Origin of the sequence: Shewanella sp. SM95 (assembly GCF_025653595.1) — a bacterium.
GTDB lineage: Bacteria > Pseudomonadota > Gammaproteobacteria > Enterobacterales > Shewanellaceae > Shewanella > Shewanella oncorhynchi.
In genome coordinates this window covers 1-57671 of sequence record NZ_JAKKSE010000023.1, presented here as the reverse complement: position 1 = coordinate 57671, position 57671 = coordinate 1, and the positions used below count along the sequence as shown (strand labels likewise).

At 43.2% G+C, this 57671-nt stretch carries 48 protein-coding genes and 1 rRNA gene (1 of these 49 running past the window's edge); 16 read left to right on the top strand and 33 right to left on the bottom strand.

Annotated elements, in window-relative coordinates; all coding sequences use genetic code 11:
- The 3 genes from L5M29_RS19610 to L5M29_RS19600 all read right to left on the bottom strand — a co-directional run.
- Nucleotides 1-626, bottom strand: the start of a protein-coding gene (locus tag L5M29_RS19610; RefSeq protein WP_263169573.1) for a tryptophan halogenase family protein. The gene continues 913 nt to the left of window position 1, outside the view; only the first 626 of its 1539 coding nucleotides appear in the window; the start codon lies at nt 624-626; the stop codon falls past the left edge of the window.
- A gap of 20 nt (nt 627-646) precedes the next feature.
- The gene (locus tag L5M29_RS19605) at nt 647-1351 is read right to left on the bottom strand and encodes a SapC family protein (protein WP_198573932.1); all 705 of its coding nucleotides are present in this window, start codon (nt 1349-1351) and stop codon (nt 647-649) included.
- A gap of 95 nt (nt 1352-1446) precedes the next feature.
- Entirely contained in the window at nt 1447-4125 is a 2679-nt protein-coding gene (locus L5M29_RS19600) for a TonB-dependent receptor (protein WP_198573931.1), read from the bottom strand.
- 388 nt (nt 4126-4513) lie between these two features.
- On the opposite strand from L5M29_RS19600, the gene L5M29_RS19595 reads away from it, so the two are divergent.
- Nucleotides 4514-5530 (top strand): LacI family DNA-binding transcriptional regulator, encoded by a 1017-nt coding sequence (locus L5M29_RS19595; protein ID WP_131525952.1) that lies wholly within the window; start codon nt 4514-4516, stop codon nt 5528-5530.
- Nucleotides 5531-5579: 49 nt separating this feature from the next.
- Here the strand turns inward: L5M29_RS19595 and L5M29_RS19590 are convergent, their stop codons facing one another.
- Both L5M29_RS19590 and glnB read right to left on the bottom strand, forming a co-directional pair.
- On the bottom strand, nt 5580-6869 hold the full coding sequence (locus tag L5M29_RS19590) for an NAD(P)/FAD-dependent oxidoreductase (RefSeq protein ID WP_028760910.1): 1290 nt from the start codon (nt 6867-6869) through the stop codon (nt 5580-5582).
- Between the two features lie 196 nt (nt 6870-7065).
- Complete coding sequence (glnB, locus tag L5M29_RS19585; protein ID WP_028760911.1) at nt 7066-7404, bottom strand: nitrogen regulatory protein P-II; 339 nt, start codon at nt 7402-7404, stop codon at nt 7066-7068.
- Between the two features lie 241 nt (nt 7405-7645).
- Between glnB and L5M29_RS19580 the strand changes: the two genes are divergently transcribed.
- Complete coding sequence (locus tag L5M29_RS19580; RefSeq protein ID WP_263169568.1) at nt 7646-8158, top strand: GspH/FimT family pseudopilin; 513 nt, start codon at nt 7646-7648, stop codon at nt 8156-8158.
- A 143-nt stretch (nt 8159-8301) separates the two neighbouring features.
- The gene (locus tag L5M29_RS19575) at nt 8302-8796 is read left to right on the top strand and encodes a GspH/FimT family pseudopilin (protein WP_113941309.1); all 495 of its coding nucleotides are present in this window, start codon (nt 8302-8304) and stop codon (nt 8794-8796) included.
- Between the two features lie 91 nt (nt 8797-8887).
- Here the strand turns inward: L5M29_RS19575 and L5M29_RS19570 are convergent, their stop codons facing one another.
- The 12 genes from L5M29_RS19570 to murJ form a co-directional block, all read right to left on the bottom strand.
- Nucleotides 8888-9193, bottom strand: coding sequence for a TapY2 family type IVa secretion system protein (locus L5M29_RS19570; RefSeq protein WP_113941310.1), 306 nt, complete (start codon nt 9191-9193; stop codon nt 8888-8890).
- The gene (locus L5M29_RS19565) at nt 9190-9582 is read right to left on the bottom strand and encodes a type IV pilin protein (protein WP_131525276.1); all 393 of its coding nucleotides are present in this window, start codon (nt 9580-9582) and stop codon (nt 9190-9192) included. Before L5M29_RS19565 ends, L5M29_RS19570 begins: the two co-directional genes overlap by 4 nt.
- An 11-nt stretch (nt 9583-9593) precedes the next feature.
- Nucleotides 9594-13100: a pilus assembly protein gene (locus L5M29_RS19560; protein WP_263169566.1), complete on the bottom strand. Its 3507-nt coding sequence runs from the start codon at nt 13098-13100 to the stop codon at nt 9594-9596.
- Between the two features lie 2 nt (nt 13101-13102).
- Nucleotides 13103-13564, bottom strand: a complete 462-nt coding sequence (locus L5M29_RS19555) for a PilX N-terminal domain-containing pilus assembly protein (RefSeq protein ID WP_105249936.1) — start codon at nt 13562-13564, stop codon at nt 13103-13105.
- A 12-nt stretch (nt 13565-13576) separates the two neighbouring features.
- Nucleotides 13577-14545 (bottom strand): PilW family protein, encoded by a 969-nt coding sequence (locus L5M29_RS19550; protein ID WP_263169564.1) that lies wholly within the window; start codon nt 14543-14545, stop codon nt 13577-13579.
- Between the two features lie 11 nt (nt 14546-14556).
- Nucleotides 14557-15144, bottom strand: a complete 588-nt coding sequence (gene pilV / locus L5M29_RS19545) for a type IV pilus modification protein PilV (protein ID WP_263169590.1) — start codon at nt 15142-15144, stop codon at nt 14557-14559.
- 183 nt (nt 15145-15327) lie between these two features.
- A complete protein-coding gene (gene ispH / locus L5M29_RS19540) occupies nt 15328-16284 on the bottom strand; it encodes a 4-hydroxy-3-methylbut-2-enyl diphosphate reductase (protein WP_028760920.1) in 957 nt (318 codons plus the stop codon).
- A gap of 1 nt (nt 16285) precedes the next feature.
- Nucleotides 16286-16708, bottom strand: coding sequence for an FKBP-type peptidyl-prolyl cis-trans isomerase (gene fkpB, locus L5M29_RS19535; protein WP_028760921.1), 423 nt, complete (start codon nt 16706-16708; stop codon nt 16286-16288).
- Entirely contained in the window at nt 16705-17220 is a 516-nt protein-coding gene (lspA, locus tag L5M29_RS19530; protein WP_173246249.1) for a signal peptidase II, read from the bottom strand. Before lspA ends, fkpB begins: the two co-directional genes overlap by 4 nt.
- 9 nt (nt 17221-17229) lie before the next feature.
- Nucleotides 17230-20052, bottom strand: a complete 2823-nt coding sequence (gene ileS / locus L5M29_RS19525) for an isoleucine--tRNA ligase (protein WP_263169561.1) — start codon at nt 20050-20052, stop codon at nt 17230-17232.
- Between the two features lie 32 nt (nt 20053-20084).
- Nucleotides 20085-21020: a bifunctional riboflavin kinase/FAD synthetase gene (gene ribF / locus L5M29_RS19520; protein WP_263169559.1), complete on the bottom strand. Its 936-nt coding sequence runs from the start codon at nt 21018-21020 to the stop codon at nt 20085-20087.
- Between the two features lie 65 nt (nt 21021-21085).
- Entirely contained in the window at nt 21086-22645 is a 1560-nt protein-coding gene (murJ, locus tag L5M29_RS19515; RefSeq protein WP_263169557.1) for a murein biosynthesis integral membrane protein MurJ, read from the bottom strand.
- 252 nt (nt 22646-22897) lie between these two features.
- Between murJ and rpsT the strand changes: the two genes are divergently transcribed.
- Complete coding sequence (gene rpsT / locus L5M29_RS19510; protein WP_011790375.1) at nt 22898-23164, top strand: 30S ribosomal protein S20; 267 nt, start codon at nt 22898-22900, stop codon at nt 23162-23164.
- A gap of 63 nt (nt 23165-23227) precedes the next feature.
- On the opposite strand, the gene L5M29_RS19505 is transcribed toward rpsT, so the two are convergent.
- The gene (locus L5M29_RS19505) at nt 23228-23524 is read right to left on the bottom strand and encodes an ArsR/SmtB family transcription factor (RefSeq protein WP_006084975.1); all 297 of its coding nucleotides are present in this window, start codon (nt 23522-23524) and stop codon (nt 23228-23230) included.
- 136 nt (nt 23525-23660) lie between these two features.
- Here L5M29_RS19505 and L5M29_RS19500 point away from each other — a divergent pair, with 136 nt between their 5' ends.
- On the top strand, nt 23661-25064 hold the full coding sequence (locus L5M29_RS19500) for a M28 family metallopeptidase (RefSeq protein ID WP_131525271.1): 1404 nt from the start codon (nt 23661-23663) through the stop codon (nt 25062-25064).
- 65 nt (nt 25065-25129) lie between these two features.
- Here the strand turns inward: L5M29_RS19500 and yaaA are convergent, their stop codons facing one another.
- Both yaaA and L5M29_RS19490 read right to left on the bottom strand, forming a co-directional pair.
- Nucleotides 25130-25903 (bottom strand): peroxide stress protein YaaA, encoded by a 774-nt coding sequence (gene yaaA / locus L5M29_RS19495; RefSeq protein WP_263169554.1) that lies wholly within the window; start codon nt 25901-25903, stop codon nt 25130-25132.
- A gap of 129 nt (nt 25904-26032) precedes the next feature.
- Nucleotides 26033-27475 carry an alanine/glycine:cation symporter family protein gene (locus tag L5M29_RS19490; protein ID WP_113941318.1) on the bottom strand — a complete coding sequence of 481 codons (1443 nt, stop codon included), beginning with the start codon at nt 27473-27475 and terminating at the stop codon, nt 26033-26035.
- 428 nt (nt 27476-27903) lie between these two features.
- Between L5M29_RS19490 and L5M29_RS19485 the strand changes: the two genes are divergently transcribed.
- The 5 genes from L5M29_RS19485 to L5M29_RS19465 all read left to right on the top strand — a co-directional run bounded on the left by L5M29_RS19485 (nt 27904) and on the right by L5M29_RS19465 (nt 34881).
- Nucleotides 27904-30270: a phosphoketolase family protein gene (locus L5M29_RS19485; RefSeq protein ID WP_113941319.1), complete on the top strand. Its 2367-nt coding sequence runs from the start codon at nt 27904-27906 to the stop codon at nt 30268-30270.
- Between the two features lie 238 nt (nt 30271-30508).
- Nucleotides 30509-31615: an OmpA family protein gene (locus L5M29_RS19480; protein WP_263169553.1), complete on the top strand. Its 1107-nt coding sequence runs from the start codon at nt 30509-30511 to the stop codon at nt 31613-31615.
- A 250-nt stretch (nt 31616-31865) separates the two neighbouring features.
- A complete protein-coding gene (tal, locus tag L5M29_RS19475; RefSeq protein WP_028760931.1) occupies nt 31866-32822 on the top strand; it encodes a transaldolase in 957 nt (318 codons plus the stop codon).
- Nucleotides 32823-32841: 19 nt separating this feature from the next.
- On the top strand, nt 32842-34479 hold the full coding sequence (pgi, locus tag L5M29_RS19470; protein WP_219252934.1) for a glucose-6-phosphate isomerase: 1638 nt from the start codon (nt 32842-32844) through the stop codon (nt 34477-34479).
- A 216-nt stretch (nt 34480-34695) separates the two neighbouring features.
- Nucleotides 34696-34881 (top strand): DUF3545 family protein, encoded by a 186-nt coding sequence (locus L5M29_RS19465; RefSeq protein WP_006080618.1) that lies wholly within the window; start codon nt 34696-34698, stop codon nt 34879-34881.
- A gap of 314 nt (nt 34882-35195) precedes the next feature.
- On the opposite strand, the gene L5M29_RS19460 is transcribed toward L5M29_RS19465, so the two are convergent.
- The 4 genes from L5M29_RS19460 to L5M29_RS19445 all read right to left on the bottom strand — a co-directional run bounded on the left by L5M29_RS19460 (nt 35196) and on the right by L5M29_RS19445 (nt 39215).
- A complete protein-coding gene (locus L5M29_RS19460; RefSeq protein ID WP_105249947.1) occupies nt 35196-35732 on the bottom strand; it encodes a hemerythrin domain-containing protein in 537 nt (178 codons plus the stop codon).
- 236 nt (nt 35733-35968) lie between these two features.
- Nucleotides 35969-36700 (bottom strand): hypothetical protein, encoded by a 732-nt coding sequence (locus L5M29_RS19455; RefSeq protein WP_263169549.1) that lies wholly within the window; start codon nt 36698-36700, stop codon nt 35969-35971.
- Nucleotides 36693-37298: a sigma-70 family RNA polymerase sigma factor gene (locus L5M29_RS19450; RefSeq protein WP_263169547.1), complete on the bottom strand. Its 606-nt coding sequence runs from the start codon at nt 37296-37298 to the stop codon at nt 36693-36695. Before L5M29_RS19450 ends, L5M29_RS19455 begins: the two co-directional genes overlap by 8 nt.
- A gap of 45 nt (nt 37299-37343) precedes the next feature.
- The gene (locus L5M29_RS19445; protein WP_263169544.1) at nt 37344-39215 is read right to left on the bottom strand and encodes a vWA domain-containing protein; all 1872 of its coding nucleotides are present in this window, start codon (nt 39213-39215) and stop codon (nt 37344-37346) included.
- Nucleotides 39216-39447: 232 nt separating this feature from the next.
- On the opposite strand from L5M29_RS19445, the gene dauA reads away from it, so the two are divergent.
- The 4 genes from dauA (at nt 39448) to L5M29_RS19425 (ending at nt 44500) form a co-directional block, all read left to right on the top strand.
- Nucleotides 39448-41211, top strand: a complete 1764-nt coding sequence (gene dauA / locus L5M29_RS19440; RefSeq protein ID WP_263169542.1) for a C4-dicarboxylic acid transporter DauA — start codon at nt 39448-39450, stop codon at nt 41209-41211.
- A 277-nt stretch (nt 41212-41488) separates the two neighbouring features.
- On the top strand, nt 41489-41980 hold the full coding sequence (purE, locus tag L5M29_RS19435) for a 5-(carboxyamino)imidazole ribonucleotide mutase (protein ID WP_028760937.1): 492 nt from the start codon (nt 41489-41491) through the stop codon (nt 41978-41980).
- A complete protein-coding gene (purK, locus tag L5M29_RS19430) occupies nt 41980-43083 on the top strand; it encodes a 5-(carboxyamino)imidazole ribonucleotide synthase (RefSeq protein ID WP_263169539.1) in 1104 nt (367 codons plus the stop codon). The genes purE and purK overlap by 1 nt, the downstream gene beginning before the upstream one ends.
- Nucleotides 43084-43246: 163 nt before the next feature.
- The gene (locus L5M29_RS19425) at nt 43247-44500 is read left to right on the top strand and encodes a sensor domain-containing diguanylate cyclase (RefSeq protein ID WP_106649726.1); all 1254 of its coding nucleotides are present in this window, start codon (nt 43247-43249) and stop codon (nt 44498-44500) included.
- 180 nt (nt 44501-44680) lie between these two features.
- On the opposite strand, the gene L5M29_RS19420 is transcribed toward L5M29_RS19425, so the two are convergent.
- The 5 genes from L5M29_RS19420 to L5M29_RS19400 form a co-directional block, all read right to left on the bottom strand.
- Nucleotides 44681-45298: a hypothetical protein gene (locus L5M29_RS19420; RefSeq protein ID WP_317633257.1), complete on the bottom strand. Its 618-nt coding sequence runs from the start codon at nt 45296-45298 to the stop codon at nt 44681-44683.
- A gap of 167 nt (nt 45299-45465) precedes the next feature.
- Nucleotides 45466-45930 carry a hypothetical protein gene (locus L5M29_RS19415; protein WP_212601277.1) on the bottom strand — a complete coding sequence of 155 codons (465 nt, stop codon included), beginning with the start codon at nt 45928-45930 and terminating at the stop codon, nt 45466-45468.
- Nucleotides 45927-47576, bottom strand: a complete 1650-nt coding sequence (gshA, locus tag L5M29_RS19410; RefSeq protein WP_263169536.1) for a glutamate--cysteine ligase — start codon at nt 47574-47576, stop codon at nt 45927-45929. Before gshA ends, L5M29_RS19415 begins: the two co-directional genes overlap by 4 nt.
- 185 nt (nt 47577-47761) lie before the next feature.
- Nucleotides 47762-50614: a M16 family metallopeptidase gene (locus L5M29_RS19405; protein WP_263169535.1), complete on the bottom strand. Its 2853-nt coding sequence runs from the start codon at nt 50612-50614 to the stop codon at nt 47762-47764.
- A 180-nt stretch (nt 50615-50794) separates the two neighbouring features.
- On the bottom strand, nt 50795-51220 hold the full coding sequence (locus L5M29_RS19400; protein WP_263169533.1) for a YqaA family protein: 426 nt from the start codon (nt 51218-51220) through the stop codon (nt 50795-50797).
- 292 nt (nt 51221-51512) lie between these two features.
- Here L5M29_RS19400 and L5M29_RS19395 point away from each other — a divergent pair, with 292 nt between their 5' ends.
- Both L5M29_RS19395 and L5M29_RS19390 read left to right on the top strand, forming a co-directional pair.
- Nucleotides 51513-52766: a dicarboxylate/amino acid:cation symporter gene (locus L5M29_RS19395; RefSeq protein ID WP_113941634.1), complete on the top strand. Its 1254-nt coding sequence runs from the start codon at nt 51513-51515 to the stop codon at nt 52764-52766.
- Nucleotides 52767-52996: 230 nt separating this feature from the next.
- Complete coding sequence (locus L5M29_RS19390; RefSeq protein WP_168823570.1) at nt 52997-53164, top strand: hypothetical protein; 168 nt, start codon at nt 52997-52999, stop codon at nt 53162-53164.
- Between the two features lie 152 nt (nt 53165-53316).
- Here the strand turns inward: L5M29_RS19390 and L5M29_RS19385 are convergent, their stop codons facing one another.
- From L5M29_RS19385 to rrf, 4 genes are all read right to left on the bottom strand, one after another.
- Nucleotides 53317-54447, bottom strand: coding sequence for a sodium ion-translocating decarboxylase subunit beta (locus tag L5M29_RS19385; RefSeq protein ID WP_028760946.1), 1131 nt, complete (start codon nt 54445-54447; stop codon nt 53317-53319).
- A gap of 8 nt (nt 54448-54455) precedes the next feature.
- Nucleotides 54456-56282, bottom strand: a complete 1827-nt coding sequence (oadA, locus tag L5M29_RS19380; RefSeq protein ID WP_263169531.1) for a sodium-extruding oxaloacetate decarboxylase subunit alpha — start codon at nt 56280-56282, stop codon at nt 54456-54458.
- Between the two features lie 11 nt (nt 56283-56293).
- Nucleotides 56294-56560, bottom strand: coding sequence for an OadG family transporter subunit (locus L5M29_RS19375; RefSeq protein WP_113941635.1), 267 nt, complete (start codon nt 56558-56560; stop codon nt 56294-56296).
- Nucleotides 56561-57444: 884 nt separating this feature from the next.
- Nucleotides 57445-57560: ribosomal RNA gene (rrf, locus tag L5M29_RS19370) — 5S ribosomal RNA — on the bottom strand.
- Nucleotides 57561-57671: the final 111 nt, after the last annotated feature.

Sequence of the window (57671 nt, the reverse complement as noted above, 5' to 3'; positions counted from 1 at the left end):
ACACCAGCATTATCAGTATGTAACTCTAAGATATGTCCCTGAGCGTCTATTTTTGTATCAATGACTTCTGCAAGAAGATGTTTAACGCCTAACTGTTCAACACCAAATTTGGTCAACATCTTGGTAAACTTTGCAGCATCGAGATGATACGCGTAATGCATAGCACCTCGATATTGAGGCTGTGTCATCACTTTAGGTCCAAGTCCCGCATCAATCAAATGACCTTGAACTGACACAAGATCAGCGTAGCGGCCTCTATCTGAAAGAGATTTATTAAGCCACGTTGAAGTAACGTCTTTAAAGTAGGGATAATCAAATAAATGGTGATAGTACTCCCCTGAATTGGGTTTATTCCAATCAATGAATTTAACACTCTGCTTAAATGTTACATCACAGCAACGAATAAACTCATCTTCTCGAATACCAAAATACTTTAATGTTTCGCGTAACATAGGCACTGTCCCTTCACCAACGCCTATAGTAGGAATGTTCGGGGACTCAACTAACATAACTTGTATTTTAGGTGTTCTAGCATTCAACTTTTTAGCTAAATGACAGGCAGAAATCCAACCTGCAGTTCCGCCACCAACAATGACGACACTCTTTATATTTTTTATTGAAGTCATGACCTATGCCTGCTGATTACTTAAACGCTCAACTCGATTTCTTCTTTCGCTAGGCGATTAATTTGATGTAATGAGTTCAAATGGCTGTAAATTGGCGCTAAAAGGCCTCGTTGCTTGATATCTAAGAACTCATCTGAGCTGAGTTGATTTAACTTAGCTTCATCGATGAAATAGATACCATTTATGCCGCGTTTTTCGCCTTTGATGTCAACAGTAAGACTTTGGGGAGAAAATAATTCTTTTTGAGCAAAAAATGCAATAATTGCCTTACTCATTTGCTCTTGTTCGAAGTTTTTTATAATACTGTCTTTACGCAATCTTAAAAACGCAGTTTCCTCTCCTCCTTCAAACAATGCATTTCCCTTATCAGTGCTCACATGAGCGCTTTCTTCTCGTATCCCCACCCATACTTTATCCTGCTGTTCAGTACTCAACATTAAACCAAACGGATAGTTTTTAAGTATATTTGGAATATACAGCCCTAACCATTTGCCATCTTTTTGCTTCAAATTCTGTCCAGGTTTTAATCCAAGCATAATTACGGACTGATATTCTCCTGTTTCACTATTTTTAACAAAAACAACAGGAGCATCTACAGCAGCAAAGGCAAACTCATAAATTGAAATGGGTAGTAAGTGTTGCGCAGCAACATGTTCATAAGTGGTAGGAGTCACTTTCAGGTGCGCATGTTTTGCTGAGTCAAGTGGGGTGATTGAATTAGTCATATGAGCTCCTTGAGGGCTTCTTCTGATTGAATATTATTGAGATATGAAAAAGGGAGCAAGCTCCCTTTTTCATTTATACCTGAGTTAAACCGAGATTAGAATCGTACGCTAGCGCCTAATGTAATTCGGCGGGCCATGTTGTATTCAAATACAGGGAAGCCATCCGTAAAACCACTTAGATTAGATTGGAACTGATTGTTACCAAACTGACGTGAACCTTCTTCTAACAGGTTATTACCATCAAGTTTAATATCCATATAATCAGTAACATGCCAAATTGCACTCAAATCCAAACTACCAAATGCATCGTGTAAACGATTACCGTATGAACCAGTTTCACGGATCATATATTCACTACGCCAGTTATATGCTAAACGAACTTGGAACAAATCGTTTTCAAAATAACCAGTTAAGTTATATGAGTGCTTTGAACTATCGCTTAAGAACGGGTTGCGATCTGTATATGTATTTGGGCTAGTTTCACTATCAGTATAAGTGTAGTTAACAATTGAGCCAAAGCCGTTCCCAAAGTCTTGTTGATATTGCAGCTCTAAACCTTGGATTGTCGCAGATTCGCCATTGGCTTTCTCTTGCACAGTCCAACCACCAGCAACTTCATCAGGTTTTAACGTGCCAGTAAATGGGATATCGGCGCTATCTGCATGGTACTCACTAAAGGTTACGAAGTTTTTAACATCCTTCATAAATAAAGCCGCAGAAAGTAATGACTCTTCATTGAAATACCATTCAATGCCTAAGTCTATTTGATTAGCAATAAATGGTTTTAACCCGATATTGCCAACAACCCATTTTTGGTTATTAGGCACATCATCATTTGCACCTAAAACGTTAGGGTTAACATACATGTCATCATACTGTGGACGAGCCATAACTCGAGCCGCTGATGCGCGCAATATGAGATCTGGTGCTAAGTCGAATGCTACGTTTAAGCTTGGTAACCATTCCCCATAATTAGCTGAAGCATCGGTTTTCTTACCATCAACATAGTACGTTGAGGTCGCTTCAGTACCCGCATAACGCACACCAAAGTTACCGCGTACACCTTCTGATGCAAAGTTAGCCATCACATAAGCAGCATAGTTATCTTCATCAATTTCACGGTATGAACCAAAATCTTCAGTCTCACCGATGATGCTCGATTTAGCCCAATCTTTTAGTGCATCTGGATCAAAACGAATAATATCGTATTCACTTGTTCCTACAGCAAAAGTACCAGTATTTAAGCCTGCTGTTGATATGACGGGATTAAAGTCATCGGCTTGTACAAAGTCAAAACGGCGACTCGTTGTATTATGCTTCGCATATTTCAGACCCGTTTTAATGGCATTAACCACACCTAGATCTACATCAAACTTAATATCTGCTTGAATATAAGTTTCATCATCTGTTTTTGGTGTTTTATTAAAGTTACTGCCAGTACCCATTGCAAGCGAACCTGGATCATAAGTGGCTGTATCAAAACCATTTAAATCCCAAGTTTGATGACCATTGGTAAAGTCATAAGTCGCACCATTTAATGCTGTACCACCCAGACCATCTTCAACAACCATTTCAAAATCGGTACCACCAGTAGAACTTGTATCACCGATTTGAGTCGTAAACTGGTATCCATCACCGCTATATTCCATCTTCAAGTCGAAAACTTGAGACTTCATTGTCGCTTCACGAGGGCGAGCTTGCCAATATGCTAAGTTAACAGGGCCTGCAACTTGAGAACCTGACTGTGATGCATCTGGCTTATCACCACCACATAAACCGCAGCCACCAATCCATTCCGTGTTATCCCAAGCACCAGAACCTGGAGCGCCTGACCATGAAGTGTCAGCTTGCGTAAACCATAATGCGTAGTTGGTGTTGTCCGCGGCCATTTGCATGTCCATCGCGTTAAACACAAAGTTTAATGAATCAGACGGGGCATACTGGAATGTTGCAGCAATAGCTGAACGTTCGCGCTCTTGTTCAAATGCGACAGGGCCAGCACCCCATTCCCAAAAAGCTTCATCACCTTGACGCTGCAAGCTACGATTTTGCATAACGCCAGAAACTAATACACCAAAAGTTTCATCATCATTCTTCCAGCTACCTAAGCCTGAAAATTGTGGATCTGTTTCACCCGAATCGCTTTGATATTGAGCTTCAGCAGAAGCAAAGAAAGTCATTGAATCCATATCCAATGGCTTACGGGTATTAACTACAACAGTACCACCCACACCACCTTCAGCTAAGTCCGCTTGAGATGATTTATAGACTTCTAAGTTACCAACTAATTCAGATGGTAATAATTCATAGTTAAATGAACGTTTTGCAGGCTCAAGAACAAACCAACCTGTTGAAGCTACGTTTTGTCCATTCAGAGTTGTCAAAGTCAGATCTTGACCCGCACCACGAATTGAAACACCCGCGCCTTCACCAAATTGACGCTGGATCGTGACACCAGGAATACGTTGCAGAGATTCTGCAACGTTTTTATCCGGAAATTTGCCAATGTCTTCAGCAGTAATCGCATCCACAGTACTGTCTGAGAAGCGTTTAGCATTTAAGTTAGCTTGCTGGGAAGCGCGAATACCGCGAACTTCAATTTTTTCAATATTTTCAGGTGCTGCGGTGGTTGCCACGGCGTCTGCAGCAACAGCGCTGATGGATACAGCACTGCCGAGTAGGATAGCAATATTTGTAGCTAGTACAGTTTTCTTAAAGGTTGATGGTCGCATCTCGTTTCCCTTCCATAACTTTATTATCGTTTTAGTATTCATAACCATTCCCTGAGGAATGACAACGCTGTCATGTCTAGTGCAAACATTACACAATAATTAACAGCCTTGCCACAACAAAATAACGATGGAAGCAAAAAAATGTCATAAAGCAGAATGTTGAATCAGTATTTTTATTAAAAATCATTATAAAACATGAGCTTTAATATTATGACGTAAACTTACAACTCCAAGCATAATTGTAACAATGATAAATTAACGCCAATTTGTAACAATTCAGGATTGCTAAGCACATCAAAAGCTCGCACTATAAGATGTATAAGTCAGAAAAAACTGATAAAAAATGTAAGCTTGTAAATTGCTGGTAAAGAATTTACGTTCATAGAACAGTTAAACCCCTCGCGACCTTAGACAAAGAGTTTTTACATCAATGAAAGTCACTATCAACGACGTAGCTAAATATGCTGGAGTGTCTATCAAGACAGTATCCCGTGTAACCAATAACGAACCTTCAGTGAAGCAGGCCACCGTTGACAAAGTGAACGAGGCGATAAAAGCACTTAACTACCAACCTAATTTAGCGGCAAGAAATCTAGCAGGAACTAAATCCTATGCTATTGGTTTTATTTACGATAACCCAAACGCTTACTATATTATTGATATGCAAAATGGGATCTTGTCAGCCTGTAAAGACAAGGGCTATGAACTTGTCATCCACCCTTGCAATGCCAAATCAGAGACCATATGTGATGAGCTTACAGCACTAGTCAAATATTCTAGGCTCGCAGGATTAGTACTAACACCTCCCTTGTCAGAAGATCCTAAAGTACTCAAAGCACTCACTGAAATTGATGCTAACTATGTGCGCATTATTGCGGGAGAAAAAGACAACGATCAGAATGGATTGACTATTTTAGTCAACGATAAATTCGGTGCAGTTCAAATCACCCAGCATCTGATTGATTTAGGCCACAAGCATATCGCTTTTTTAAGCGGAGATTTACACCATGAATCCACCAAAGAGCGATTACTTGGTTTTAAACAGGCATTAACAATAAATAACCTAAAGCTGAATGAAAACTACATAATTGAAGGGAAGTACTCATTTGAGTCCGGTGTTGATGGCGCTAACAAGCTCATCAAACTAAAAAATCGCCCGACGGCGATTGTTGCTTGTAACGATGAAATTGCCGCTGGTGCACTTTTTGCGGCTCGTTTAGCGGGTTTAGACATACCCGTTGATTTATCAATTGTCGGTTTCGAAGATAGCCCATTCTCACGTCAAACCTGGCCTAAACTTACCACAGTACATCAGCCAAACGCAGAAATAGCTCAGGTTGCTACTGAATTATTAATAGCAAAACGTCGCGAGCAAGATGCCATATATTCTAGAACCTTTACTCCTGAACCTATCATTCGTGACTCGTCGGCAATTCCTAAACAATAAAAAAAGAGAGCATATATGCTCTCTTTCTATCTCATAAATCACATAGAAATCAATGTAATTTGAGCTTCGGACGCTGCCACTTCAATAACTTTTGTGCCACTCGATACACAATTGCCGAAAACCAACCATAAAGGCTGGCTAAATGCCTCTGATACAAAGAGATATACATCAATCTTGCTATATGGCCTTCAACAAAGAAAGTGCCAGAGCGTAGGTTCCCCATTAAATTGCCTACCGCAGAGAAGCGGCTTAAAGAAACTAATGAGCCGTAATCTTTATAAATAAAGGCCTTTTCAGGCTTACCTTGTAATCGATTAACGATATTATCAAACAAGGTATCAGCCATCTGAGCTGCTGCTTGCGCCCTTGGTGGAACAGGCTGGCCAGAACTTTGGATTAATAGAGCGCAATCGCCAAGGGCGTAGATATCTTGATGACCTTTCACTCGCATACAATCATCAACTTCTACCTGATTTCGCGGAGTAATGGGCAGTTTTGCAAAATGCTGAAATGCTTTTGGTCCTTTGACACCGGCAGCCCATACTTTTAAGCCTGCTTTAATCACATCGCCATCTTGGGTAATGAAACCATCACGAGTCACTTCTTTAACTTGAACACCGATATGTAAACGTATACCAATCTGATCAAGAACAGCCTGAGCCCTAGCGCTTACACGCTCTGGTAATTGAGGAAGGATTTTTGGGGACGCTTCAATCAAATGCACATCAAGATGATGCTTAGCGATATTCAGATAGCCGTACTCTTTAACAGACTCAATGACATGATGAAGCTCTGCTGCCAATTCAACCCCTGTCGCACCCGCACCGACAATACCAATGCTGACTCTTTCTTGCGTTTCGTTTAATTGAAGTAAAGCGTCGAGTAATTTATGATGAAATAAATTGGCATTTTCAAGGCTGTCTAAGAAAATACAATGCTCATCAGCACCTAATGTATTGAAACTATTAGAAACTCCACCCAATGCAAGCACTAAAAAATCATAATCGATTTGTCGCTGCTCTAAGAGCAACTCGCCTTCATCATTATAGACTGCGGCTAACTGAATCGATTTAGCATCCGGCTCACACTGCTCTATCTCACCACGAATATAGCGATAACCGTTTTTAAGTCCATGATCGCGATAGAGTAAACCTTCAATAGATTGATCTATCACACCAACAGCGACTTCGTGTAATTTAGGCTTCCATATATGAATAGGACTTTTATCAATTAAGCACACATCGACGACATCACTACCGCCCCATTTACGGCCCAACTTCGATGCAAGCGCTAAACCAGCAGCACCACCACCCACGATCACTATTCTTTTTGTAGCCAAAATGACAACCTCATAAAACTCATTTGCGAGGCTAAGTTATACCATGTTACAGATAAGAGATAACTACATTAGTTGAGTAAAACAGGCGATTTTCCATTAAAGATATTTCAGAAACCCAGCAGTACTATTTAGTTTTTCCATATGCTTAGGCAACAAAAAAGGGCCACTAGGCCCTTTAGAATCGTTCGTAAGCAGTTTATACCGCTTCTTCGTTTTCTTCACCCGTTCGAATACGGATAACACGTTCAACATCAGTGACAAAAATTTTACCATCACCAATTTTGCCTGTGCGGGCCGTTTCAACAATGACATCAATTGCTTGGTCGAGCAGATCGTCTTGGATCACTAACTCTATTTTTACTTTTGGCAGAAAATCCACCATATATTCGGCACCACGATACAACTCTGTATGCCCTTTCTGACGACCAAAACCCTTAACCTCCAGTACCGTCATCCCAGTGATACCAATTTCTGCAAGTGATTCGCGCACATCATCTAACTTAAATGGCTTAATAATGGCTTCAACTTTTTTCATTAAAAATTCCTCATCCCTTGCAATAACATAAACAAACAGAATAACACTAGCTTACACGGGGTTACGTTAATATTGAAGTGAATGTAGTGCTTTACTCATAAAACACAGTTTCTATAAAATCGCTTTTAGCACATAAAAGTCTAAAAAAAGTACTATGAATATTGCCTCTGATTTTATACTTACATTCTAGCCAGCACTAACTCGCTCGCGGGATGCAAGCGAAAAATAACAAGGATCTGTTATGAACTCCCATCGAAAAGGCTTTAGCCTGATAGAACTTATCACTACGATATCAATTTCAACAATCTTGTTAACAGTTGGAGCTCCTTCCTTGGCCGAGCTCAGCGATCAGATAAGAGCTGATACCAATATTAAAACTATCCAGCAGACACTTCAATTTGCGCGAAATACAGCTGTTAGTTATGGTTATAGGGTCACAGTATGCCCACTCGTAAATGGGAAATGTACTCAAGATTGGCAAAAGGGATTAACAATTTTCATTGATACAGGTGTAGTCGAAAGCTTCGATGCTAACGATAAAATTATTAGGGTCATTGATGAATTCGATTCGAAAGATTTTTTAACATACAATAAAAGTTCGATAAAATTTCAACCTGATGGGTTAGCTTCTGGAAGTAATGGTACTTTCAAGTATTGCCCACGAACAATTGATAGCAAAAATTCCCGTGCAATCGTTGTTAATCAGGCGGGTAGAGTTCGCCTTTCTACCGCAAAGAATATCAATTGCGATTAAATTTAAATATATACTCCCTATTATAATTTAATTATATAAAAGCAAGAAAATCAATTTATTGGGTATATTGAAAATATAGAATAGATACTGACCATTAGAGTCTCCTCGCATATACTTAGCTAAGTTTTAACGAGGATAGCTACATGTTAATTATTTCAAGAGGATTTACCTTAGTCGAACTGATGGTCACAATTGCCGTAGCAGCAATCCTACTAGCCATAGGGGTTCCATCACTTACGTCGCTATACGAAGGGACACGCAGCGCTAATGAAATACGAAAAATTAGTGATGTGTTTGCTTTTGCAAGAAACCAAGCTGTCAACTATGGCGCAACAGTAACAGTCTGCCCATACGCGGCATCACCATGCGGCACAGACTGGAATAAGGGGTTCAGTGTATATATTGACAATGGAGGTGCCAAGAATGTATTGAAAGTGATAGATAGTTTCAATACACACGATGTAATTTCCCTATTAGGGCCCGCCGATAAAAAAATTGATTTTACACCCGATGGTTTAGTCTCAGTTGAAACATCAATTATCTATTGTTCAAATGGGCAAAGTGACAATTCTAAAAGCATCAACATTAGCACTTCAGGTTTAATAAAAGAGGGCGCAGATGGGAAAAGCTGCACATAAACTATGGGAGACTAAATCTACCGTTCACTACCCTAAAATAATATTATCCTTAAATCGTTCGTTGTTAACATTTAAAAATACATGCTGATGTTTATCTAGGTGTTAACTTATCCAAAACTTGCGCCTTAGTATTAGTAAATTCAGCGTTTAATGCGACACACTCCTCAACACTATAGATGTAATATTTCGATCCATCATTTGATTGGCGAGTAGTACCAACAAGGCTAGCCATTCTCACATTCATTTCACTACTCTTCCAATGATAGAAGGCAATCTCAGCACTTTTCTTTGATGTAATGTAGCATTTGAAGTCTTGTTCGCTGACTGTTGCTCCAGAGTCAGCCCAAACTAAACTTGGTAAGAAAGCCACCGTTATAAAGAGGTTTATTAATTTCATTTCCAGCACTCCGCACTCGGACCTTTTGCCCCTGTATCTGATATTGTTAAAGGAGAGCACGAGGCATCACGGCTAGCCTGAACCCCTTGAGCAACTGCCTTAATCGTAAAGCTTGATGCACCACTTGATGATACAGAGTAATGTTTGTGTTCAGTGATATAAGGGTTGGCCCCTACAAGTTTTGTTAAATCAGTAGCATATTTTTTATTATCGAGATAATACTGTTCCTGCAAGTTTGCTATACGCATCAAAGCAGCTAACCCTTCTGATCTTGCACTCTGAGCAATGTACTGCGTATAAGAAGGGTATGCAATCGATGCCAAAATACCAATGATCACGACGGCGATCATCACCTCTATCAGGGTAAAACCTTTAAGTTGAACCTTCATAAATTAATAACTCATTCATTTATATGATAATAAATTTTATTAACACCTAACCCAGAAGCAACGTTGATTGTACCTGTATAATCCCCATTTTCATTTTTCTCACCTTTACCAACTCCAATAATATAGATATAGGGATCTTTACCTGATTCAGGTGCAGGAATAACAATCTGCGGTGTATCCGGTACACGTTCACCCAGTTCATAATATAATTGAGAAAAGGATCTCGTTCCTTTGTGCAGATCGAACGGATATAATTTGCCAGAACCAGACACCAAACACACGTTATCGGCAACCGAGTCTGCAGGGGGAGAATAAGAAGTGAAATAAACTTTGCCTTGGACAATCAAGGCAGCTGTTAAACTCTTTTCACCTAGACCACTAAAATCATAGAACCAGCCGAGTTTTTTACCGAAACTTATGTTATCGGCTTCAGACGCAGGTGCATTAGAAGTCACATCATAGAGATCATTGATTGTGATCGCCTCGGGAACATCACCGCCAGTAAAACTCTTAGTCACCACATTACGATCTTGCAATGTAAAAAACATATCATTGATATCAGTAGATGATGGGTGGGGTCGCGTTCCACTTCCGATCACCACCGCATCATAGGGAACATTTTGATAAGTTTTAGTCGTAGTAGTACCACTCTCTGTTGTCACCTTAACTTCGGATAAATTAGTAAACATCGTTTGTGCTACAACAGGTTCTGCATAAAAACGACGATTATTACTATCAGTACCACCTAAAGAAGCAAATTTAAATGCACTCCAACTCGACTTACTTGCACTTGGAAGATCAATGCGCCAGACATTTGCACCGACATCGGAGGCATAAATCCTATCTGTATACCCATCATTATTACTATCAAGTACGGCGACTGAGTTTGGAATGCTATCCTGAATACCCGAAAGTACTGTTGCACCCGATGCAGAGCCACCAAATGAATGAATCAAAGTTCCCTTCTCTGCATCGACAATATAAACCGCACGACCGACCGGAGAAGATGAAGGAGTTGCATCAAAACTAACATCGTAGCCACCACCAAAAATGAGTACAGGCTTTTCATAACCAACGATTTTCGTCACTATAGGCTCAGACCATGTTTGTCCAAGATCAGAAAAACCATCCGTTGATGGATTAATAGTCCACATTAGAGAAGGGCTATCAGGGTTTGTCACATTGAGGGCATAATAAGACGAGCCACCTCGACGCATCCCCATATAGACCCATGCTTTAATCACTTTACCCTCAGCATCAGTTTCTGTGTAAGCAACTGGAGATGAATCCATTCCGTATACTGTGTGTACACCTGATGGATCATTACTTCTCAGTTCTGTTAAATTAGGCAATAACTCATAGGGAATAAAGCCCCAAGTCTCTGATACAGATTCGCCCGCATCTTTAAACATATGCACAACACCTTGATTAGTGCCAAGCATGATACGAATATCAGTCGCGCTTTTTGTGCCGAAATTGAGTGCAAGTGGCTTAGAATGAAGAGGATCACCCATAGCATCATTACGTTTATCTGTCGTACTACCATCTTTATTATCGTCGTCGACATCTATCCCATTAAGCCAATTTAACGTATTAGCAAGCTCATCTACGCTAGTTCTCATATAGCTAGCTAGCGCAGCATCACCGCCTGCTGCAGTTTGTGCATTAGCAAGTGTTAAAGGCGTTAAACTGGAGGACCCATTTAAGTTACTTACAATATTCCTAACTTCTTGCTTTCTGATTTGTGCCGCGACTCCGCCGACTTCAACTTTATTTCCATCCTTTTGCGCAACACAATCCGACCATATAGTACAGGCACCATCTTTAATATTGCCGTTATCTGCTATAGCTGCATTCCCTTTACTATCAACCAATGTTCCATCTGCGGTTACTTTTAATTTTTTTAAATTACCGCTCCAACGAGGTCCTTTGCCTGGGAGAAACATAGCGTAATAAGCGGCATCAAATGTCTGAGTCCTATCAAAATTATTACTAGCAATACTTGGAGATGTAAAACTTGAATCAATATTCAAAATATTTGATAACGCATCATTAAGTGCATTCTGTAGTTCAAGACTGTTTTGAGCAGCAAAATATAAACCACCACCTCTTTTAGCCGTCTCAGCAAGTAAAGGTGCGGCATCTTCTGCACCTTCACTAAAACCAATAGTATAAGTACGAACATTCTGCATTTGTTCAGTATTTGAACTGTCCAACTTGTTAATTAAGTCGTTATTAAACATATAACTAGCTAATGCGGGCAAATAGCTTGCTGTATCTAGATTTTTAGAAAATGAAGAGTAATCCCCTTCCTTACTTCCAGTGGCAGTTAAACTAATAACGTCATTATTCGCATTTTTATCAACTGTTGGAGAGCCATCAGTGACATAGATAACATAAGCAATATCCGTACATACTTTAAATGGACTTGCGTAGTTACCACTCTTCTCCACTAAGCTGTCATACGGTGGTTTATTTCCAACATAAGAGCCATAATCTGTATCACTATGACCATATTTAACGCCCTTACCGGCAAAATAACGGTAAGCTTCATACATAGTCTCACATAGTGGTGTATTTGTTTTTGCCAGCAAATTATCAATAGTAGTTAATAAACTCGCACGCGTACTATCCGTCATCTGAGTAATGCCAGATACAATTCGACCACCGTCTCGATTACCTTCATTTGGATAATTATAATTAAATACAGCAAGTCCAAAATCCACTGTTGGAGTTGAACTAATAATATTAGAAATCGCTTTCTTCGCAATTTCTAGTCTTGAAACTTTTACCGTTGGTAATTTTCCCGCTTTAGATAATCCGTACCATCTTAGGTAATTATCAGTGTACAAGGTAATAGGTTGTCCAACACCAAAGTCAGTATTATTGGCTGCGGCTAAAGCATTGCTCCAGGTTGTTCCTGGTAGTGAGGAAGTAAAATATGGATACGCTTTCTTTTTACTACCTGACCCCGTTGTTACCCCGTTAGCAGGAAATCCATTAGGATATGATGATGAATTACTCGGATTTATTTGAGAAATATCTTCCCAACAATCAATTACTTTTATTGCTGTACCGTTTGTTTCAGGTAGTTCTTTCCAAACACCAGTAGTACCACTTGATGTGAACTCTCTTATATACCCAGTAAAACGACCAAACTCTGCTAATGCAGCTTTGCTTTGACTACATCCATTTAAACTAGCTTTAAAATTACGCTTATCAGAGCTAGTATCAGGGGTGGGTAATCCTCCACCGCCAACAGCATAATAAATAAGAGTATCACTATACCCAGAACCACTTACGGCTGGGTAGTCATAGTTAGGGTCATAATCTACAACCTGAGTAATTTCTTCAGTCGACATACTTCCTGAGTTATCAAATATAACGAGCACTTTAGGTCTTGCGCCCGTTCGAGTTGTTGATTCTTTTACATATAACTCAGTATCGTCACTAAAGGAGAAAGCCGACACAAAAGTCAGCGCAAGTAGTATAGAACAAGCCAGCTTTTTAATAATCATATCTAACTCCCAGTTAAAACTTCTTGCTCCACACCTGCGACAACAGTGAGTTGGCCCAGTTTATCTCTACCAAATTCTGCTGTACTACTAATCTCAACACGCCGACAGCTGATTAAATTACCACTATTTGGCCTTGTACTCCGCTGGCATCCAACATCTTTTGCACTAATGACAACATTACCTGCAGCATCAACTTCATAAGGAATTGGCGTTAACGTTTGGTTAGAACCAAATTCAACCACAGATGAAATCTCAGATAGTTTGGCTAAGCTAGCACCTTTATTGGCTTCGATTGCCGCCTCTAAGCCACCATCAGCAACAGACTTAGCCTCTATACGTTCTGATCCTGCTCCAGACATACGCATAGATTGGGTCGAATTAACAGCCAAAGCGACACCAATAATAGTCATAAGCAACAATATGATAAGTGCAAAAAATAATACAATTCCTTTTTGCTTTTTCATCTTACCAACCTTCTAATTTCTAATTAACACTGGATTAGCAAGCACCATAGTCGTCGAAACTATCTTGCGTCGATAATGATCATTCAAATTTTTAATTTCCTTATCGCCCAGAGTATAAGTAGTTTCATTGGTGTAACTTTTATCTTCATCAATAGCACGAACCAACAAGAAAACCCTTAAGGCAACAAGCCTTTGAAATAATTCGTTGTCCCACATTAATGTGGTTACATTTTCTGCAGGCATAAAACTATCGGCGGTATCATCTCCATTACTATCAAAACCATAAAGAATACGCATATTCTCAATGCCTTCAACTAACTGCTCTTCGTTATTCATGCCATTATTCTTGGTTAATGTTTTTCGGCGTAGAACAGGTACAGAACCATCATTTTTAATAAAATAAATATGATGCTGATATTCCCAAAAACGAGAATTTTCGAGTACTGGATTGGGAGGATTACCGCCTTTAAACATCACAGCTTCACTCGAAGTTGCAGCCATATAAAAACGCTCGCCATTGGGATTAGTCACTGGTGGGCCAACTAATCTTTTAATTTGAATGACATCCGTATTCTGATTCACACCTGATAAGCAACTTAATGTATCCCCACTCTCGCCCTCTTCATATCCCCATAGACGCCTAAAGTGTGCAGGTTCAGCATTAGGTAAAGTACCGTTATTTACACCTGCACCAATACAATCATTTGCAACACCATCCCTCAAGGTCATATTGGTTCCAAGTACAAAATCAGTTCCCGTTATGTCCCCCATAAAACCTAACTGACTAATGTCTCTTTCCATGAGCGACAAAGCTATTCGTCCATTTTCTTGCAATTGGTTAAACTGGCTCGTTGTGATCACATTGGAAGAAGACATACTAAACATGCCAAAAAGCCCAAGAGTGAGAAATAAGCCAATGACCATAGAGACCATTAGCTCAACCAGCGACATCCCTTTCTCACAGTTTTTTAAATTATCCATACATAGTTAACCTAAATAATCATTGTCGAAAGAATAAAAAGCCGCCTACGCGTACCAATATCTTCTCCACATTCACTCCCAGAATAACTTGTACCCGCGCCCTCTCGGATCCCTCTCCACGCAATTGCGACCGTTACAGTTGAACCATCTACATTAATGCATGCTGTTGGAGATTCTAACCCACCAACATTCTGGCTATCCATAACTTCAGCAGCCCCCATAAAACTCTGTTCCCACTGGTAAAGATCCCAAGCTTCAGTCTCTTCTGGAGTACATATACTCACTGCGCCAACAGCAACGTCACAAACATTACCGGGTTTACCCAGAGAGCCTGTATACTCACCATCGTAATTGACCAGTTGTGTTCTATTAAGCTTCATCCGGTTGATAATATCATTTGCATAATAGGAGGCTTGAGTTTGCTGAAAGGATTCAAAGCTGCCACGCTTTGCAACAATATGCAGATTAAAAATACCAATTAAGCCAATGACTAAGATCACTAACGCAACAAGCACTTCAATTAATGAGAAGCCCCGTTGAAATCCCCTTTGTGTCAACCTTTCGATTTTAGCCATAATTTTGACAAGCTTTTCAGCTATTTACCTTTAAAAATCTTAGTATTACGATAAAAATTACCAACAGTTAATAATAGATGAGTAAAATGTAAGTAGCCAGTAACATTAGCACATAAGCATTGACATCATTATGCTTTGAATGAATTTGAGACAATAAAAAAGAGGCTTATAGCCTCTTTTTTATTGACGATTAAACAGTACACAGATTTAACGTAATTCGGCTGGCACAGCAAAAACAGTGTCTTCTTTACGCCCTTCAACTTCAGTCACAACACTAGGGGCAAGTTTAGCGATTGCTTGAACCACTTGTTGGACTAGGACCTCGGGGGCTGAAGCTCCTGCGGTGACGGCTACACGTGTAACATTATCAAACCAACTAGACTCAACATCATCTGCAGTATCCACCAGATAAGACTGGGTTCCTGTTTTCAATGCTAGCTCGCGTAAACGATTAGAGTTAGAGCTGTTCTTTGAGCCAACAACAATCAACAAATCAACGTCTGCAGATAAATTGCGTACCGCATCTTGACGATTCTGCGTTGCATAACAAATATCGTCTTTTCGCGGACCTTCTATAGAGGGAAACCTTTTTTGTAACGCAACAATAATGTCCAAAGTATCATCTACAGACAAAGTAGTTTGTGTCACGAAGCAGAGATTATTGGGATCGCGAACTTCCAAGGCTTCAACATCTGCAGGCGATTCAATCAGATAAACGCCACCATTAGGATTATCGTATTGCCCCATAGTACCCTCGACTTCAGGGTGCCCTTCATGGCCAATCAGGATGCACTCAATACCTTTGCGGCTGGCACGCGTCACCTGAAGATGTACTTTAGTTACTAAGGGACACGTCGCATCAAAGACTCTCAGCCCTCGCGCCTTAGCCTCTTGTCTCACCGCTTGAGATACACCATGGGCACTGAAGATAACAATGTTGTTATCCGGCACTTGATCTAACTCTTCGACAAAAACCGCACCGCGATCCTTCAGATTCTGCACGACATAGCGGTTATGCACGACTTCATGGCGAACATAGATAGGAGGCGAAAATAATTCCAACGCCCGTTCAACAATACTGATAGCACGATCAACACCCGCACAAAAACCGCGCGGGTTAGCGAGCATAATATTTAAACTTGGGCTAGTAGGATCGAGTTTCATCTTAAAATACCTTTACTACGTCCAGTTCAAAAGTGATCTTGTGTCCTGCCAGAGGATGATTAAGATCGACTGTGATGGAATCACCCGCAACATCACGGACAATACCTGGGATCTCACTACCACCAGGGCCAGCAAAACTCACAATCACGCCAGCCTCTAAACTCATGTCAGCCGGAAAACGGCTTCGATCTAGATAATGGATAGCATCAGGATTGGATTCGCCAAAGGCATCAATCGCTTCAAGCGTGAAACTGTGCTTATCACCTTCAGCAAGCGTCACCAGCTGCGCCTCAAATGCAGGACTTAAAGTACCATCACCCACATTTAATCGAGCCGGTTTACCCGAGGCTTTAGTGCTATCGGCAGTCGAGCCATCAGCAAGCACAATGTTCATGTGGCATAATAATGAACGTGTCACAGTCACTTTTTAACCCCTTCAGCGCTATCAGCTTCAGACTTTCCGCTGACAAATGCATCCCAAATAATCAGCACTGCACCGACGCAAATGGCAGCGTCGGCAATATTGAATGCTGGATAATGGCTCTTATTCCAGAAAAAATCGATAAAATCAACCACGAAACCATGCATCAATCGATCGACTAAATTACCTAAAGCACCACCAATCACTAAGGTGTAAGCTAGATTCAGTTTCCACAAAGAAGACGATTGCTTACGCAACCACACAGTCAATAACGTACTGAATCCAATCGCAACAATCGTAAACAGCCAGCGCTGCCAACCTCCGGCTTCACTTAAAAAACTAAAAGCTGCACCATAGTTACGTACATAAGTGAAGTTAAAGAAGGGCAATAATTTCACTGATTCATACAAATCAAAATTGGCTAAGACCCATTGCTTAGATAGCTGATCGGCTAAAAACACCAATACAGCTACCCAATACCAACGTAAGCCACTGTCTTTCCAAGTTAATGGCATACAGATCCTTTACGCAAACTGACGAACTTCGCCGTCACCTTCAATATTGGTTACGCAGCGAGTACAAAGTGTTGGGTGAGCCTCAATAGTGCCAACCTCTTCTCTGTGGTGCCAACAACGCTCACACTTCTCGGCAGTGCTTGAAGCAACCACTAATTTCAATGATGCCAACTCAGTCTCAACCGCTTCCAATGTCGCATCGGCTAAAGGCAATACTTTGGCTTCAGAGGTCAACAACACAAATCTCAGCTCATCGCCGATATGGGTTAATTGCTCAGTCAAGGTAGCATCCGCAAACAAGGTCACTTCAGCTTCTAATGAGCCACCGATACGTTTGTCGCGGCGAGCTTGTTCAATCACTTTGTTGACTTCATTACGCACGGTTAGCAACTGCTGCCAATAGTCATCGCTCAAATCAGTCGCTAAGGTGACTGATTTCAAGCCTTGATACCATTCTTGGGTAAAGACATAAGCATCACGCTCGCCAGGCAGTAATTGCCATACTTCGTCAGCAGTGAAGCTTAGAATTGGCGCAATCCAACGCACCATGGCCTCAGAGATCAGATACAGCGCCGATTGACAACTACGGCGCGCATGGCCTTCTTGCTTAGCCGTATATTGGCGATCTTTAATGATATCCAAATAGAAACTGCCTAACTCAACCGAGCAGAACTGCATCAGTTTTTGAGTCACTATATGGAAGTTATATTGATCATAGGCTTCGATGATTTCCTGTTGCAGCGCAGCGGCACGGCGAACAACCCAACGATCTAACGCCACCATATCTTCAACGGCCACTAAATCCTTAGCGGGCTCGAAACCGTTTAAGTTGGCTAATAAGAAACGCGCAGTGTTGCGAATACGACGATAGGCATCGGCACTGCGATTTAAGATTTCGTCTGAAACCGTCATCTCACCGCTGTAATCTGTTGCCGCAACCCATAAACGCAGAATGTCGGCGCCTAATTTGTTGGTTACCGTTTGTGGTGCAATCACGTTACCAATAGATTTTGACATCTTACGGCCTTTACCATCGACGGTAAAACCGTGGGTAAGCACTTGCTTATACGGTGCTTTGCCATTCATTGCGGTTGAAATCATCAAAGATGACATAAACCAACCGCGATGTTGATCGCTACCTTCAAGATACAAGTCAACCCCGTGTCCGTGGAATTCAGGACGTGCGGCTACCACTGATGAGAAGGTTGAGCCAGAGTCATACCAAACGTCCAAAGTATCAGTGACTTTACGGTATTGTTCCGCTTCATCACCCAGCAATTCTGCGGCATCAAGATCCCACCAAGCTTGAATACCCTGCTGTTCGATACGATTCGCCACGCGTTCCATTAACGACACGCTATCAGGGTGCAACTCTTCGGTTTCTCGGTTCACAAACAGCGTGATAGGCACACCCCAAGTACGTTGGCGTGAGATACACCAGTCAGGGCGGTTTTCAACCATTTTTTCGATACGACTTTGGCCCCAATCAGGGATCCATTGGGTTTGTTCGATTTCTTTCAATGCTTGCGTACGTAGGCCGTGGTTATCCATAGAGATGAACCACTGCGGTGTCGCACGGAAGATGATCGGTGTTTTGTGGCGCCAGCAATGTGGGTAGCTGTGACGATAAGCCACGTGATTCAGCAAGGCGCCTTTTTCTCTCAGCAAAGCTACAACGTTATCGTTGGCTTTAAAGACATGTTGTCCAGCAAAAAACTCAGTGTCAGGCTTATACACGCCGTTGTCGCCAACAGGGTTTGCCACTTCTAAACCGTACTTTTGACCGACAACAAAGTCGTCTTGACCATGACCCGGTGCAGTGTGAACGATACCGGTACCCGCATCAGTAGTGACGTGTTCGCCTAAAATTGCAGGCACATCAAAATCCAAGAACGGGTGATTAAAGCGGATAAGCTCAAGCGCGGCGCCTTTGGTTGTACCAAGCACTGTATGGCTTTCGATGTTATAGCGAGTCAGGCAAGATTCAACCAAGACTTCAGCTAAAATAAGCGCTTGCGTCACACCGTCTTTTTCGAATTCGACTAAGCTGTAATCCAGTTCAGGACTCAAAGACAAGGCGCGGTTCGCTGGTAGCGTCCATGGCGTGGTCGTCCAAATCACCATAGAAACAGGATGTGAGTAATCGCTTACCCCAAACTTAGCCGCAACAGCTTTGCTATCGGCAGCCACAAACGCCACATCAATAGCAGGTGATGTTTTGTCTTCGTATTCCACTTCAGCTTCAGCTAAGGCAGAACCGCAATCAGTACACCAATGCACTGGCTTAACGCCTTTATGTAAGTGACCACTCTCAATCACTTTCGATAAAGAACGAACAATATTAGCTTCCGTTGAAAAATCCATCGTTAAGTACGGATTTTGCCAATCACCCAGCACACCTAAACGGATAAAGTCTTCACGTTGACCGTTAACTTGCTCTGCAGCGTATTTACGGCATTCTTCACGGAATTCTGCCGCAGAGATTTTTTGACCTGGCTTACCCACTTTTTGCTCAACTTTCAGCTCAATAGGCAAACCATGGCAATCCCAACCTGGTACATAAGGTGCGTCAAAACCAGACATAGTTTTTGACTTAACAATAATGTCCTTGAGGATTTTATTAACTGAGTGACCAATATGAATACTGCCATTCGCATACGGTGGGCCGTCATGCAAAATGAAGGGAGTACGGCCAATTCGGCTATCACGGATCTGTTGATACAAACCGTCTTTTGTCCAGCGCTCTAACATCTCTGGCTCGCGATTTGCCAAATTACCACGCATCGGAAACTCTGTTTCCGGCAAATTCAAAGTAAATTTATAGTCGCTCATTGATCCTATACCGTTAATTAAACTGATAAATTTCAGCCTGCATCATTACCAAATAAAGCTCTGGCTTCATTTGCATCATTTAAAATCTGTTTTTTTAGCGCATCCAATGAGTCAAAAGGTTGCTCATCTCGGAGTTTAGCTACCAACTCGACTTCAACATGTTTGCCGTAAATGTCACCTTCAAAATCAAAAAGATGCACCTCAAGCTGACACACTTGACCGTTCACTGTCGGGCGAAACCCAATATTGGCGACGCCCTCATAAATATCGCTGTGATCCCAATAACATTTAACCGCAAACACACCGCGTACCGGCACAACATTGCGCTTTAAGGCGATATTAGCGGTGGGAAAACCAATGGTGCGGCCAATTTTTTGCCCATGCGCTACACGGCCACTCAAGGTAAAAGGATGTCCTAATAGGCGTCTCGCCTGTTCAAGATTGCCCTTCGCCAATTGTTCACGCACGGCAGTCGAGCTCACTCTTTGCGAGCCCAGCATAAAACTTTGAGTGCTGACCACGGTAAAGCCATATTGGATACCCGCCTGCACTAGCATTTCAAAATTGCCTTTACGGCCTTGACCAAAACAAAAATCATCACCGACGACGAGGTATTTGACACCCAGTTTGCGGACCAACAATTCTTCAATAAAATGCTCTGCAGGTTGATTAGCAAAAGTGCGATTAAAGTTAACACACACTAACCGCTCAACCCCGAGTTCATCGAGTAAAATGACTTTATCACGTAATAAACTTAAACGAGCCGGCGCGTTGTCGCCGCTAAACAATTCTTGCGGCTGAGGTTCAAACGTCATTAATGTCGATGGCAGCGATAACTGCTTCGCCTTCTGCACTAAGTTCGCAATCACCTGTGCATGACCACGATGGACGCCGTCAAAATTACCTATAGTCAATACACACCCGTGGTGGGATGACAAAATGTTATGTATACCGCGGATTAATTCCATAACGTTAGACAACTGCCAAGCGCAAATCGGCTGATTATATAACAGCTAGCGATGAGAATCAGCAATCAAGCTCCTCGTTTAATTGACCAAGGACGAATTCCGAGCAAAAGCAGACACAATAAATAACTGACTGCCCCAACTAAAATTAAGCCTATCAAGGCTTTCGCACGATCGAACAAATGCCAATCTAACCAAATTTGTTGTGAAGGCAAAAAGTAATACAAGACTACCACCATCAAGGCTGTAGAGACCACGGCTTTAGCAAAAAACACCATAGTCGGCCTAGAAACACGATAAACGCCAGCTAAATGCAAGCCTCGGTATAGTAATGTGGCGTTAAGCAATGCTGACATCGAAGTCGCAATCGCCAGTCCAACATACCCAAAAGGAATAGCAAACAGTAAGTTAAAGCCCATGTTTGTGATCATGGCAATAATGCCATAACGCACAGGTGTTTTGGTATCTTGACGAGAGTAATAGCCAGGAGCAAGCACCTTAATCAGCATAAAGCTAAGCAAACCACTGCCATAAGCCATCAAACTATAGGAAGCCATTTCAACATCATGCAATGAAAAAGCACCGCGCATAAATAATACCATCAACATAGGCTTTGCGAGCACGATCAATCCCATCATAGCCGGTAGACCTAGCAGTAGAATCGCTTTAATCCCCCAATCCATCGTCTTGCCAAAGCCCGCACCTTCGTCATTCACATGGTTTCGTGACAGCGCAGGTAAAATCACAGTAGCAATCGCGATCCCAAACAATCCTAAGGGAAATTCGAGTAAACGGTCGGCATAATAGAGCCAACTTATTGAACCCGTCATCAAAAAACTGGCGATAAATGTATCAAATAGCAGGTTAATCTGTGAGACAGACACGCCAAACAATGCTGGGATCATCAAAGTTCTGATTTTCACCACGCCCGGGTGATGCCATCCCCAAGAAGGCTTGACGAGCGCATTTTCACGCAATAAAAAGGGAATTTGAAATAGGAACTGAATCAAACCACCACAAAAAACGCCCCAAGCCAAGGTAATCTCAGGCTGGGTCGATGTAGGCGCATAGAAAATAGCCGCCGCAATAATTGCCACATTGAGAAAAACGGGTGTAAAAGCCGATACCGCAAAACGGCCTCGGGTATTTAAAATTGAGCCCGCTAATGCCGTAAATGTGATAAACCACAGATAAGGAAAAGTAATTTTAAGCACAACGGTAGCGAGTTCAAATTTAGCACCATCTGGCTCGTTGTTAAGCCAAGCGATGAACCAACCACCACCGAATAAAGCTGACAACACAGGTGATGCAACCACCCCAAAAAGGGTCACTATTGTCACTAGTAAACCTAATGTGCCCGCAACTTTACTCAATAAATCACGAGTATCTTCTGCGGTATGTTTCTCTTGGTACTCAGTTAAAACAGGTACAAACGCCTGCGCAAAAGCCCCTTCAGCAAACAAACGGCGTAAAAAATTAGGAATTTTATTTGCAAAGAAAAACACATCAGCACTTGTCCCAGCGCCCATCAAATTAGCAACTACCACATCCCTAACTAGACCTAAAACTCGGGATATCAATGTCATAGCACTAACAATCAGGCCAGATTTTAATAATTTTCTACTCAAACGTCCCCCAGACCCATATCGAATTGATTAGGTGATACATCTCAAAAAATCGATTCAGGCTCTGTCACACTGCGGTAATAGCTGCTAGAATTGCGCCACATATTACACGAGTTGGGTCGAAGATAGCCAAGGCAGGTTGGATTAATTTATCTTTATGATGAATATTCAATCATAGTCATTGACAAAGTGACTAAATGCAGGCATATTCCTCGGCCTTTAAAAGTATCAAATCCAGTTTTTAGGAGTTGCACCTTGGCTAATAGCAAGTCTGCAAAGAAGCGCGCGCTTCAATCTGAAAAGCGTCGTCAGCATAACGCCAGCCGTCGCTCAATGTTACGTACATACGTTAAAAAAGTAATCGCTGCAATTAAAGCAGGCGATCACAAAACAGCAACAGAAGCTTTTGCTGTTGCACAACCAATCGTTGACCGTATGGCGACTAAAGGTCTTATTCACAAGAATAAAGCCGCTCGTCAAAAGGCACGTTTGAACGCTAAGATCAAAGCAATCGCTGCTTAATCTATAAAATAGCAAATGAAAAAAACCGGCAATTGCCGGTTTTTTTATATCTGAAAAACACTATTAATGACAATAAATGTTGTTCAATAAGTGAATCATCTCCCGTACTTCATCACTCTTGAGTGAATAAAATACCGTTTGCGCTTCTTTGCGTGTGGTTACTAAATTATCTTTGCGTAACCAAGCAAGATGTTGTGATAGTGCCGATTGACTTAAGCCTAATTTTTTATTCATTTCGCCAACGCACATTTCTCCTTCATTCAATAAATAACAAAGAATAAATAAACGGCGTTCGTTCGCGAGTGCCTTTAATAGCACTACGGCATGATCGGCTCGCTCCTGCATTAATTCAATATTCATTACGCACTTTCTCTCCTAAAACTAACCCCTGCGCTAATATAGCGTCGCCTTACGGATATAGTCGGGACATAAAGCACACTTTTTGCTAGATTGTTTTTAAAAATGGGACATGCTTAATAAAAATAAAGGAAATCTAATGAAACCCTATCAAACTACACTTCTCTCGAGTCTTTTAATCGGGAGTTTAAGTGCGTGCCAAACTCAAGTAGAAACTGCCCCTAGTGAAGTCATTCAATTACAACAGGCAGCATTATCTTCGCAATTAAGCTATGACTTAGTCGAGTCACTCACGGTTGAAGTGGGTCCAAGACTTGCTGGAAGCCCAAAAGATATCCTCGCCGTTAACTGGGCGATAAATAAACTGACCAGCCTTGGTTTTGACCGTGTTTATAAAGAAGCCGTACAAGTGCCAATTTGGGAGCGCGGTGAAGCCAAAGCCAAAATCACCGTCCCTGTAGAACAGCCGTTGGTCATTACTGCGCTTGGTGGCAGTATTGCGACTCCTGCTGGAGGTATACAAGCTAAAATCGCGCGCTTTGATAGCCTAGAGGCATTACAACAAGCCAAGCCTGAAGAGGTGCAAGGTAAGATTGTTTTTATTGACCAAAAAACAGAGCGCCATATCACTGGTGAAGGTTATGGTAAAAGCGTTGGTGGCCGCTCGAAAGGGGCAGTCGCTGCAGCACAAAAAGGCGCAGTTGCTATCGTGATCCGCTCTATTGGCACAGATCATGACCGCATGGCCCATACTGGCATCATGCGCTACCAAGATGGCGTGCCTAAGATCCCCGCGGCTGCCATGTCAAATCCCGATGCTGATTTGGTTGGTGCATTGCTAAAACGCGATCCTAATGCCCTGCTCGAATTGCATATGTCGCCAAAAAACTTAGGTTTTAATACTTCCTACAATGTCATTGCCGAAGTAACGGGCAGTAGTAAGCCCAATGAAATAGTGCTCATTGGTGCTCATTTAGATTCCTGGGATGAAGGTACTGGCGCGATTGATGATGGCGCAGGTGTCGCCATTGTGACTGCTGCAGCCAAGCATATTCAAGATCTCCCCATAAAACCCGCTCGCACGGTTAGAGTCGTGCTATATGCCGCTGAAGAAGTTGGGCTCGTTGGCGGTAAAGCGTATGCAGAGGCTCATAAAGCTGAATTACCGCTGCACTACATAGCTGCAGAGTCTGATTTTGGGGCCGGTAGAATTTATCAAATCGATACTAAAGTGAATGAGAACATATTCACAGAAGTGCAGCAGGCGCTCAGCCCTATGTCATTCAATGGCGTTGCACTGGGCAATAACCAAGCTTCTGGTGGGCCAGACGTATCTATGCTCCCCGCATTAGGTGTTCCAGTTGCATCTCTGAGGCAAGATGGCCACGATTATTTCGATTACCATCACACACCGAATGATACCTTAGATAAAATCGACCCTGCCGCATTGGCTCAAAACGTCGCCGCCTACGCACAATTTGCTTATATCATGGCAAATTCAACGGTGACATTAACGCCTTTAGTCACTCAATCTGAAAAATAGGCCATCAATGATATAGAGAACAGCATTAGCTGTTCTCTATCAATTAACATCTTATCGATATTTCGCTATTGCTCTTCACGTAAAAACGTTGGATTTGTTGGGGAACTCTGCTCTTCACTATAATAATAACCAGCAACATTAAATGCTTTTAATTCATCTAAAGTGTCAATTTGATGCGTAATGAGATATCTCGCCATCATGCCTCTAGCACGCTTAGCAAAAAAACTGATCACTTTATATTGACCATTTTTACAATCTTTAAATATGGGTGAAATTAATTGCCCTTGAAGTTTTTTAGGCTTTATTGCTTTGAAATATTCATGAGATGCAAGATTGACAATAATATCACTACTCGTTTCAGCGAGCGTTTCATTTACAGCTTGTGTTAATGTATCTCCCCAAAACTCATATAGGTTTTTACCTTTAGGATTAGAAAGCGCCGTGCCCATTTCTAAACGATAAGGCATAATTAAATCCAGCGGTCTGAGCAAACCGTAAAGTCCAGATAAAATACGTAGTTGTGACTGAGTTCGAGCAATTTCATCTTCAGACAATGTATCAGCATCAAAGCCAGTATACACATCGCCTCTAAAAGCAAAAATGGCCTGTTTTGCATTATCTAAACTAAAATCAGGCTGCCACTCCCCAAAACGTGCCGCATTTAAACCCGCAATCTTATCGCTCACCTTCATTAAAGTGGCGATGTCTGTAGGGGTCAATTGCCGACACACTTGGATCAACTCCTGACTATAAGTTAAAAAATCAGGTTGTGAATACACCTGCGTCAGTGGCGGCTGTTCAAAATCTAAGGTCTTCGCCGGCGAAACCAATATCAACATCAAAAACTCCCAACAGAAACAAAAATACATACCTATGATACTGAACGAGCATAAAAAAACCACGCTTTAACAGCGTGGTCTTTTCGATTACAACAATCAGTAATGCCTATTGTCGATACGCTAGGCTAATTAAAGCTTTTTAGCCGGCACAAGACTGGTATCTTGCCAAATATCATCATCAAGCTGATCCATCAACTCAGGAAATTTACTACGATCGAATTCTGGAGTCTTACCCGCGTTGATCTGTTCGCGATAATCATTGATAACGCGAATTGCCAGACCCGATAATAGTAATAGAGCAACAATGTTTACCGTCGCCATCAACCCCATCGAAACGTCAGCCAAGTTCCACACTAAACTTATCTTAGCGACGGCACCAAACATGACCATGCCAAGCACACACAAACGGAATAAAGGCAGTGCTTTGGTACTATTTCCCATTAAGTACATCACATTTGTTTCAGCGTATGAGTAATTGGCTATGATGGATGTAAAGCAGAATAAGAAAATAGCCACCGCAATAAATGCGCCCCCCCAGTCGCCAACGTGTGCAGACATGGCATTAATGGTTAATCGAATCCCATCATCACTCGAGCCAATATCCCCTGATAGCAGGATTATCGCAGCCGTTGCAGTACAGATAACGATAGTATCCGCAAACACACCCATCATCTGCACAAAACCTTGGGATGCTGGATGATTAGGGTTAGGCGATGCACTTGCCGCGACATTCGCCGCACTGCCCATGCCCGCTTCGTTCGAGAAAAGTCCACGAGCAATACCCGCTTGCATTGCCTGCGCGACAGTATAAGCCACGCCGCCAGCGGCAGCCTCTTGCCAACCAAAAGCACTTTTCACAATTAAGCTAATAATCGCAGGTAATTGTTCTAGGTTAAAAATAACGATAATGAAGGCTACAAGAATGTAGGCTAAGGCCATAATGGGGACAAGAAATTCAGATACTCGCGCGACTTTACGTAGACCACCGACAATCACAAATCCACTGGCAATCACTAGCCCAATCCCTACATAGGTTGGATTAAAACCAAATACTCGCTCCATGGCACCGGTAATAGTGTTAGCTTGTACTGCATTGAATACTAAACCAAAAGCAATGATCAAAAAGACAGCAAATAAAATGCCCATCCATTTCTGACCCAATCCTTTTTCCATGTAGTAGGAAGGACCACCGCGGAACTGGCCATTATGATCTCGGACTTTATAAACCTGCGCTAAGGTTGATTCAACCATAGCAGTCGCCATACCTAAAATAGCGATAAGCCACATCCAAAATACTGCACCTGGACCCGCAGCACCAATAGCAACAGCAACACCGGCCATATTACCAGCACCGACGCGTGCAGCCATACTTGTACAAAAGACTTGAAATGAAGAAAGACCGCTATCGCAACCTTGCCGACTCATGGTCATAACTTTGATGGAATGTTTAAAGTGGGTTAACTGAATAAAGGCAAGTCTAATGGTGAAATAGAGACCAGCTCCTACTAGTCCATATACTAACAACTTACCCCAAAGTAGCGCATTCAAAAAATTAACTATGGTTTCTAACATATTATTTTACTTCTTCCCGTAGCAAATGCTCCTCTAATTGTAATTAAAGGTACAACATCTGTGGTGAATGAATCCTTCCAAGTTAAAGGTAAGAATTTCGGTAGATTTATTTTTTCAAATTATCCTTCCGTGAATTTACAACATCACGGCTACCGAATTCAACGCAGCAAAATAGCACAGTATTCGAAATTGCTCATGTGATCAAGCTCGCGTTTGCACAGTTAAACGTCATTGACATCACGTCTTACAACACTAGCTAAGCTACTGTTAAAGCTAGATTAACAAAAGGTCTAAGTTGAGCTATTATTTTTAACAGCAAAAACAACTTTTAAAATTTGGATGTAGGGCACATTTTTGTAATAAAACTACAAATATAGTAACCCCATAGAAACTTCAATCATCTCTTGTTTGTTTTAGTGAGGCTTAACATGACACAAATACATGAAATCAATGCTCTGAAAAAGTATGTCAGAGCGACAAACTTTCTTGCGACCTCGCAAATTTACCTCAAACAAAACGTCTTACATAAACGTCCACTTGCCCATACTGATATCAAGCCACGTTTACTTGGCCATTGGGGTACCTGCCCAGGTATTAACTTTGTCTATGCCAACATTAACCGCTTGATAGTGAAGCATAACCGCTCTTTTATCTATTTAGTCGGTCCAGGCCATGGTTTTCCCGCTGTACAAGCAAACTTATTCATTGAAGGCTCTTTAAGTCATTTCTACCCAGAAACTATTCCCTACAATGAAACTGGCATCGAAGATATTTGTAAGAAGTTTTCTGCCGCTTATGGTTATCCTTCACATGCAAACCCTGAAGCACCTGGACAAATTCTTGAAGGTGGCGAATTAGGCTACTCACTCTCAGTAGGCTGGGGAGCAGTATTAGATAATCCAGATCTGATCGCAACCGTCTTAATTGGTGACGGCGAAGCAGAAACGGGACCATTAGCCGCATCTTGGTATGCAAACCGCTTAGTTTCACCAGCGACCAGCGGTGCAGTATTGCCAATTGTGCATATTAACGGCTATAAGATTTCCGGTCCTACCCGCATGGGACGTATGAGCCATGAAGAACTGGATCTTGAATTCCGTGGTCTTGGCTATTTCCCCATCATAGTTGATAACGAATTAGAAGAAGATATCTATGTGCAGATGACAAATGCCATGGATACCGCTTATACCATGATCAATGACATTCAACGTCGAGCACGCAGTGGCGAAGACGTAGTTAAACCAAAATGGCCAGTCATTTTAATGCGCACAGCCAAAGGTTGGACTGGTGTCAGTGAATATAAAGGTAAGAAATTAGAAGGTAACTGCGAATCGCATCAAGTAATCGTCAATAAATGTGCTACTGATAAGGGCCATTTAGATGCACTGGATAATTGGCTTGCCAGTTACGATTTCCAAGAACTCTATCAAATGAATGAAAAAGGCGAACTGATTTTTGATGCCGACATTTGTTCATTAATCCCACCCAAGCAACTTGCCTGTGGCCGTCAACATTTAACCTATGGTGGAGAAGTTGTTAGAGCATTATCCAATCCAGATCTTGAAAAACTCAGCTATGGACCAGAAGTACCACGTGGTCAACGTGGCTATTCAATGTTAAAAATGGGCGAATGGATGCGCGATGCATTCAAGTTAAACCGCGACCAACGTAATCTACGTATTTTTAGTCCTGACGAAACCTATTCAAATCAACTACAAGCTGTATTTGAAGAAACCGATCGTGCATGGCAGTGGCCAATTGAGAGTTGGGATGAAGATATGTCCCGTGAAGGTCGAGTCATTGAACTGCTTTCTGAAAACTTGCTTTTTGGCATGCTACATGGATACACAGTAACAGGCCGCCACGGCATGCTACCCACCTACGAAGCATTCTCACAAGTTATCTCATCGATGGCCGATCAGTACTGTAAATATGTCTACGCCAGCCAAGGCGTACATTTCCGTAAGCCACTGCCAGCCTGTAATGTCGTATTATCTTCATTACTTGAGCGCCAAGATCATAATGGCTATTCACATCAAAACCCATCTTTCCTTGGGGCTATGCTGGAGAAACATCCAAAAATAATCTCGGCTTACTTACCCGCAGATGCCAACAGCACATTGGTTTATACAGAACGAGCCTTCGCTGACCGTGACAAACTCAATATTCTGGTTGCAGGTAAAAAAGAGTTACCACAATGGCTAAGCTTGGAAGAAGCGCGTAAACAAACGAAAGACGGCGTAATGGTGTGGGATTTTGCCTCAGATGAGAATCCCGATATTGTGCTGGCAGGTTGTGGTGATTATGTCACTCAAGAATGTATGGCTTCTTTAGTATTAATAAGAGAACTCCTTCCAAGAGTGAAAATCCGCTTCGTTAGTGTCACTGAATTAAGCAGTGATGGCTTAGGTAGCCGCAAATTTAAAGAAAAACCTTGGTTAATGGACGAAATATTTACTCAAGATAAAGGCGTGGTATTCAACTACCATGGTTACCCAAATACAATCAAAAAGTTAATTTTTGATTACAAAGGCAGCCGTCGCTTCAGAATTAAAGGCTACGAAGAAGAAGGTTCAACAACAACGCCATTTGATATGGGTGTTCGTAACGGTACATCACGCTATCACCTTGTAATTGATATGGCTTACAAGCTGTTCCAACAGGGTGTTATTGATGAAACTATGCACGTCTCTATTACCACTGATATGCTGCAAAGATTAGTTGACCACCGCAACTATATTAAAGCGAATGGTGTAGACCCAGTGGAAATCGAAAATTGGGTATGGACACGCTAATAGAAACATCTAATTAACATTAGATTGTAATTTAAAGGCATTCTTCGGAGTGCCTTTTTTGCATTAAAAATACCAGTTACAGAATGACAACCTTTAAAAGGTTGATCTTAATACTGGAAAAAGTTAACAAACCAAGTGATAATTAACCGCTGGCTAAAATATCAAAGGATCCCCACACTAAGTGCTAGCAATGTTTTGCACAAAACCAGCAAAGCATATTGGTGGAGAATCATAATCAATGGACGTAAATAAAATGATGAAGAACACATTAAAAGTAGTATTACTGACATCTCTGCTTCCACTCGCAGCCAGCGCATCTCAGGAACTTACACCTTGGTATGTTGGTGCCGGTTTAGGCGTTAATAACTACGAGCACGTTGCCACTCAGAACGGTGAAGACAGTCCATACGCTTGGGATGTTTTCGCAGGCTATATGTTCAACGATTACTTCGGTGCTGAAATCGGCTTCCGTGATTTAGGTAATGCAGATTGGATCGATGGTACTATCAGTAATGATGCAGGCGTTAAAGGTTCTACACTTGGACTAGTTGGTATTTGGCCACTAGCTAACCGCTGGAGCCTATCGGCTGAAGCCGGTGTTATGTACTATAGCCTTGAAAACAGCCAAAACAATGGTACTCCAAGTTCATACAGTACGAATGACTTTGCTCCATACATGGGTGCTGGTGTTGGTTACAACTTCACTGACAACTTAAAATTACAAGCTAAATATCGTCGTTATGAAAACTTAAACGATGATTACAATATTGTTGAAGCAGATAGCAACTATTGGGGCTTAGAATTAAGCTACCGCTTCGGTTCTGCTGCTGTTGTAGCTCCAGTTGCCGCTGCAGTCGTTGCCGCAGCACCTGTTGATTCTGACAACGATGGCGTTTATGACGACAAAGATCAATGTCCAGCAACACCAGCAACTCACAAAGTTGACTCTGTTGGCTGTACTATCTATGAAAACGTGAAGAACAAAGAAGACGTAGGTTCAATCCAGTTTGCTAACGATTCTGCTGTAGTTAAAAATGTTTACTACAAAGACATCGAAAGATTAGCTAACTATTTGAACAAAAACCCAGCTTTCACTGTTGAAATCGCAGGTCACGCCTCAAATGTAGGTAAACCAGAATACAACATGGAATTGTCTGACAAACGTGCTGACGCCGTTGCCAAGATTCTTGTAGAGAAATATGGTATCAGCGGAAGCCGCGTAACTTCTAACGGTTACGGTGTTACTCAGCCATTGGTTGCTGGTGATTCAAAAGAAGCTCACGCTGCGAACCGTCGCATCGAAGCTATCGTGACTACCACAACAAAACAACCTGTTCTGAAGTAATAGTACTTACTGAAGTAAAAAAGTCGCTGCTTGCAGCGACTTTTTGTTTTTGTGGGGTATACACTAGGACAAGCGACGCCCTCTATTGCAGCCAAGATGATAGCCCGTAGCTCGAACCATACCTTAATAGACATAAAATTGTCATTTTTGTAATTTTTTTACATTCAAGGTTGGAAAAGTTGGCAAAATCGCTTCTAATAGTCATCAGTGAATTCCGAGTTAAAACTGCTACCTGAGAAGGATGTTTTTCATGGCCAATACATTAGAGCAACTCAAGTTATATACCACTATCGTCGCTGACACAGGCGACATCGAAGCGATTAAACGCTACCAACCTGAAGATGCGACCACTAATCCATCACTCATCTTGAAAGCGGCTCAAATTCCTGAATATGAATCCCTTATAGATAACGCTATCGACTGGGCAAAATCACAAAGTACCGATCTCGTGCAGCAACTTGATGATGCCAGCGACAAACTAGCGGTCAATATCGGCGTAGAAATACTGAAACTCGTTCCTGGCCGTATTTCAACTGAAGTTGATGCCCGTTTATCATTCGATAAAGAAAAATCAATCGCTAAAGCCCATAAATTGGTTCGCCTATATAAAGAAGCGGGTGTAGATAAATCACGCATTCTGATCAAACTTGCTTCAACTTGGGAAGGCATTTGTGCCGCTAAAGAACTAGAGCAAGAAGGCATCAACTGCAACTTAACCCTACTATTTAGCTTTGCTCAAGCGCGTGCGTGTGCCGAAGCGGGTGCTTATCTCATTTCTCCTTTTGTAGGCCGCATACTTGATTGGTACAAAAAAGATACAGGTAAAGATTACAATGCCGTAAATGACCCTGGTGTCATTTCAGTGACTGAAATTTATAACTACTACAAACAACACGGTTTTGACACTGTTGTTATGGGTGCAAGTTTCCGTAATATCGGTGAAATTATTGAGCTAGCAGGTTGCGATCGTCTGACCATTGGCCCTTCTCTATTAGAAGAACTGGCTAATTCGCAAGTTGACATCACACCTAAACTGGTTGCAGCAACGACCACTGTCGCTGCAGAACCCCCATTGACTGAAGCACAATTCCGTTGGGACTTTAACCAAGATCCAATGGCGGTTGATAAGCTTGCCGAAGGCATTCGAAACTTTGCGATAGACCAAGGTAAGCTCGAAGTCATGCTCACGGCTAAGCTCGCGAACTAAGCACTCTGGAGACGGTGAAATGACACTCTTGACCCAAAGCTCAACATGGCAAGCTTTATCAGCACACAGTAAAAATGTTCCGCATATGCGGGAATTGTTTGCAACTGACGCGGCACGTTTCAATAAAATGTCGCTATCAGCCTGTGGTTTATTACTGGATTACTCTAAAAACAGAGCAACAGCGGAAACGCTGGATCTGTTATTTGCGTTGGCAAGCAATAGCCAACTTGAAGCAAAAATCAAAGCGATGTTTGCAGGTGAAATCATTAACACCACAGAGAAGCGCGCCGTACTGCACACAGCGCTTCGCAGTACTGCAGAACAATCGATTATTGCAGAGGGTCAAGACATAGTTCCTGAAGTTCAACAAACTCTAGATAAGATGCAAGGGTTTGTGAACTCAGTGACGTCAGGTCAATGGAAAGGTTACACAGGTAAAGCGATAACCGATATTGTAAGTATTGGTATTGGCGGCTCTTTCCTAGGCCCCAAAATCGTCTCTCAAGCGTTGCGCCCTTATTGGAATCCCGAATTAAATTGTCACTTTGTGGCAAACGTCGACGGGACTTCTATTAGTGAGAAGCTGAAGTTATTGGATCCTGAAACGACCTTGTTCATCATGTCATCCAAATCTTTCGGGACACAGGAAACCTTAACTAATACCCTCACCGCAAGAGACTGGTTCCTAGCGAAAGGCGGTTTGCAGTCTGATGTGGCAAAACACTTTGTCGCAGTCACTTCAAACGTAGCAAAAGCGACAGATTTTGGTATCGATGCAAACAATATTTTCCCTATGTGGGATTGGGTTGGTGGCCGTTACTCTCTCTGGTCAGCGATTGGCTTACCGATTGCACTTTTGATCGGTATGGATAACTTCAGGGCTCTACTCACGGGTGCGCATCAGATGGATGAGCACTTCGCCACAGCGCCACTGACAGAGAATATGCCGGTTATCATGGGATTACTCTCCCTATGGTACGGAAACTTCTTTAATGCTCAGTCCCATGTCGTATTAACCTACGATCATTACCTACGTGGTTTACCCGCTTATTTCCAGCAGCTCGATATGGAAAGTAACGGTAAGTCAGTCACCTTAAATGGTACTGATGTTGACTACAGCACAGGTCCCGTCATTTGGGGGGGCGAAGGCACTAATGGCCAACATGCCTACCACCAGCTATTACATCAAGGTACCGCACTGATCCCTGCCGATTTCATTATGCCGCTGCAAAGCCATAATCCTATCGGTGAGCACCATGACCAATTAGCGTCAAACTGCTTCGGTCAAACCCAGGCCTTAATGCAAGGTCGTACTTTTGATGAAGCTTTAGCCGAACTTGCTAATAGCGCATTATCCGCCACAGAGAAGCAGCTGATCGCTCAACATAAAGTCATGCCTGGTAACAAGCCGAGCAACACCTTACTTATGGATAAGCTCACTCCAAGTACCCTAGGCGCTTTAATTGCCTTGTATGAACATAGAACCTTCGTTCAAGGTGCTATTTGGGATATCAACTCCTTCGATCAATGGGGTGTAGAACTCGGTAAGAATCTCGGTAACGATGTGTTAGCACGCATTGGCGCAGAGCAAGATTCCGATGCTTTAGATGCCTCAAGCAACGCATTGATTAACCTTTATCGACAAGGCAAAATCTAATCGAACAAAAAGCCAGCAATTGCTGGCTTTTTAATTCTACCCCGTTCTTTTTATTAAGTTTTCCTGCTTAACTCCGCTCTACTTCTGCATATAACATCAATGACATATCACTCAAAGTTCATTTCAACTTAACACAAATGAAACATAATTCTTGCACCCTGTTTTAAAAATATGTTATTTAATCGCTGACAAAACATACAACAACAGGAGGTTGCCATGGATCGTTTAGATTATGGTTGTGCGCTAGATGAAGTCGTTGAAAGACCCGATCGTTCGCGAGGCTCCAATAAAAAGCGTAAATGGCGTGAAATCGAAGCGTTAAAAGATAAGCATCGTTTGCTCAAAGAACTCCAAGAAATCGATAATAACTTTAACTACGACATTGATGCTATCCAGTTGTAATTACATGTTTATATGAGCTAGTTATCATTTCAAAACATGAATAGAAAAGCGCCCTTCGGCGCTTTTTTTATTTACAACTATTGGAGCAAACAGAATATAAGCGGGGGTATGACCTTACGAGCCGGAGCTTTAAAAACACATCAAAAAAACAGTAAGTTACGATAAAAACCAACGTCATCAACACCGATAATACTTTACAAATCCCAACCAACTTTGGCTCACGAGACATCGCCGTCAGAATCAAAAATGTGCTCCTCAACCTTATAAAAACACCAGCTTAAGCCCACAATATGGACCCAATAAACTAAAGAGTATTAGTCAGACGCTGTGAGATAAACCCGTAAATCTTCAAATTCTTTCTGCTCTCGATCAAGAAACAAAGGATCATCGATCAGCGATTTCTGACACTCTAACTCAATAACTTGCCAATCTTGCTCAGTTAAACTTTTAGCTAACAAAGGAAATATTTCCCGTTCCTCCATCTGCATATGTCGCTCTTGCAATGCGACATACTCTGCAAAATCAACAATCAGTTTCTCGCGGGCAACCACAATATCACTGAGGATCAAGTTTAAAGTCGCCATCAAGGTGGCCGAGGATTGGATCACCGACTCATGTTCGGCACTCAATTTATCGATAGTATCGTTCGTTTTATGGGCTAGGTAGTAGGCATAAATAATGTCTTCAATGGGATGATGGCAACGTTCAGCATATCCTTGCATATATTCAACAATATCGCGCACGACGCTGAAGTTGATTGACTCACCTTCGGATAGTTTCATCTGCTTGTTTTTTAAAACATTTAGCAATACAGCTATATGTTTATGATCATGCATGAGTCTTTTAAGCATAATGCCTCCTGAATATGGGTCTGACTATTGATACTAGCCAAGTCGTGAACTAACACCAATATAACAGGCTAAAACCTGTTCACTTTATGACGTTGATCAAGTAAATCACATACCAAACAGTAAACAGACCACAAACATTAGCACGTCTCGGCATATTTCAGGGAAATTTAGCTGTTTATCTCACCACTTTGCGATTTCTAATCACTTTTTTATTCGTAAATACCACAACCACATAGTCATTTGGCAAGCTGATGTAATTGCTGTTGTAGCTTTTTAAACTCAAGTCTTAATACTTGCTGCGATTCGATTTGCTGCGCTTCATCGACATCCTTAACTGCAAGATACGGGTAATCTTTGAGCAGTTTTTGTTCCAGCACGAATGCTTGCTCAGTCTCCTTCGCTTCGATGAGGACTTGTAACCGATGTAAATACTCAGTCAATGACACTTGATTGATTTCAGCAGACTCAGATAATTTTTGTGCATTCATAGACCTTGCAGCGATAGCGGGGCTAATTGTATCCTGCTGCTCAATTGCTCCCAATGCGGCTTTAGCTTGCTGCATTTCCGTCTGTCTTTTATGTTCAGCCACAGCTTCTGTTTGCATTTTTAAAGATTGCATCGCTTCAGTATCAGCCATTCTTGCCATCGTTTGTGGCGCGGGGGCACTCATCACCATAGGACTTGGAACAAGTGTATCTTCGACTTGAGGTCGATTCAGCACCAGCAGACCAACAACAAGCACTAACGATGCCGCGCTCGATAACGCCCAAGGATGGCGTCGCCAGACAGAACTTGGCGCTTCAACGGCGGTTATTTTGCTTTGATGCATTTCAGCTAAGTGAGTTTGCGCCAGCTGTAAGATATCTTGATCGAGTTGCTGCGGTGGAACCTCTAAGGCCTGTTGGCGATACCAAGCCAGCACTTCCTGTTGTAATGCGCGCTCATCAGCACTTGAAGAATTACTCATGACCCGCCTCCTGCCATTTCGCGCTGACACAATCTTTTAGGCTTTGGTAAGCATAACGAATACGGCTTTTAGTCGCTTCTAAGGTCACGCCCGCAATGTCGCTAATTATGGCAGCCGTAAAACCCATTTCAATATTCAGGATAAATGCCTCTTTCTGAACTTGGGGTAACAGTGCGATACAGGCCTTTAGCAATAAGCTCTTTTGCGCTTCTTGCCACTGCACATCGGGCTTATCTTGCTCACCCGCCACAAAAGTATCGAGTCCGGCATCATCTTCATCAGTAGCGACTAAATCCACGGGCTTAACCGCCCGTACATGATCAATCAATAAGTTATGAGCGATACGATACAACCAGGTAGTAAACTTAGCACTGGCTTCATAGTTAGCCGCAGCGCGGATCACCCGCCCCCAGGTTTCTTGATACAAATCTTCAGCTAACTGCTTATCACCTAACTGGCGTACAAAGTAGCGATAGAGTGCACCTTTGTGCTTCAGGTATAACTGTTCAAATGCTTTTGAATCGCCCTTGGCATAGCACAACATCAATTGCTCATCTGAGTGCTCATGGTTTGATAATTGCGCTATTGCTAATGCCACGGGAAATTCCTCATCATTGGGGTTAGCCCCACGAATTTACTTTTACTATTGTAATCTCTCATTGCGCGTATTGCTCTTGTCTCTCACTGGCTCGCCATGAAGCTTATCTTGGGGAGGAAAAGGTTTATCCGTACCATCGAATACCTTCTTAATCGGCACATGATTAGATTGCTCTATGGCCGCGGCGGTTTCCATTAATTGCACAAACTCATGGCGATATCCAAAGGGATCGTCCCCTAATGCCGAACGTGCTAACTGGCTTAACTTAGTATAATCAAATTGATGTAGATAATGGCTGCCATTCAGTAATTGCCCTAATCCTGCAACCGCTGCTGCAAATCTAAAATCATCACTCGCTTGTTCTAACAGCTTAACATTTTGGTCTAACCTGATGGGATAACTCAGTAACTGACTCTGTGTTTGCTCTGGCAGCTTGTATCTCAGTTTAAGGAAAGCGATTTCTTCACGGCTGTATTTTTCTTGCCCCGTTTGAGCATCAACGCCATATCTGAGTTTATCATTCGCCATCTGCCCTGCTTCAACATATCTTAATTCATATAAGGCAGTCACTGTATGACCCGCGCCAATTTCGCCCGCATCCACCTTATCGTTGTTGAAATCCTCCCGTGCTAAAGCACGATTCTCATAACCGATTAGACGATACTCAGACACTAAGGCCGGATTAAACTCCACTTGCACTTTGACGTCTTTAGCAATAGTGAACAAGCTTGAACTTAACTCGTCCACCAGCACTTTTCGCGCTTCATTCAGGGTATCGATATAGGCATAGTTACCATTGCCCTTATCCGCTAATTGCTCCATGAGTTGATCGTTGTAATTCCCCAAACCGAACCCTAAGGTTGTCAGGCCAATACCATGATCTTTTTCCTTCTCAATCAAGGCAATCAAATCATCAAAATCTGTCATACCAACGTTGAAATCACCATCAGTCGCGAGGATGACTCGATTAATACCATGGGGGATAAAATGCTTTTTCGCCAATTGATAGGCTTGTGTGATTCCTTGCCCACCATTGGTTGAACCACCTGGGCTCAATTGCTCTAACGCATAGGTTAAAGTTTGAGTGTCATTCCCCGACGCGCCATCGAGGACGATACCGGACGCCCCTGCATAAACCATAATAGAGACTTTATCCTGCGCGCTTAATTGCGCCGTCAGCAACTTGAGTGCTGTTTGCAGTAAAGGCAATTTATCGGTAGATGCCATAGAACCTGACACATCGAGCAAAAAGACTAAGTTACTGGCACCTAACTGAGATTTAGATAAGTCATACCCTTTAAGACCAATCCGTAACAGCATCATGTCATCGTTATAAGGGGATGGCGCAAGCTCTGTCGTAACGCTAAACGGCGCGGTATTTTTAGCAGGTAAAGGATAATCGTAGGCAAAATAATTAAGCATTTCCTCGACTCTGACTGTACCTTTCTCGGGCAAGCGCCCTTCCCTCAGCATCCGCCTTAAGGTGGCATAACTACCAGTATCAACATTGATGGAAAACGTCGATACTGGGATTTCTCCTGCCACCATGATGCCATTTTGCACCAGCGGCTCGAATTTATTTTGTGCTAACGGAATCGCAGCATAGTCTGACGGCATTGGAGCTATGCTCATTCCCATCACTGCACCATGGGTAGACATTTGCATCGGCGCCGCGACTCTGGCCATCTCAATCTGAGTAGCATCACGCATTTCAGCACGGCGCAGTGACACTTCTTTATGACTCTGCTCGGCTTGTAGCTCCGCTTGTCGTTGTTGAGCCTCAGAGCCTTTACCGCCACAGGCCGTTAAACTCAGCATGACTAAGAATAAAGCTGCGCTATTGCTCGCCGATATGCTGACGCTTCCCCAAGATAATAAGGAATGTGCAATGGTTTTCTGGGAGTATATTGTTTTCATGTTGAATGCCTTTGATGTTGACCTAAGGCTGTAAACGGTACAAATGACTAAAAGGGTTAAAGTATCAAAATATTTTACAAACCACTCTTAAATGAGAATCAAACAGCCTCCAAGCACACTATTTATACAAAACAAAGTATTTTCAATCGTTTTTGCAATCAAGCTCACACTGCGTCTTGTATCAGGTCACTAAAATAGAAGCTTGTTACTCGCCTCGCTATGGGACCCACTCGTGTCACACTCAGCTCATTTGTTTTCCCTAAGAATCGCCCACGCACTCACAGAAGCTTGCGTGAAGGATAAGTATTCGTTTAAACGTTTTGGGCAAGATCTTCTTGCAGGTCTCACTGTCGGCATTATTGCCATTCCGTTAGCAATGGCATTAGCCATTGCCAGTGGAGTTGCACCTCAATACGGTTTATACACTGCGATTGTCGGCGGCTTTATTATCGCCATATCTGGCGGCTCACGTTATAGCGTGTCAGGCCCGACAGCGGCATTCGTGGTATTGCTCTATCCAATAGCCCAACAATTTGGTTTAGCAGGATTATTAATCGCGACTGTGATGTCCGGAATGATACTCGTCGGCATGGCAATGCTGCGACTTGGCCGATTAATTTTGTATATCCCTGAATCCGTCACCTTAGGCTTTACCGCGGGGATAGGTGTCGTCATCGCTACCTTGCAGCTCAAAGATTTTTTCGGACTCGATATAGCCCAGATGCCAGAGCAATATCTGGCTAAGTTGATGACATTAGCTCAAGCCCTACCCTCGGTGCATTTACCTAGCCTACTGGTAGCATCCGCGACCTTAGCGACTATGCTACTTTGGCCAAAACTCAAAACACCCGTGCCAGCGCACCTTCCAGCTATTATACTCGGCACTATGTTCGCCTTGGTTCTCAATGCCATGGGTGCAGATATAGAAACCATAGGAACCCGTTTTCACTATCAACTGAGTGATGGCACCACAGGCATGGGAATTCCTGCCGTATTACCCAGTTTCGAATGGCCTTGGCTGCAAGCTGGCGCGAATGGCCAAGCCTTTCAGTTTAATCTCGCGACCTTTCAAGCCTTATTACCTGCCGCCTTTGCCATTGCCATGTTAGGCGCAATTGAATCACTACTTTGTGCAGTGGTACTCGATGGCATGACAGGTAAACGTCACAGTGCCAACAGTGAATTACTAGGGCAAGGTATAGGTAATATCATCACGCCGTTTTTTGGTGGTATTCCAGCCACTGCAGCAATTGCCCGTAGCGCGGCAAACGTCAAAGCAGGCGCTCAGAGCCCGATAGCTGCCATGATCCACGCCATAGTAGTCTTAATTGGTTTAGTCGCCTTAGCGGGCGTATTAGCTTATTTGCCCATGTCAGCCATGGCAGCCCTGCTACTTGTTGTGGCTTGGAACATGAGTGAAGCCCACAAAGCACTACATTTAATTAAAACTGCGCCCACCAGCGATATCATGGTTTTTGTCAGTTGCTTTTCATTAACGGTTATTTTCGACATGGTGATCGCCATCAGTGTGGGAATTATCCTTGCTGCCTTGCTGTTTATGAAAGAAATTGCCGAGATGACAAAGCTTTACGATATCAGCACCAACAAGCGTTATGTGGATCAAGAGCTACCTGCCGATTGGACTGTCCTCAAAATTAACGGGCCGCTATTCTTCGCTGCTGCTGACCGCATTTTCTCCGAAATCGCGAGTCTCACCGAAGATAAACAAGTGATAGTGCTTTATCTCGATGGAGTATCTATTCTGGATGCGGGAGGATTAGCCGCACTGACGAAGCTGATTGAAAAATGCAAAGCGAATAAGACTAAGCTCATTATCGCCGATCTGCAGTTCCAGCCCATCCGAACGCTGGCAAGAGCCAAGATCCAGCCAATTGAAGGTGTATTGAAGTTTTACTCGACCCTACGTGAAGCCATGACAGAAGCGCCAGTCATCACTCAGCAAACAGAAATCACTACGGATAAGCAAATACTGTAAACCTTGCAACCCAATATCAGCTGCTTATCACTGCAAACTAACGCCAAAGGCCAAAGGCCAACCTCAGTGTTGGTCTTTTTTATTGCTCCATCACCTCACCTATTCATCGCCGCGAAAGACGTTTTTTCACACGCAAAAACGGGCAGAAATCGCTAGGATCATGGTATTATTCAGCGCCATGATGCTAGCTACCGGTGACGGCGAGACAAGCATCAACTGTACCTAGACCTGAAACAAGGTCAAAATATAATTAAAATTAGTGAGTTAAGGAGTTATCATGCAAGCCCTTGTTGCTGTTGTTATGGGTTCTAAAAGTGATTGGCCCACAATGGAAGCCGCCGCTGAGATAATGGATAAACTGCAAGTGCCTTATCATGTTGAAGTGGTTTCCGCCCATAGAACGCCAGATAAACTCATGGAGTTTGCAGCCTCTGCCGCCGAACGTGGTTTTAAAATCATCATTGGTGGCGCTGGTGGTGCAGCGCACTTACCCGGTATGATTGCCTCTAAAACTCGCTTACCCGTATTAGGTGTACCAGTCCAAAGTAAAGCCCTATCCGGCATGGATAGCTTATTATCCATCGTTCAAATGCCAAAAGGCATCGCCGTCGGCACCTTAGCCATAGGTACAGCAGGCGCATTCAATGCGGGATTATTGGCCTGCCAAATCCTTGCGAATAACGATGCAGAATTAGCGGCTCGTGTTGACGCTTTCAGAGAAGAACAGACCCGTGCGGTACTGGACAATCCAGACCCGAGGGAAGTCTAATGACCCAGACAAGCACTAAACCTAAGGTTTGGGTATTAGGTAATGGTCAGCTGGGCGCCATGTTGACCCACGCTGGTGAGCCATTAGCGATTGAAGTTAACGCCGTCGATATCATGACGCCTTCGGATGACATTCTGCCACTCGCGCCCCACGACATTATTACCGCCGAGCGCGAACAGTGGCCAGAGTCCGCCCTGAGTTTACAACTCAGCTCACACCCCCATTTTGTTAATGGTCCGGTATTTAGCCGTTTAGCCGACCGTTTTAGCCAAAAGAGTCTACTCGACCAGCTCAACGTTCCCACGGCGCCTTGGACCTTAGTCGACGATAACACCCAAGTCGATACCCTGTATCAGCACTATGGTCCTAGAGTCTTGATGAAACGCCGTACTGGGGGTTATGACGGTAAAGGTCAACATTGGCTAAAAGAAGCCGAAGCGGGTGATATTCCAAACGATTGGCGTAACCTTGCGATTGCTGAGCAAGCGATTAATTTTGATGAAGAAGTATCATTGGTTGGCGTGCGTACTCGCAAAGGCGAATGTGTGTTTTATCCGCTGACGCTGAACTTACATCAGGACGGCATTTTAATGGCGTCGATTTCGCCACTAGCACGCTTAACCCCCTTGCAAGCCCAAGCCGAAACTATGCTCAGCGCTATTATGCACGAACTTGAATACGTTGGCGTAATGGCGATGGAATGCTTCCGTGTTGGCGATGAGTTACTGGTGAATGAGCTGGCACCGCGAGTGCACAACTCTGGCCATTGGACTCAAGCCGGAACCCATATGGATCAATTCCAGCTGCATCTTAGAGCACTTTGCGGAATTGCGATCCCACAGCCACAAGTGAATTTTCAGTGTGTTATGGTCAACCTTATCGGTATCGATAATGACCCTCGCTGGTTAAGTTTGCCCAATGCTGAGTTGTACTGGTACAACAAAGAAGTTCGCCCAGGCCGTAAAGTCGGACATTTAAACCTATCAGTGCCAAATCAAACTGTGCTCAACCAGAGCATAGCCGCACTGCAAACTTGGATGCCAATCCAATACCAAGCACCATTAGCTTGGATATTGGCCGAATACGCAGAAAATTCGCGTTAATTCAGTATTTAGTACCAAAATCACTGATATGAAATTGTTCACAGTTTCATATCAGTTTATATTTCAATTTTCGTTATATACTTAACTGAACTCAGTGTGAATACGTTAGTGATGTATAGCATTCAATGATTACTAGCAATGACACAGATAAAGGAATAGTCGAGTGAAATTAAGGGATAATTTCAAACGTAAGACCATAGATCGCTTAGATTATCGCTATCATCTGCTACTGCTTATAGTGCCGATATGTCTATTCATCCTGCTGTTTATCTTTAATGCACCCACAGAAAATTGGACTATCCTGCCCTTACTGTTTGTTTGCATCATTTATATTTTTGCCTACAGCCTAATTTACTATTTGCATCAGGGTCGTTTAACTCGACTATGGCAGCATTTAGAGCAAGTCGTCACCATCAACGATGCCATCTATGAACTCGCCCATCTCTCGAGCCATTATAAAAATGAGCATGCCTTTCTGGACGCCTTACTCAATAAAGCCGTGTACGTGATTAATGGTGCCGAAATGGGCAGCATCATTAAAATCAACGAGGTGAATAATAAACTGTATTTTGAATCTGTCGTGGGGCTCGATTTAGCAAAACTCAGACAACTGGATTTTACCTTAGAGCAAACTTTTGAATATCGACTCACTGAAGGGAGATGCGATCAAGTGGTGGTCATCAATGATATGAAGAATATCAATGCGGCTAGCACCTTAACGGAAGATGATCAAAAAGTGTTACTCTCAGTGTCGAAGCAGCCGATACGCTCAACCCTGTCTAGCCCAATTCGTATTGATGGCAAACTGTATGCCATGCTCAATCTCGATAGCAGTAGCCTTGGCGCCTTTAGCGATTACGACCGCAATCTTGTCTCTATCCTAACTCACGAAGCTAGCAATGCCATTGCGCTCTATCAGAAGTCACTGCAGATCACTAAACTCGCCAATTTTGATCCATTAACAGGACTTTATAATCGAAAGAATTTTGAAGATGAACTGCACCACTGGCAACACAAGCCTCACTTAGGCAGTTTTTTAATTATTATCGATATGGACAATCTCAAGTCCATTAATGATGCCTATGGGCACCAGATGGGTGATGTTGCCATCAAGCGAACAGCCACCGCCATGCTCACCTATTGGCAAAATAAAGGCATTATTTCCCGTTTTGGTGGCGATGAGTTTGTCGCTTTATGCCATGGGCCGTTAGCTCAAATTGAACAGGACTTAGATGATATGCGCAAAACCTTGAATCAAGGTTCAGAGCTTAGCCTAGGTTTTAGTTTTGGTATTGCCCCCTTCGAAGCCGATTGGTATCAATCCTTTAAGACTGCAGATCATGCTATGTATGAGCAAAAGCGTGCAAAGAAAAAAGCCATTCAGGCATTAGAAACCTTCGCAGTGAAAGCGCAATAAATCAATTGAAGTCAGGTGCTACAGCCGATGTCAAAAGGCTAATATCAACAATCAGTAAGCGTCGGAGTTTAAGATTTGAGTTTACTATCTCGATTAGCTATCTCGATTAAATATCTAAATTGAACACCGACAGTCAGCCATTCTCACTTAGGTGGCTGACAATGATATAAAAACGTCATCTTAACCAAAAAAGAAACGCCACAGCCAAGATGAATCTAAATCTTCTTGGCAGGTTTTATATTGAGCCGCGTAGCGTTTCGACCTCGCATCCACCTTGTTCGCCACTTTCACTAACCACGCCTTAGATTTGTAACTGCCACGGCGATAACCGCCCCAGCCTTCATGATAATTAAGATACTGCGCCCGCGCATCCCATTTAGATACACCATTTATCTTATGGGTTTTGCTGATAAACCAGCCCATAAAATCCAAGGCATCATCGAAATCACTGCGGCTCGACCAACTGTTTCCCGTCTCACGCACATAATCATCCCACGTCATGGTCTTAGCCTGCGCATAACCATAGGCATCGCTGGCACGGCCAATAGGGATAAAACCTAAAAAGTATTCCATCGGTGGCGCGGCGTTGTGCTTGAATGAACTCTCTTGATACATCATAGCTAACGGCACATGCACTGGCACACCCCATTTATCACGGACATCTTTAGCGGCATCGTACCAATCTCTGTGTTCTTGAAATATCTCACACAAATTTTCGGGAGACTTAGGCGGAGATGTCGCGCAACCTGACAAGATGCCGAGACTTGCGCAGAGTAAGATAGCGGAGGATTTATTCATTAATATCATGTTCTTTGGAGAGTTAGCTCGCGCCATGATGTCATAGACTCAGGCTGAGGCAAGCATAAAAAGCCTTTTTTGCGCTTAGAAGATCTCAACGCTAGGGGCTAAATCAATATGACTTAAATCGTATGTTGCTGGCTTACCACTTGAACTTAACACTTTGGCTATTTCGTTTCGGGACTCAGCTCAAACTGACACTCATGATCTTCTTGCTGCCACACGCCGGGTTCCCAATACGCAGTGTCTTTACCCATATAGCGCTTATCGGTGTGAAATAACGCACCGATATGATAACGCTGATGACTTTCAACATTGAGCTTGAATACTTTGGGTGTCCGCGCGGCAAGCGTGACTGACAAACTTGGATCATCAATCAGCTCCGCAACGATAAATTCATATTCGCCAGGCGCTAACTGATAATTAGGCTTAGAAACGACTGCCTGCCCGTTTAAATGGGTCACCACCACTCGATACCAGTGAGTACTGGCATCGGGCTGCAAATAACCCGACACAGTACCACAGCCCAGTGGATCTTCAGGTGACGCGGCGCAGCCAGATAACAAGGCACTGAACCCAATCAAAGCTACGCAGGCACGTAGGCCAGTGAAAGAGAATAACCCCTCTTTCACAGCTTCACTCCAAAGTAATCTTCTAGATAATCATCGAATGAAACTGCACTCTGCGCCGCCTCTAGTTCAGCTTGCTTGTTAAGCGAACTGGATGCTTCAGCTTGATACTGCGCTATGGTCTTGCTCGACAAGGGATAATCGATAAAGTATTGATAGTATTGCTGCGCTAACGTCATTACCCACTGACCATGATCTTGGCCCTTGTTGATCACGTTTTGAAGTACTTGTCCCGACAGGGTTAAATTCGGATCTTCAGCCGCTTTACGCCAATGGGCCAAAGCCACTTGATAATCCGTCCCCTCACCATCGAGCAATACTGCCAAAGGTTGCAAGGCATCAAACAACTCTTCTAACCAAGATTTAAGCGAACGTGAACCGTCTGCGGTTAATAACTCAAGCCCAGGTTTACGGCCTTCAAGCACCACAGCTTTAAGATTCGCGCTTAATCTCGCCTCTTCGCTCGCCTCAGACTTAGGCGACTGCGTTAATAAACAATAGAGTAGGAATAAATCAAGGAAACGCACTTGTGTCACCTCAATGCCAACCGGGCTAAATGGATTAACATCCAACGCTCTCACTTCAATGTATTCCACCCCAGCACGGGCCAAAGCTTCAGACGGTTTCTCGCCACTACGTGTGACCCGTTTCGCACGGATTGGCGAGTAGAACTCGTTTTCAATCTGCAATACATTGGCATTAAGTTGACGATACTCACCATCGACTTTAACGCCGATATTAGCAAAGTTTGCTGAAGGCATTTTAGTGGCAGCATTCACGCCAGCCAGATACTCAGGCAAAGAGTTATAGCTGATATTTAGATCTTCTTGCTCTTTGTTGGTGTAGCCTAAATCACTCATACGCAACGAAGTGGCATAGGGCAGATACAGAGTTCCGTGGCCCGTTTTTTCAAACTTGAGGTCGGTTTTTTGATCTTTAATAAAGGAGCTACATAACGCTGGCGAGGCACCAAATAAATAAGGTAGTACCCACACTAAACGGCGATAGTTACGGATCAAGCCGAAATAGGATTCTGAAATAAAATCATCGTAAGTTAACTCTTTATCACTTAACTCATACAGACTTTGCCATAATTCTTGCGATACCGAAAAGTTAAAGTGCACCCCAGAGATGATCTGCATCAGGGCGCCATAACGATAGGTTAACCCCTTACGATACAAGGTTTTCATCATGCCAGTATTCGATGAGCCATAGCGGGCAACGGGGATCTGTTGCTCATCTTTCACATAGCAAGGCATGCTCACGGGCCACAAACGCTGACCATTTAAGTGGCGCACGCTGAAGGCATGAGTCTCAGTTAACCCTGTAAGAAGTTGCTCAACATTGTGATTTACTGGCGTAATAAACTCGAGCAAGGCTTCACTGTAATCCGTCGTAATACGTGAATGCATTAACGCCGAGCCTAAGGCTTCGGGATGCGAGTCTGTAGCGAGATAACCAAACTCATCAATCCGCAACGCCTCACGTTCTATGCCACGTAACATACCCAAGAGTGCTGTGCGCCCATTGGCGTCCGAGAGATGTTGTACTAATTCATTGAATGACTTCAATTTGCGCTTCTCTAATTGGTGATTCGCTATCGCGACAAGGTTAACAGTCAGACCTTTATTTTGAGGCTTATCTTGCAAAATATGCCTCAAAATAAATCTAAACCTGTCTGTGGGGCAAGCCAAATTCACACCTTGTATGATTAAAAGCAGACGGTGACAGCTAATGCTGTCACCGTCTTTCGATGTAAATCCGGTAAATATAGGGCAAATAGTCGTTAACTAATACACCTGTCTATCTACCTATATAAGGGCGAAATACTAATTTACAATACTAAAGTTTCAATTGGATAGCCCAATACCGCTAAATCCGCTTCAATTGTCGCTTTATCTCCCACCACCAGAATCACCATTTTATTGATATCTAGCTCGGAAGCCGCGAGGGCATTGAGTTCATCTTTTGTTACAGTATTAATGATCTTGTCCTGTTGAGTCGTAAAATCTTGACTCAATTGGTAACGTTGGATCATCCGCATAAAGCCCGCTTTTTGATACGGTGTTTCATAATCAAGAGCTTGCCCTTGAGAGACTGAATTACGCATAAAGGCAAGTTCAGTATCCGTCATGCCCTGCTGCTGATAAGCACTGATTTCTTTTACAAACTCAATGAGTGCTTTCGCCGTCACGTCACTGCGAACGTTACTTGATGCGACAAAATCGCCCACTTCAGCACCGCCTGTAAAACGAGTGCGAGCACCATAGGTATAACCTTTATCCTCACGTAAATTTAGGTTGATACGGCTATTGAATGCGCCGCCTAACGGATAATTCATCAGATAAGATTTAAAATAATCGCCTGTGGCATCGTAGGGTAATGCGCGCTTGGCAATATTGATTACCGATTGCGCCGCACCAGGTTTATCAATCACATAAATTGTGCCGCCTTTTAATGCAGGGAGTGGCTTAAGTGGCGGTACCACAGCTGCTTCTCCTTTCCACTGGTTTAATCCCGCTAATTTAGGCAGCAATGCAGATTCAGATAAATTAGCAACAGTGACAATTTTAGCGTTGCCGCCTTGATACTGCTGGGCATAAAACGCTTTTACATCGGCTAACGTAAGCGCCGCGACTGAATCGAGCGTACCAAGATCATTCACACCTAACGCATTGTCTTTACCGTATAACAAAGACGGCAACGCCGTATCAGCCAGATAGCTAGGATCGGACTGCATATGCTGGATCTGTTGTAATTGCTGCTGTTTCACTCGCGCAAAGTCAGCTTCGCTGAACGCTGGTTGAAACAGCTTTTCTTCCATAATCGCCAGCGTCTCATCTAAATGTGCTGTCAGAGCCGATACTTTGATCGAACTTTGATATTCAGACGCACTAAAATCGACACTACTACCTAGCATTTCTAAGGCTTGTGATAGTCCTTCACTGCTGCGCTTCTGACTCGATTCATTAAGCATTTCAGCAGTCAGCGTTGCTAAGCCTGCTTTTTCGACGGGTATGAGTCTGTGGCCACCATTGAGATAAACAATTAACTCAACTGTTGGTGTTTCAGTACTTTGAGTGCCCATGACTTCGATGCCATTGGCTAAGGTTTTTGTCCAAATTTTAGGTACTTTGAGCATAGGTGCAACGCCAGATGCAGGCATCTTAGTCCGATCAAAACTTGAAACAAGTTCAGGCTTGGGCAAATCCCCCTCTACCGCAGTGTGTGCAATCGGCAACGTTGCAGGCGTGAAGTTATCCGCATGGGCAATAAGTGACGTCATTCCCTGCGGCACCACACTCATAACCACCATAGGTTTATCTTTAATGTATTGCTTAAACACGCGCATCACATCGTCTTTGGTCACATTGGCATAACGATTCAGATCTGAGGCAATCATGTTCGGATTGCCCGACAGCGTTTGGTTCATCGCTAAGGTCGACACTTTGCCAGAAACACTCTGCAGGCTATAAATGGTATCAGCCTCAAACTGCACTTTGACTTTTTGCAGATCGTCATCGGTAACGCCACGTTGCTCAAACTCCTTAATCGAGTCGAGGATACGTTGCTCCAGATCCGCCAATTTGCCGCCCTTTTCAGGATTGGCTAAAGCATAAATCGACATCTGACACGCAAGCTCTTGACAAGGATGACTCACATTAGCCTGCACGGCATAACCGTCCTTAACCAAGTTTTTATATAATAAGGATGTTTTACCACCACCTAAAATATTGGCCAACAGATCGAGCGCGGCCTCATCTGAATGTCTAGCGTATACGGTAGGAAAACCAATACGGATCAAAGGCAAGTGCACTTGATCTTCCATGGAGATGTAACGTGTCTTGTCTAAGTTAACCAGCGCCTTTTGCTCTAACGAGACTTCAGGACCACGGGGGATTTCACCAAAATATTTATTGACCCAGGCTAAGGTTTGCATTTCATCGAAATCGCCACCTATGGTCAAGGTCGCATTATTAGGGCCATACCAACGTTGGAAAAAGTGTTTAACATCGTCAACCGTGGCGCGATTAAGATCGTCCGGCCAGCCAATTACAGGCCAAGAATAAGGATGACCGACAGGATACATAGCTTGGCTAAAACGCTCACTCATGCGGCCATAGGGCTGATTATCGATACGTTGTGCACGCTCGTTTTTGACGGTTTCGCGCTGCACTTCGAATTTTTCACTAGTGAGTGCCGGCAACAAAAAGCCCATACGGTCCGACTCGAGCCACAACATTTTTTCTAATTGATTGTTGGGTACTGTCTCAAAGTAATTGGTTCTGTCGGTATTGGTCGTGCCATTTAGGGTACCACCGGCTTCGGTAACCACTTCAAAATGCTGTTCATCGGCAACATGCTGTGAGCCTTGGAACATCATGTGTTCAAATAAATGCGCAAATCCCGAACGCCCAGCTAATTCACGGGCAGAGCCCACATGATAAGTGACGTCGACATGCACTAAGGGATCGGAATCATCTTGATGTAAAATAACCGTTAACCCATTGGCTAATTGGTACTTTTTGTAGGGGATCCCTACTTGCGAATCGGCCAATTGCACATTTTCGATAAGTTTAACGCCTGCGGGCAAGTTCGCCGTAGTCGTTTCAGATGCACAACCCGCAAGTGCGGCAGAAATTGCGACCGCTAATATCCATTTCTTCAAAACATTCCCCTCATACATCAATGGGCCAAAAATACAGCTTCATAATCATAGTGCTGCGTTTAGTCATAGTGCGCTTAAATGATTAAGCATTGGGATTTATGACTCGCAAAATTGACACTAAGTTCCTATCTATACAGTAAATTCAGTCTAAACGGAAAAACACTCCCGCCCTTGACCATTAAATGCATCCTAGCGCCATCATGCCATCCATTGCAGCACGGCAGCGGCAATAATTAAGTAACGAATTGTTTTACCAATTAAAATCATCACCAAAGAAGGTATTAACGGTAGCCTCAACCAACCCGCCAATAAACAGAGAATATCACCGATAATCGGTGCCCATGAGAGTAACAACGCCCACACGCCGTAGCGTTCAATCAAGGCGAGCCCCTTTGCGTGTTTACCTGTCGCTAACGCTTCTGGTGATTTTGCGAGGCGACCTAAGCGACCTAAATAGAAACTGGTCATCGCGCCCAACGTATTGCCAATACTAGCCACCACGACCAGCGCAACCCAAGCCTCTGGGGTATTGTTTAATAACGCCACGAGTAAGACTTCAGATCCCCCCGGTAACAAAGTGGCCGCTAAAAAAGCGCCGGAGAACATAATACCTAACTCAGTCATAATGGCTTACTCAATGATAAATCTCTCTTTTTGTATTCAATGCGATGAGGTTTGCCATGGGTTAATTGAATGTTTCACTTAATCTTTTTACAACAAACTCACTTATCACAATAAGTTATAAGAAAAACGGTTTGTTATAACCCTAGCTCTGTCGATACAATAGGTTAACTATGGCAGGCAATAACCATGCGCATGACTGAGAGCGCGTTAACATCACGCTCAACTCGTTAAATACGAATCCTATCATCGCAGGCCTATTGGCTCACTCTTAATTTATTTTTCTGGAATATGCATGATCCTTCAAACCATTAGCCGCATTCCGTTTTGGCAAAAAGTCTTAGCAGGCTTTATCTTAGGTGCGCTCGTTGGCGTTATTTTAGGTGAAAGCGCCACAGTACTAAAACCATTAGGTGATCTGTTCATTGGGGCCATTAAGATGTTGGTCGCACCTTTGGTATTTTGTGCCATTGTCGTGAGTATCACATCACTCAACTCGCAAACCAGCCTGAAACGCCTGAGCTTGAAAACTTTGGGTATGTTCATGCTGACAGGCACAATCGCCTCTCTGATCGGCTTAGCTGTAGGCTCAATGATCGACATGGGTGGCACCATGCAACTCACAACGACTGAAGTGCGCGAGCGTAATATTCCCGGTTTCGCACAAGTGTTGCTCGACATGATCCCTGTCAATCCTTTTGCTTCACTCGCTGAAGGCAATGTACTGCAAATTATCGTATTTGCAGCTTTGGTGGGTATCGCTATCAATAAAGTCGGCGAGAAAGCAGAGCCATTAAAACGCACCATTGAAGCAGGCGCAGAAGTCATGTTCCAACTGACTCGCATGGTCTTAAAACTCACTCCTATCGGTGTGTTTGGTTTAATGGCATGGGTTGTCGGTGAATATGGTTTATCGACTCTACTGCCTTTAGGTAAGTTTATCGGGGCTATCTACATTGCCGCCTTTATCCACATCATCTTTGTTTACGGTGGCTTAGTGAAATTTGTCGGTGGTTTAAGCCCACTGCAATTTTTCCGTAAAGCTATGCCAGCACAGTTAGTCGCCTTTAGTACTTCTTCAAGTTTCGGTACTTTACCTGCGAGCACCCGCGCAGTCGAAACCATGGGTGTATCAAAGCGTTATAGTGCCTTTGTGATGCCATTAGGTGCGACCATGAACATGGACGGTTGTGGAGGTATTTACCCTGCGATTGCCGCTATCTTCATCGCGCAGATTTACAATATTCCGCTCGATACACTGGACTATGTAATGATTGCCGTGACTGCAACCGTGGCTTCTGTTGGAACCGCTGGCGTACCAGGAAGTGCGATGGTGATGTTAACTGTTACCTTAGGTGTGATTGGTCTGCCACTTGAAGGCATTGCCTTTATCGCCGCGATTGACCGTATTATCGATATGATCCGCACAGCAACTAACGTAACGGGCGATATGATGACTGCTGTTGTGATTGGTAAATCCGAAAATGAACTCGATGAAGTACAATTCTATTCGAACGACAATCAAGACATTACACCTGTGAGTTCGTAGCAATAACAATACTGTATAAACAGTATTAAGCTAAATCATCAATACCATTGCACAGTAAGAGACCGCTTCGGCGGTCTCTTTTATTATTCTGCAAACGGTCTTTGATCTATTGGCTTTAGAAGCCACAATCAACTTCGACAGTCTCTATCAACTGCAAAATAGGTTACTCAAATAAGATCAAGCTGTTAGACTCTAAAACTACTCTAACTCACACTTTAGCAGAACAAACAATGACGAGACTCTTCCTTATCCCGCTGATCCTATGTTTGTTTTGGGCGTTATTTTTAAAAGCCAACAAACTCACGCTAAAACAAGGCCGGCGAGGTTTTATCTACATTATCGGTATAGGTGGCGGGCTGATTTTAATCCTTATGGCATTACTCTGGTTAACGGCTTAGGTTAATACCAAGGATTCATTTTCTAAATTAGTGACTTAACAAAAAGCCAACTCAATACTGAGTTGGCCTTAGTGATAAAACAGCGTTAACGACTAGAATAAATTCGAAGATAAACCCGCTAAATTTACCCACTCAGTTAACCCACTCTGTCATCAACCCAGCACGGCAAGTAAAATCCCCGCAGCCACAGCAGAACCTAGCACTCCCGCCACATTGGGACCCATGGCGTGCATTAACAAGAAGTTGTGTTGGTTGGCCTCTAATCCAACTTTGTTCACAACTCGTGCTGCCATAGGTACAGCCGACACCCCTGCGGCACCAATCAACGGATTAATCTTACCACCCGACAACTTACACATCAGTTTTGCCATCAATACACCTGCAGCAGTACCAATGCCAAATGCTAAAGCTCCCAATACCAAAATTCCTAAGGTTTCCAGTCGCAGGAATTGGTCGGCAGATAACTTAGAACCGACAGCTAGACCTAAGAAAATCGTAACGATATTGATAAGCTCGTTCTGCGCCGTTTTCGATAATCTATCCACCACGCCCGATTCACGCATCAAGTTACCAAGGCAAAACATGCCCACTAACGGCGTGGCAGCAGGTAAAAAGAGGATCGTTAATCCCAGCACCATCAAAGGGAAAATGATCTTTTCCTTCTTGCTGACTTCGCGCAGCTGCTCCATTTTAATTTCGCGCTCAGCTTGGGTTGTCAGTAAGCGCATGATCGGCGGTTGAATAATCGGGACTAGTGCCATGTAGGAATAGGCCGCGACCGCAATCGCCCCCAATAACTCAGGCGCCAGTTTGGAGGCGAGGAAAATCGCCGTCGGTCCATCAGCACCGCCAATAATCGCAATGGCCGCCGCATCCTTCATGGTGAACTCAAAGCCCGGCACTAAGTTCAGCGCTATTGCGCCAATCAGTGTCGCAAAAATCCCAAACTGCGCAGCCGCCCCTAATAACAGAGTTTTAGGATTCGCGATCAAGGCACTAAAGTCAGTTAGCGCACCAACACCCATAAAGATCAACAGTGGGAACACCCCAGTCTCAATCCCCACATGATAGGCGTAATACAGCATGCCACCTTCTTCGGTAAATCCCGCATGGGGAATGTTAGCCAGCACTGCACCAAAACCAATGGGCAACAATAGCAAAGGCTCAAATCCACGCACGATGGCGAGATACAAGAGCAAAGCGCCCACTGCCATCATTAACACTTGCCCGCCAGTAAAGTGAGCGATACCTGTCTCGGCCCAAAAAGCCATTAAACCTTCCATTATGACTCCTACGCCAAGGCCAGTAATTGAGAACCCACAGACACTGAGTCACCTTCTTTCACCCAAATCTTAGCGATAATGCCATCGCCCTGTGCACGAATTTCGGTTTCCATCTTCATCGCCTCAAGGATGATCACGACATCGCCTTCACACACTCTATCGCCTGGAGAAACATGCACTTTGAAGATGTTGCCCGACAAAGGCGCGCTCATTTCAAGCCTGATTTCACCATGGCTTTTTGCTGGCGTTGTACTATCAGTCACAGCTTGCATAGCATGAACACTTTGTCCCTGTGGCTGGATTTGCGAGATCTCACCGCCTGCGGCGACTTCAACTATGTACTCTTGCCCTTCGACTGTTACCGTGTAGGTTTCAGGGCCGCGATCCGCTGTATTAGAAGCATCAAGTACCGAAGTCAATTCAGGTTTAGGCTCAAAGGCACCCGGATCGTCACGATTCTTTAAGAACTGCAATCCTATCTGTGGGAAGAGTGCATATGTCAGCACATCATCGTCATGCTCTGACGATAGGCGAATGCCTTGTTCCTGTGCTTTATCAGCTAACTCAAGCCGTAATTTAGCCAGCTCTGGCGTTAATAAATCAGCAGGGCGACATGTAATGGCTTCGGCTCCTTGTAAGACTCTCGCTTGCAATGCGGCATTGACTGGCGCAGGTGTCGTGCCATATTCGCCCTTAAGCACGCCTTCAGTCTCTTTAGTCAGTGACTTATAACGCTCACCCATCAACACATTAATGACCGCCTGCGAGCCGACAATCTGCGATGTAGGTGTCACTAAGGGCAAAAAACCTAAGTCAGCACGCACGCGGGGAATTTCTTCCAAGACCAAGTCCATCTTATCGGCCGCGCCTTGTTCCTTTAGTTGGCTCTCCATATTGGTCAGCATGCCACCAGGCACTTGTGCACGTAAGATCCGCGAATCGATGCCTTTCAGCGCGCCTTCAAACTTAGCGTACTTCTTGCGCACCTCACGGAAATAAGCGGCAATCTCCTCAAGCAACACCATATCGTAACCCGTTGCACGCTCAGTATCTTCCACCATAGCGATAACGGTTTCAGTTGCAGTATGTCCATAGGTTTGACTCATCGACGAAATTGCCGTATCGAGCACATCGATACCCGCTTCAATGGCTTTCTGATAAGTGGCCGTACTCAACCCTGTCGTCGCATGACAATGCATAGATAACACGAGTTGCGTTTGGGATTTTAGTCGACTGATAAGCTCAAACGCTTCCATCGGCTTAAGCAACCCCGCCATATCTTTGATACACAAAGAATCACATCCCATATCTTCGAGACGTTTTGCCATATCAACCCAAGTCTCTATGGTATGCACAGGGCTAGTCGTGTATGAGATAGTCCCCTGCGCATGGCCGCCAACTTGGCGCACCGCTTTCACCGCAGTTTCGAGATTACGAACATCATTCATTGCATCGAAAATACGAAATACATCGACGCCATTGGTATGGGCACGATCAACAAAACGCGTGACTAAATCATCGGCATAATGGCGATAACCTAATAAGTTTTGGCCACGCAGCAACATTTGCTGCGGCGTATTCGGCATTGCCTTTTTCAACTCACGAATTCTGTCCCAGGGATCTTCACCAAGATAACGAATACAGGCATCAAAAGTCGCCCCGCCCCAAGATTCCAATGACCAGAAACCGATCTTATTGAGTAACGGCGCTATAGGTAACATGTCATCAATGCGTAAGCGCGTCGCTAAAATGGATTGATGTGCGTCCCGCAATACGACATCAGTTAAAAATAATGGCTTAGCCACTGCTGTCGTAGAATTAGATACAAAAGTCATACTGCTCCCCATTACTTAATCTGTGAACGATACTGCTTTACCGCTAGTGAAATCGCAGCGACCAAACTTGGCTCTAACGGTTTAGCATCAGATTGCGCTACCCTCTGCTGACTCTTAGCATGATTTTTAGCAAAACGTGCAGATGCAGCATCGACTGCACACCAACGCGCAACCAAATGAATCCCAAGGATTAGTACACTTAAAAATAAATAAACTAAGCCCATCCCCAAAAACATAATGCCAACGGCATCCAATAAAGATTGCGTTACATCCTCCATAGCTCCCCTACCCCTTACTCTCTAGATCCCTATCAACAGCGCGATTGCCCCAAAATCATCGCTATCGCATTACAAGTTCAAAATTCATCAAATGAACAGCTCCAAACTATGGTTCTTCCGTAAACAGACACATAGCGACCACCAATCAGAAAAAATCGAATAAAAAATCACATTTCAAAGCTAACTAATCACACAACAAGAAAACCAGCTGAACTCAACCTGCTACGAACATAACCAATTGATAACAAAAAAACCATATCAATGTAAATTGGTCTTACCAATATTAAGTAGATCCACAGGCGGCAAGTTATTAATCCTCATAAATCGAGCGATTAATTCAATATTCCATAATGAAACAAGCATAATGTTGGATTTAAGCTGAAGTGATGTCTTAGGCTAAAAAATGATTCCTAAATTGAAAACAACGAGCATAGGAATAAATCAAGTGAAAAAATATGCAAATTTAACAATCCAAGTCACTGCTATTTGATTCTGAGAGAAGATAAAAAAGAATGTCGTTCTGAAGGCATTGATTGAAGAAGAGGAATGGGTTCAATTCAGCAAATTAAATCAACTTAAATGCCCCCTAGATACCAACACAGAGCAGTACCTAGCAATACGGTTGGTGTGGAACGGCTATCTTAAAAGATAAGCAACAGTGCTACCTGAGCTAGAGCTCAGTAATTGAAATGGCTAGTGAGTTGGTGAGTTGGTGAGTTGGTGAGTTGGTGAGTTGGTGAGTTGGTGAGTTGGTGAGTTGGTGAGTAAAAATAGCGGAGAAACATGCAAGTTGAAAGAAAAACGGACTAATTTCTACAAATTACAGATGCAAAAAAGCCAGCTTATTTAGCTGGCTTGGTTACATCTCAATGAGATAATTAGGCGCTTGGCGATGACCTACTCTCACATGGGGAGACCCCACACTACCATCGGCGCGTTTGCGTTTCACTTCTGAGTTCGGGATGGGATCAGGTGGTTCCACAAGGCTATTGTCACCAAGCAAATTCTGTTTATTACCGTGTCCATCACTGGCTCACGCTAATAATAATTCGGAAAGCTGATTTTCTTTGTTTGAGTTCAAACTTCATCAAGTGTCGATATTCTGTCTAAG

Coding starts and splice junctions, on each gene's coding strand:
- purE (WP_028760937.1), top strand. CDS start 41,489: ATGCAAGCCCTTGTTGCTGTTGTTATGGGTTCTAAAAGTGATTGGCCC.
- yaaA (WP_263169554.1), bottom strand. CDS start 25,903: ATGTTGATATTGGTTTCGCCGGCGAAGACCTTAGATTTTGAACAGCCG.
- L5M29_RS19420 (WP_317633257.1), bottom strand. CDS start 45,298: ATGAATAAATCCTCCGCTATCTTACTCTGCGCAAGTCTCGGCATCTTG.
- L5M29_RS19480 (WP_263169553.1), top strand. CDS start 30,509: ATGGACGTAAATAAAATGATGAAGAACACATTAAAAGTAGTATTACTG.
- L5M29_RS19405 (WP_263169535.1), bottom strand. CDS start 50,614: ATGTATGAGGGGAATGTTTTGAAGAAATGGATATTAGCGGTCGCAATT.
- L5M29_RS19385 (WP_028760946.1), bottom strand. CDS start 54,447: ATGGAAGGTTTAATGGCTTTTTGGGCCGAGACAGGTATCGCTCACTTT.
- L5M29_RS19375 (WP_113941635.1), bottom strand. CDS start 56,560: ATGGAGGATGTAACGCAATCTTTATTGGATGCCGTTGGCATTATGTTT.
- ribF (WP_263169559.1), bottom strand. CDS start 21,020: ATGGAATTAATCCGCGGTATACATAACATTTTGTCATCCCACCACGGG.
- L5M29_RS19465 (WP_006080618.1), top strand. CDS start 34,696: ATGGATCGTTTAGATTATGGTTGTGCGCTAGATGAAGTCGTTGAAAGA.
- L5M29_RS19565 (WP_131525276.1), bottom strand. CDS start 9,582: ATGAAGGTTCAACTTAAAGGTTTTACCCTGATAGAGGTGATGATCGCC.
- tal (WP_028760931.1), top strand. CDS start 31,866: ATGGCCAATACATTAGAGCAACTCAAGTTATATACCACTATCGTCGCT.
- L5M29_RS19560 (WP_263169566.1), bottom strand. CDS start 13,100: ATGATTATTAAAAAGCTGGCTTGTTCTATACTACTTGCGCTGACTTTT.
- L5M29_RS19555 (WP_105249936.1), bottom strand. CDS start 13,564: ATGAAAAAGCAAAAAGGAATTGTATTATTTTTTGCACTTATCATATTG.
- L5M29_RS19505 (WP_006084975.1), bottom strand. CDS start 23,524: ATGAATATTGAATTAATGCAGGAGCGAGCCGATCATGCCGTAGTGCTA.
- L5M29_RS19460 (WP_105249947.1), bottom strand. CDS start 35,732: ATGCTTAAAAGACTCATGCATGATCATAAACATATAGCTGTATTGCTA.
- L5M29_RS19550 (WP_263169564.1), bottom strand. CDS start 14,545: ATGGATAATTTAAAAAACTGTGAGAAAGGGATGTCGCTGGTTGAGCTA.
- ispH (WP_028760920.1), bottom strand. CDS start 16,284: ATGAAACTCGATCCTACTAGCCCAAGTTTAAATATTATGCTCGCTAAC.
- oadA (WP_263169531.1), bottom strand. CDS start 56,282: ATGACTTTTGTATCTAATTCTACGACAGCAGTGGCTAAGCCATTATTT.
- L5M29_RS19395 (WP_113941634.1), top strand. CDS start 51,513: ATGATCCTTCAAACCATTAGCCGCATTCCGTTTTGGCAAAAAGTCTTA.
- L5M29_RS19490 (WP_113941318.1), bottom strand. CDS start 27,475: ATGTTAGAAACCATAGTTAATTTTTTGAATGCGCTACTTTGGGGTAAG.
- lspA (WP_173246249.1), bottom strand. CDS start 17,220: ATGCCATTAACTTGGAAAGACAGTGGCTTACGTTGGTATTGGGTAGCT.
- L5M29_RS19390 (WP_168823570.1), top strand. CDS start 52,997: ATGACGAGACTCTTCCTTATCCCGCTGATCCTATGTTTGTTTTGGGCG.
- purK (WP_263169539.1), top strand. CDS start 41,980: ATGACCCAGACAAGCACTAAACCTAAGGTTTGGGTATTAGGTAATGGT.
- L5M29_RS19400 (WP_263169533.1), bottom strand. CDS start 51,220: ATGACTGAGTTAGGTATTATGTTCTCCGGCGCTTTTTTAGCGGCCACT.
- L5M29_RS19600 (WP_198573931.1), bottom strand. CDS start 4,125: ATGAATACTAAAACGATAATAAAGTTATGGAAGGGAAACGAGATGCGA.
- pgi (WP_219252934.1), top strand. CDS start 32,842: ATGACACTCTTGACCCAAAGCTCAACATGGCAAGCTTTATCAGCACAC.
- L5M29_RS19500 (WP_131525271.1), top strand. CDS start 23,661: ATGAAACCCTATCAAACTACACTTCTCTCGAGTCTTTTAATCGGGAGT.
- L5M29_RS19455 (WP_263169549.1), bottom strand. CDS start 36,700: ATGAGTAATTCTTCAAGTGCTGATGAGCGCGCATTACAACAGGAAGTG.
- L5M29_RS19570 (WP_113941310.1), bottom strand. CDS start 9,193: ATGAAATTAATAAACCTCTTTATAACGGTGGCTTTCTTACCAAGTTTA.
- L5M29_RS19580 (WP_263169568.1), top strand. CDS start 7,646: ATGAACTCCCATCGAAAAGGCTTTAGCCTGATAGAACTTATCACTACG.
- L5M29_RS19445 (WP_263169544.1), bottom strand. CDS start 39,215: ATGAAAACAATATACTCCCAGAAAACCATTGCACATTCCTTATTATCT.
- L5M29_RS19605 (WP_198573932.1), bottom strand. CDS start 1,351: ATGACTAATTCAATCACCCCACTTGACTCAGCAAAACATGCGCACCTG.
- ileS (WP_263169561.1), bottom strand. CDS start 20,052: ATGAGCGACTATAAATTTACTTTGAATTTGCCGGAAACAGAGTTTCCG.
- L5M29_RS19595 (WP_131525952.1), top strand. CDS start 4,514: ATGAAAGTCACTATCAACGACGTAGCTAAATATGCTGGAGTGTCTATC.
- glnB (WP_028760911.1), bottom strand. CDS start 7,404: ATGAAAAAAGTTGAAGCCATTATTAAGCCATTTAAGTTAGATGATGTG.
- L5M29_RS19575 (WP_113941309.1), top strand. CDS start 8,302: ATGTTAATTATTTCAAGAGGATTTACCTTAGTCGAACTGATGGTCACA.
- L5M29_RS19485 (WP_113941319.1), top strand. CDS start 27,904: ATGACACAAATACATGAAATCAATGCTCTGAAAAAGTATGTCAGAGCG.